Source organism: Lacticaseibacillus zhaodongensis, from assembly GCF_009687905.1.
Taxonomy (GTDB): domain Bacteria; phylum Bacillota; class Bacilli; order Lactobacillales; family Lactobacillaceae; genus Lacticaseibacillus; species Lacticaseibacillus zhaodongensis.
In genome coordinates, this window is sequence record NZ_BLBG01000002.1 from 1 (window position 1) to 57671 (window position 57671).

General features: G+C 50.0%; 49 protein-coding genes and 1 CRISPR repeat array (1 of these 50 running past the window's edge). Of the genes, 34 read left to right on the forward strand and 15 right to left on the reverse strand.

Translation table 11 applies throughout. From position 1 onward, the window contains the following. The first annotated feature begins 93 nt into the window (after positions 1–93). The 16 genes from GN107_RS11465 (at position 94) to GN107_RS02615 (ending at position 22062) form a co-directional block, all read left to right on the forward strand. Entirely contained in the window at positions 94–312 is a 219-nt protein-coding gene (locus tag GN107_RS11465) for a type IIL restriction-modification enzyme MmeI (protein WP_308779400.1), read from the forward strand. Next, positions 302–2254 carry a DEAD/DEAH box helicase gene (locus GN107_RS02545; RefSeq protein ID WP_019891342.1) on the forward strand — a complete coding sequence of 651 codons (1953 nt, stop codon included), beginning with the start codon at positions 302–304 and terminating at the stop codon, positions 2252–2254. The genes GN107_RS11465 and GN107_RS02545 overlap by 11 nt, the downstream gene beginning before the upstream one ends. Beyond that, a complete protein-coding gene (locus GN107_RS02550) occupies positions 2247–3467 on the forward strand; it encodes a GIY-YIG nuclease family protein (protein WP_019891340.1) in 1221 nt (406 codons plus the stop codon). Before GN107_RS02545 ends, GN107_RS02550 begins: the two co-directional genes overlap by 8 nt. Position 3468: 1 nt before the next feature. Further along, positions 3469–4803 carry an ApeA N-terminal domain 1-containing protein gene (locus GN107_RS02555; protein ID WP_155286293.1) on the forward strand — a complete coding sequence of 445 codons (1335 nt, stop codon included), beginning with the start codon at positions 3469–3471 and terminating at the stop codon, positions 4801–4803. Between the two features lie 227 nt (positions 4804–5030). Further along, on the forward strand, positions 5031–5408 hold the full coding sequence (locus GN107_RS02560; protein WP_019891336.1) for a TIR domain-containing protein: 378 nt from the start codon (positions 5031–5033) through the stop codon (positions 5406–5408). A gap of 8 nt (positions 5409–5416) precedes the next feature. Beyond that, on the forward strand, positions 5417–6382 hold the full coding sequence (locus GN107_RS02565) for a caspase family protein (RefSeq protein WP_155286294.1): 966 nt from the start codon (positions 5417–5419) through the stop codon (positions 6380–6382). Positions 6383–6787: 405 nt separating this feature from the next. Further along, positions 6788–8068 carry a replication initiation factor domain-containing protein gene (locus GN107_RS02570; RefSeq protein WP_155286295.1) on the forward strand — a complete coding sequence of 427 codons (1281 nt, stop codon included), beginning with the start codon at positions 6788–6790 and terminating at the stop codon, positions 8066–8068. 77 nt (positions 8069–8145) lie between these two features. Beyond that, the gene (locus GN107_RS02575; protein WP_003575700.1) at positions 8146–8352 is read left to right on the forward strand and encodes a DUF3173 domain-containing protein; all 207 of its coding nucleotides are present in this window, start codon (positions 8146–8148) and stop codon (positions 8350–8352) included. Then, positions 8345–9619: a tyrosine-type recombinase/integrase gene (locus tag GN107_RS02580; RefSeq protein WP_019891886.1), complete on the forward strand. Its 1275-nt coding sequence runs from the start codon at positions 8345–8347 to the stop codon at positions 9617–9619. The genes GN107_RS02575 and GN107_RS02580 overlap by 8 nt, the downstream gene beginning before the upstream one ends. Positions 9620–9968: 349 nt before the next feature. Next, positions 9969–13495: direct repeats of the CRISPR family, unit length 32 nt; unit sequence ATTTCAATTCACGCTCCCACGTGGGGAGTGAC. A gap of 293 nt (positions 13496–13788) precedes the next feature. Next, complete coding sequence (cas4, locus tag GN107_RS02585) at positions 13789–14442, forward strand: CRISPR-associated protein Cas4 (RefSeq protein WP_155286296.1); 654 nt, start codon at positions 13789–13791, stop codon at positions 14440–14442. Next, the gene (gene cas1c / locus GN107_RS02590) at positions 14439–15467 is read left to right on the forward strand and encodes a type I-C CRISPR-associated endonuclease Cas1c (RefSeq protein WP_155286297.1); all 1029 of its coding nucleotides are present in this window, start codon (positions 14439–14441) and stop codon (positions 15465–15467) included. Before cas4 ends, cas1c begins: the two co-directional genes overlap by 4 nt. 12 nt (positions 15468–15479) lie before the next feature. Beyond that, positions 15480–15770, forward strand: coding sequence for a CRISPR-associated endonuclease Cas2 (gene cas2 / locus GN107_RS02595; RefSeq protein WP_155286298.1), 291 nt, complete (start codon positions 15480–15482; stop codon positions 15768–15770). A 312-nt stretch (positions 15771–16082) separates the two neighbouring features. Further along, on the forward strand, positions 16083–16808 hold the full coding sequence (cas5c, locus tag GN107_RS02600) for a type I-C CRISPR-associated protein Cas5c (protein ID WP_155286299.1): 726 nt from the start codon (positions 16083–16085) through the stop codon (positions 16806–16808). Continuing rightward, positions 16808–18694: a type I-C CRISPR-associated protein Cas8c/Csd1 gene (cas8c, locus tag GN107_RS02605; RefSeq protein WP_155286300.1), complete on the forward strand. Its 1887-nt coding sequence runs from the start codon at positions 16808–16810 to the stop codon at positions 18692–18694. The genes cas5c and cas8c overlap by 1 nt, the downstream gene beginning before the upstream one ends. Then, entirely contained in the window at positions 18687–19577 is an 891-nt protein-coding gene (gene cas7c, locus GN107_RS02610) for a type I-C CRISPR-associated protein Cas7/Csd2 (RefSeq protein ID WP_155286301.1), read from the forward strand. Before cas8c ends, cas7c begins: the two co-directional genes overlap by 8 nt. After that, positions 19564–22062, forward strand: coding sequence for a CRISPR-associated endonuclease Cas3'' (locus tag GN107_RS02615; protein WP_155286302.1), 2499 nt, complete (start codon positions 19564–19566; stop codon positions 22060–22062). The genes cas7c and GN107_RS02615 overlap by 14 nt, the downstream gene beginning before the upstream one ends. A 122-nt stretch (positions 22063–22184) precedes the next feature. On the opposite strand, the gene GN107_RS02620 is transcribed toward GN107_RS02615, so the two are convergent. The 5 genes from GN107_RS02620 to GN107_RS02640 form a co-directional block, all read right to left on the reverse strand. After that, entirely contained in the window at positions 22185–23030 is an 846-nt protein-coding gene (locus tag GN107_RS02620; RefSeq protein ID WP_196246227.1) for an IS3 family transposase, read from the reverse strand. After that, positions 23030–23569, reverse strand: a complete 540-nt coding sequence (locus tag GN107_RS02625; protein WP_155286304.1) for a helix-turn-helix domain-containing protein — start codon at positions 23567–23569, stop codon at positions 23030–23032. Before GN107_RS02625 ends, GN107_RS02620 begins: the two co-directional genes overlap by 1 nt. A gap of 100 nt (positions 23570–23669) precedes the next feature. After that, a complete protein-coding gene (locus GN107_RS02630) occupies positions 23670–24545 on the reverse strand; it encodes a DNA/RNA non-specific endonuclease (RefSeq protein WP_155286305.1) in 876 nt (291 codons plus the stop codon). Next, positions 24545–25183 (reverse strand): sunset domain-containing protein, encoded by a 639-nt coding sequence (locus GN107_RS11350; RefSeq protein ID WP_230678538.1) that lies wholly within the window; start codon positions 25181–25183, stop codon positions 24545–24547. The genes GN107_RS02630 and GN107_RS11350 overlap by 1 nt, the downstream gene beginning before the upstream one ends. Positions 25184–25346: 163 nt before the next feature. Continuing rightward, positions 25347–25931, reverse strand: a complete 585-nt coding sequence (locus GN107_RS02640; RefSeq protein ID WP_155286306.1) for a histidine phosphatase family protein — start codon at positions 25929–25931, stop codon at positions 25347–25349. 240 nt (positions 25932–26171) lie between these two features. On the opposite strand from GN107_RS02640, the gene GN107_RS02645 reads away from it, so the two are divergent. Then, complete coding sequence (locus GN107_RS02645) at positions 26172–26990, forward strand: aldo/keto reductase (protein ID WP_155286307.1); 819 nt, start codon at positions 26172–26174, stop codon at positions 26988–26990. A gap of 89 nt (positions 26991–27079) precedes the next feature. Here the strand turns inward: GN107_RS02645 and GN107_RS02650 are convergent, their stop codons facing one another. The 4 genes from GN107_RS02650 to GN107_RS02665 all read right to left on the reverse strand — a co-directional run bounded on the left by GN107_RS02650 (position 27080) and on the right by GN107_RS02665 (position 30388). Beyond that, positions 27080–27520, reverse strand: coding sequence for an Rrf2 family transcriptional regulator (locus GN107_RS02650; protein WP_155286308.1), 441 nt, complete (start codon positions 27518–27520; stop codon positions 27080–27082). A gap of 35 nt (positions 27521–27555) precedes the next feature. Next, on the reverse strand, positions 27556–28401 hold the full coding sequence (locus tag GN107_RS02655; protein WP_155286309.1) for an NAD(P)H-binding protein: 846 nt from the start codon (positions 28399–28401) through the stop codon (positions 27556–27558). Positions 28402–28591: 190 nt separating this feature from the next. Then, positions 28592–29764, reverse strand: a complete 1173-nt coding sequence (locus GN107_RS02660; protein ID WP_155286310.1) for an RNA-guided endonuclease InsQ/TnpB family protein — start codon at positions 29762–29764, stop codon at positions 28592–28594. 30 nt (positions 29765–29794) lie between these two features. Continuing rightward, the gene (locus GN107_RS02665; protein WP_155286311.1) at positions 29795–30388 is read right to left on the reverse strand and encodes an IS607 family transposase; all 594 of its coding nucleotides are present in this window, start codon (positions 30386–30388) and stop codon (positions 29795–29797) included. Between the two features lie 239 nt (positions 30389–30627). On the opposite strand from GN107_RS02665, the gene GN107_RS02670 reads away from it, so the two are divergent. From GN107_RS02670 to GN107_RS02680, 3 genes are all read left to right on the forward strand, one after another. Further along, complete coding sequence (locus tag GN107_RS02670) at positions 30628–31647, forward strand: LacI family DNA-binding transcriptional regulator (protein WP_155286312.1); 1020 nt, start codon at positions 30628–30630, stop codon at positions 31645–31647. A gap of 210 nt (positions 31648–31857) precedes the next feature. After that, positions 31858–32550, forward strand: coding sequence for a ribulose-phosphate 3-epimerase (locus GN107_RS02675; protein ID WP_155286313.1), 693 nt, complete (start codon positions 31858–31860; stop codon positions 32548–32550). 98 nt (positions 32551–32648) lie between these two features. Further along, positions 32649–33335, forward strand: a complete 687-nt coding sequence (locus GN107_RS02680) for an HAD family hydrolase (protein ID WP_155286314.1) — start codon at positions 32649–32651, stop codon at positions 33333–33335. 88 nt (positions 33336–33423) lie between these two features. Here GN107_RS02680 and GN107_RS02685 read toward each other — a convergent pair whose 3' ends face one another. Further along, a complete protein-coding gene (locus GN107_RS02685) occupies positions 33424–34482 on the reverse strand; it encodes an amidohydrolase family protein (protein WP_155286315.1) in 1059 nt (352 codons plus the stop codon). Positions 34483–34704: 222 nt separating this feature from the next. Between GN107_RS02685 and GN107_RS02690 the strand changes: the two genes are divergently transcribed. Together GN107_RS02690 and GN107_RS02695 are read left to right on the forward strand one after the other, a co-directional pair. Further along, positions 34705–35310 (forward strand): TetR/AcrR family transcriptional regulator, encoded by a 606-nt coding sequence (locus GN107_RS02690; protein ID WP_196246228.1) that lies wholly within the window; start codon positions 34705–34707, stop codon positions 35308–35310. A gap of 67 nt (positions 35311–35377) precedes the next feature. Continuing rightward, entirely contained in the window at positions 35378–36070 is a 693-nt protein-coding gene (locus tag GN107_RS02695) for an aspartate/glutamate racemase family protein (protein WP_155286317.1), read from the forward strand. Positions 36071–36124: 54 nt separating this feature from the next. Here the strand turns inward: GN107_RS02695 and GN107_RS02700 are convergent, their stop codons facing one another. Together GN107_RS02700 and GN107_RS02705 are read right to left on the reverse strand one after the other, a co-directional pair. Continuing rightward, positions 36125–37333 (reverse strand): MFS transporter, encoded by a 1209-nt coding sequence (locus GN107_RS02700; RefSeq protein ID WP_155286318.1) that lies wholly within the window; start codon positions 37331–37333, stop codon positions 36125–36127. A gap of 84 nt (positions 37334–37417) precedes the next feature. Continuing rightward, a complete protein-coding gene (locus GN107_RS02705) occupies positions 37418–38281 on the reverse strand; it encodes a MurR/RpiR family transcriptional regulator (protein ID WP_155286319.1) in 864 nt (287 codons plus the stop codon). A gap of 144 nt (positions 38282–38425) precedes the next feature. On the opposite strand from GN107_RS02705, the gene GN107_RS02710 reads away from it, so the two are divergent. The 3 genes from GN107_RS02710 to GN107_RS02720 all read left to right on the forward strand — a co-directional run bounded on the left by GN107_RS02710 (position 38426) and on the right by GN107_RS02720 (position 43980). Then, the gene (locus GN107_RS02710) at positions 38426–39481 is read left to right on the forward strand and encodes a Gfo/Idh/MocA family oxidoreductase (protein ID WP_155286320.1); all 1056 of its coding nucleotides are present in this window, start codon (positions 38426–38428) and stop codon (positions 39479–39481) included. Positions 39482–39953: 472 nt separating this feature from the next. After that, positions 39954–41126 (forward strand): GNAT family N-acetyltransferase, encoded by a 1173-nt coding sequence (locus GN107_RS02715; RefSeq protein ID WP_155286321.1) that lies wholly within the window; start codon positions 39954–39956, stop codon positions 41124–41126. A gap of 265 nt (positions 41127–41391) precedes the next feature. After that, positions 41392–43980, forward strand: a complete 2589-nt coding sequence (locus GN107_RS02720) for an SLAP domain-containing protein (RefSeq protein WP_155286322.1) — start codon at positions 41392–41394, stop codon at positions 43978–43980. Positions 43981–44059: 79 nt separating this feature from the next. On the opposite strand, the gene GN107_RS02725 is transcribed toward GN107_RS02720, so the two are convergent. Then, entirely contained in the window at positions 44060–44992 is a 933-nt protein-coding gene (locus tag GN107_RS02725) for a magnesium transporter CorA family protein (protein WP_196246229.1), read from the reverse strand. Positions 44993–45551: 559 nt separating this feature from the next. Here GN107_RS02725 and GN107_RS02730 point away from each other — a divergent pair. The 4 genes from GN107_RS02730 to GN107_RS02745 all read left to right on the forward strand — a co-directional run bounded on the left by GN107_RS02730 (position 45552) and on the right by GN107_RS02745 (position 50859). Then, complete coding sequence (locus tag GN107_RS02730) at positions 45552–47183, forward strand: peptide ABC transporter substrate-binding protein (RefSeq protein ID WP_155286324.1); 1632 nt, start codon at positions 45552–45554, stop codon at positions 47181–47183. Between the two features lie 81 nt (positions 47184–47264). Then, the gene (locus GN107_RS02735) at positions 47265–49229 is read left to right on the forward strand and encodes a glycoside hydrolase family 127 protein (RefSeq protein WP_155286325.1); all 1965 of its coding nucleotides are present in this window, start codon (positions 47265–47267) and stop codon (positions 49227–49229) included. 46 nt (positions 49230–49275) lie between these two features. Beyond that, positions 49276–50343 carry a M24 family metallopeptidase gene (locus tag GN107_RS02740; protein WP_155286326.1) on the forward strand — a complete coding sequence of 356 codons (1068 nt, stop codon included), beginning with the start codon at positions 49276–49278 and terminating at the stop codon, positions 50341–50343. 12 nt (positions 50344–50355) lie between these two features. Continuing rightward, positions 50356–50859: a pyridoxamine 5'-phosphate oxidase family protein gene (locus GN107_RS02745; protein ID WP_155286327.1), complete on the forward strand. Its 504-nt coding sequence runs from the start codon at positions 50356–50358 to the stop codon at positions 50857–50859. Between the two features lie 281 nt (positions 50860–51140). On the opposite strand, the gene GN107_RS02750 is transcribed toward GN107_RS02745, so the two are convergent. Continuing rightward, positions 51141–52076, reverse strand: coding sequence for an Rgg/GadR/MutR family transcriptional regulator (locus tag GN107_RS02750; RefSeq protein ID WP_155286328.1), 936 nt, complete (start codon positions 52074–52076; stop codon positions 51141–51143). A 115-nt stretch (positions 52077–52191) separates the two neighbouring features. Here GN107_RS02750 and GN107_RS02755 point away from each other — a divergent pair, with 115 nt between their 5' ends. Both GN107_RS02755 and arsC read left to right on the forward strand, forming a co-directional pair. Next, complete coding sequence (locus tag GN107_RS02755) at positions 52192–53490, forward strand: MFS transporter (protein WP_155286329.1); 1299 nt, start codon at positions 52192–52194, stop codon at positions 53488–53490. A 77-nt stretch (positions 53491–53567) separates the two neighbouring features. Continuing rightward, positions 53568–53984, forward strand: coding sequence for an arsenate reductase (thioredoxin) (arsC, locus tag GN107_RS02760; RefSeq protein ID WP_155286330.1), 417 nt, complete (start codon positions 53568–53570; stop codon positions 53982–53984). A 69-nt stretch (positions 53985–54053) separates the two neighbouring features. Here the strand turns inward: arsC and GN107_RS02765 are convergent, their stop codons facing one another. After that, positions 54054–54566 carry a GNAT family N-acetyltransferase gene (locus GN107_RS02765; RefSeq protein WP_155286331.1) on the reverse strand — a complete coding sequence of 171 codons (513 nt, stop codon included), beginning with the start codon at positions 54564–54566 and terminating at the stop codon, positions 54054–54056. Positions 54567–54865: 299 nt separating this feature from the next. Between GN107_RS02765 and ahpC the strand changes: the two genes are divergently transcribed. The 3 genes from ahpC to GN107_RS02780 all read left to right on the forward strand — a co-directional run. After that, positions 54866–55429 (forward strand): alkyl hydroperoxide reductase subunit C, encoded by a 564-nt coding sequence (gene ahpC, locus GN107_RS02770; RefSeq protein WP_155286332.1) that lies wholly within the window; start codon positions 54866–54868, stop codon positions 55427–55429. After that, positions 55430–56971: an alkyl hydroperoxide reductase subunit F gene (gene ahpF, locus GN107_RS02775; RefSeq protein WP_155286333.1), complete on the forward strand. Its 1542-nt coding sequence runs from the start codon at positions 55430–55432 to the stop codon at positions 56969–56971. Between the two features lie 310 nt (positions 56972–57281). Then, positions 57282–57671, forward strand: the 5' portion of a protein-coding gene (locus GN107_RS02780; protein WP_155286334.1) for a hypothetical protein. It continues 309 nt past the right edge of the window; only the first 390 of its 699 coding nucleotides appear in the window; its start codon is at positions 57282–57284; its stop codon lies off the right edge, out of view.

A 57671-nucleotide genomic window follows, 5' to 3' on the forward strand; every position in this document is an offset into this window, starting at 1 on the left:
TAACACGAGTTTGATTTGATGTTTTTTATTTCAGAAGAACTTGGTCACGAGTGGCTAACTTGATTATAAAATCTGCCTTTTAAAATAATTGACATTCGAGAAGAAGAAGGCGGGTCGTTATCTGAATTATATGGTTCTCCTAATGCACTTGTAAAGCCTGTACCAATGAATACTAGGCTGGAACGTATTCACAATGAATTGGATGAAATAGTAGAGAGGGCTTATCGGGCTAGTGGTTTCTCAACTGACTCACAGAGAATTGGTTTCTTATTATCAATGTATGAGGAGAAGGTGCAGAAACTTGGACAATAAAAATGTAGTGGATGTTAGTTATCATCGAACAGGGAAAAGCACAAATACAGACGAGCTGGGCATGCGTGAGATGCAGGCACGTGTCTATCAACATCGCAGTTCACAGTACATTTTGGTCAAGGCACCACCTGCTTCTGGTAAGTCACGGGCTTTGATGTTTGTTGCGCTTGATAAGCTGGCTAATCAAGGTGTTCGAAAGGTTATCGTTGCCGTTCCTGAACGCTCGATTGGGAAGTCTTTCCAACACACCGAGTTAGCGAAGTTTGGCTTCTATGAAGATTGGTCAGTAAACTCGCAATATGATCTTACTCTAAATGGCGGAGATGCTGGCAAAGTTCAGAAATTCATTGATTTCATGAACGACGATACGGCTACCATTCTAATTTGTACGCACGCCACGCTGCGCTTTGCGTATGAGAAAGTCGATGATGATCACAAGTTCGACAACGTAATGTTAGCGATTGATGAATTTCACCACGTTTCTTCTGAAGACAGCTCTGTCCTTGGCGGTGCGCTGAAGAACATTATGCACAACTCAACGGCGCATATTCTTGCGATGACGGGGTCTTATTTCCGTGGCGATTCATCGCCAATCCTAACGCCAGAAGATGAGCAACAGTTTGACAAGGTCAATTATACCTATTACGAACAATTGGATGGCTACAAATACTTGAAGTCATTTGGCATTGATTACAAATTTTATCAAGGCTCATATCTTACGGCTTTGGACAAGGCGGTAGATGTGTCTAAGAAGACCATCATTCATATTCCTAGTGTTAATTCTAGTGAATCAACCAAGGACAAATATAATGAGGTTGATGCTATATTTGATACCATTGGCACGATCGAATCGCAGGATGATGAGACAGGTATCTACACGCTTAAGGGCCATGTGGATGGGCGTTTATTGAAGGTTGCTGACCTAGTCAATGAAGATGGCCGCGACAAGGTTCAAGAATACTTACGTAAGATGAAGCGGGCTGATCAGTTGGATATCCTGATTGCGTTAGGGATGGCCAAAGAAGGCTTTGACTGGCCGTGGGCTGAACAGGCGTTGACTATTGGCTATCGACGTTCGCTAACGGAGATTGTGCAGATCATTGGCCGAGTTACGCGTGATAGCTCCAATAAGACGCATGCCCAGTTTACGAATATGATTGAACAGCCGGATGCCAAAGACGGTGACGTTCAATATGCGGTCAACTCAATTCTTAAGGCGATTACTGCCTCACTATTGATGGAACAAGTACTGGCTCCGGAGATTCACCTGAAAGCACGCAAGCATAAGACAGACAAGTCTTCAGGTAATGGTGGTGACATCTTTGTCCGAGGATTGAAAGACCCGTCGACTAAGGCGGTTCGGAGCATCATTGAGAATGACATGCCTGACCTGAAGGCGGCTATCCTGCAAGATAACGCGGTGAAGAATGGTATTGCGGCTAATGTAGACGCTGAGACGATGAACAAGGTACTGATTCCTAAAGTCATTATGACCCGCTACCCAGGGCTAAATAATGAGGAAGTCGAAGAAGTCCGTCAGTACGCGGTAGCAGACACTGTGCTGCGGCATGCTGTCGTGGATCAAACTACAGACAAGCACGGCAACACCAATGAATTTTTACGAATGGCTGACAAGTTCATCAACGTCGACGAGTTGGATATCAACTTAATTGATTCCATCAATCCGTTCCAGCGGGCATATGAAGTGCTGTCCCAGAATATTGACAGTGACGTTTTGCGGACAATTCAGCGTTCTATTGACGCTAAGAAGTTTGACTTTGATGAAGCTGAACTCGTCTATCTGTACAATCAGACTAAGCAATTTATCGCCGATAACGGTCGGGAACCAGATAAAGGAAGTCGCGACGAGCTTGAGGTAAAGATGGCGTATGCGCTTGCCAAATTAAGGGATATGCAGGCACGGAGGCAGCAGAATGGATAATCAAAGCTTGATTCGGTCGCTGGATGACATTTTTAATGATCCGGACGCAACGTCTTTGCTCGCTAGCAAACCCAAACATACTCCCGTAAGCTATGACCCCACGGTAGAAGGATTTCAAGAGATTACCGATTGGGTGATTGCTCATGACGGTAACGAGCCACAGAAGCTGCGAGATCCCTCACAGATGAAACAGCGCAAGTTGGCAAGCCGATTAAAAGGTATCCGTGAAGATCCTGAGCGTCGGGATTTGTTGATGCCGTATGATACTGCAGGGTTACTAAGTGTTCATGAAGACGGCCCAGCGTTGAATGAAATTGTGAAAAATGAAAAGCAGGATTTTGCATCACTGGATGATATTCTTAGCGATGATTCCATTCTGTTTAAGAAAAGTGATCAGCAAGCTGCTGGTAGTAAGTTGTTCGATACCAAGAAGCTCAACGAAATTCAGCGTGAGCAGGAAAACCGTCCGGAATTGATTTCTCAGCGTAAGCCGATGAAAAAATTCGGTCAGTATGAGGCTATGTTCCACAAGGTTCAGGCTGAAATTGCATCTGGTCAGCGGCAGCTTCGCCCGTTCAAGAATTACGAGTTGCTGAGCAAGCACTTCTACGTTCTTAAGGGACAGTTACTGTACATTGATGAGATTGGCGAAGAAATCAAACTTGATGACAATAGCAACAGGAAAACCGACGCAAGGATGCATGTAATCTATGATAACGGGACTGAAAACAACCCGACGCGAAATGGGCTTGCTTCATCTCTGTATGGGCGTCAAGGTAGGATTGTTACGGAAGTTGAGCATGGTATTGAATTGACAAGTGATGACCACGTGACGGGGTTCATATATATACTGGAATCTTTGAGCGACAACCCTCAGATTAAGCGAATACAAGCGAGGCATCCGTTGTACAAGGTTGGCTTCACTACTGGATCGGTTCAGGCAAGAATTGCCAACGCCGAGAATGAGTCAACTTATCTATATGGTCCAGTACGACTTGTCGGCGAAATTAAAGTGGTGAACTTGAAAGCGGAAGCGTTGGAAACTGCGTTACATCATGCATTAGCAGAATATCAGTTGAATGTTGATATTACTGCTGCTAACGGGCGGATTGTTAAGCCACGTGAATGGTTTGCTGTTGATTTCAATACTATTTTCGAAGTATCACAGAGGATCGTTGCCAGATTACTTCAGAATGTTAATGGGGAGTCGTAATATGGAAACCAAAAAACTTGAAGAGTTTGATATGAGGGATGATTTCTCAATTCCAGTATTCGTTGGATATGAACTAGTTGAAATCTCAGGAATCAAAGGCGTAGATCCGAATAGCCACCACGCAGGCATACTTACACGAAAAGGTGGAAGTACGTTTCTTGAGCTGGCTGATTTCCCTGAAAAGAAGGATTATATTTCCCCGAATCCTTCAGGTGTAATTGTTGATCATGATGACAAAGTGGCGAATCAGGATGATGTTGGAAACTGGTACGCGTCAAGTTGGGATGGTGGTTTGCAGTTTGTTTTTCGCGATTTTTTTCGAATAAATGCGAGCGAAAATTTTGCTAGAAATCATTTTGTCGGCGACACCTCAAAATGGCGGATAAGTGATTACTCTATTGTGGACAAGCATTTAGCAGATTCGAAGATAAAGAAAGCGACCCTATCAATGGACCATGTGTATTCTTGGTTCAACTTCTTTCGGCCGGAGCAGGATTGGGCGAATACGAAATCGATTGTGTTTAAAGACCTTTGTTTTGAAAATCAACCATTCGCGCTTGTAATTGGTGCAAATGGTAAGGAACGGCACGATCTTCATATTTATCAGAAGACGGCTTACATGACCATTAGTATTGAATTTGATAATCCACAGGCTCGAGAATTTACCTATCATCTGGCTGTTACTCTTCGAAACTTTTTACACATTGTGATGGGTAAAGAAGTTCGTATAAACCAGATTATTCTAAATCGGGATGTTGTTACCAATAATAGCGAGGATGAGTCTAGTTCGGATAATGTACGAGAAAATTGGTTCTTGGAACAGTCTTATTTACCAGAGTCTGTAAACGAAACTAATGCACATTTTAATGTTCCGTATCATGAAATAGCAGATAAATTCAACCCGATACTGAGTCAGTATTTGATGAATACAAAATTACAGCAATTCGTAGGCAGTTACTTGACGGTTGACCAGTTTCATACACCGGTGGACACACAGATTGTGACACTTGTATCCGCTGTCGAGTCCTATTACAGCGAAGCTAGGTATAGCTTCCCACCGAAGAAAATTAAGAATGCTAAGGAAAAGCTCGCAAGGATGGCTGAACTAGTATATGATCCTAACAAGCTGTTCAATGATGATATTAGGGGCAGCGCGGGTAAAGTAGAGGAACTAATAGAGGAAATGGTCGATGCACGAGATTATATTGTGCACGGAGAAAGATCTAAGAAGTATACTTCTGAGGCAGAACTTGTACCAGATCTAATTATCTTTAAAAAGTTGATTCGAAAGGCAATTACACAGGTGGGGTTACTACGTGTTCAACGGAATAACTAATACTAACGAGATCTACGGGAGGAGGAAGATTGGCGCCTCGCTTCACCTCTCTTGGATAATATCGGTTTTACGTGAAGTAATAAAGACTTTCTCAAGATTGGTTAGTGTGTCCGGTGCTACGAATCAACCGTAAAAGCGATTTCCAGAACGCGTGTTTGGTGATATACTAAATTTGTTGTGGATGCAATGTCTGTGTTGGTAATTTCAAAGAAAGTGGAGTGGGTAAGGTGAAACGAGTGTTTATTAGCTTTGCGATTGAGGATTCACGGCTTCGAGACTTATTGGTTGGTCAGGCTAAGAATAACAACAGCCCATTTGAGTTTGTAGATATGTCGGTAAAAAAGGCATGGAGTAGTGAGTGGAAGACAAAATGCCGCACAAAGATTAAGGGATGCGGTGGAGTGCTTGCAATCGTTACATCGAATTCAATGGATGCTGACGGGGAACGCTGGGAACTGAAATGTGCTTCAGAGGAAGGAATCTCCCGTCTGGGTATATGGGGAAATGATGAGCATGCGGGGGTTCAAGTCCCTCCAGAACTTCCGAAGTACAAGATGCGTGATTGGACTTGGGTCAACATCAAGACTTGGTTGGACACATTATAGGAGCGGGCATGAAGAAGGCGTTAGTTGTCGGGATAGACGATTACCCGAACGCACCACTAAAAGGCTGCGTAAATGATGCAGAGGCTATTGCGAAGGCGTTGGAGCGAAATCAAGACCAAACCAAAAATTTTGACGTGCGGTTAGAAACAAATATTCCATCAGGTGCCAGATTACTAAGTGCGGTTAATGATCTCTTTCAGGGTGATGCAGATATAGCTTTATTGTATTTTTCAGGACATGGTAGTGAAGATGGAATGGGATATCTGGTTACCCCAGATTATGCCCCGCCAATTTGGGGAGTTAGCATGGCAGATATATTAAGCTGTGCGAATAAATCTAAGTGCCGGAATAAAATCATTATTCTTGACAGCTGTTATTCTGGCCGATTAGGTGAAAACCCCGTTTTTGAGGCGACATCTTCAGAACTTGCAGAAGGTGTCACTATTATGACTGCTAGTTCGCGAGATCAGGTGTCACTTGAAATAAATGGACATGGCGTGTTTACAGGACTTTTATTACAGGGATTGGCAGGTGGTGCTGCTGATTTAACGGGTAAAATTTCGCCAGCCAGCTTGTACGCGTTTATTGATCAATCGCTTGGTCCTTGGGAACAACGTCCTGTATTCAAAACAAATACAACCGCTTTTTTATCGATTCGTTCTGTTCAACCGCAGGTGCCCATGACAACGTTGAGAATAATTTCAAAGATTTTTGAAGAACCTACGACGGAATTTGGCTTAGATCCTTCGTATGAAGATACAAATGCGGTAGACATTGATCATAGGGTGGTTAAACCTTATGCAGCTAGAGAGCATGTGGATTTATTCAAAAAATTACAGGCACTTGAAGGTGTGGGACTAGTAGAACCGGTTGGAGAAGATTTTATGTATTTTGCGGCGATGCACAATAAGTCTTGCAGATTAACACCATTGGGGATGCACTACTGGAAGTTATCGAAAGATCGACGGTTCTGAGTCAAGTTGAATTGATCTAAATTGACGATGTCATCAAGATTTTAATGATGACATCTTTTTGTGTCTAATCGTTTTGTTTGCAATATTAAGATCCTGTTACAGTTCAAATTTCAGTTTCAAACCGCGTCCTACAAACCGTCTGTATATGTTGAGAGCGAAAGTTCTCACGGACCTTCCGGAAGGGTCTTACAACGCATCGCCGCCGTGCGCGGCGTGCAGCGCGAAAGCCGCTAGCGCGAGCGGCGGCGGTCGGCGTTAGCCGGCCGCCACAAGCCCCCGGTCTCTAATAGGGGGGCAAATATTAGAGACAAAATACACGTAAGTAGGACGAAAGCGCCGGTGGCAAGCCACTTTGCGTAAGCAGATAGGTGGCTGTGCTGTCAGGTTGCTTCGAAAGGAGCTAACATGCTGAAAGATTTGAACTTAGTCGGCGGGATGACAAATATCGACTGGCTAAACCAGTTTCATGATGAGATGCGCATGCACAAGATTACTCAGGGTCAATTAGCGAAGACGGCTGATTATAGTCGGTCGCATTTGAACCAGTTGCTGACAGGGAAGAGTCCGATTAACAAGCAAGCGCGATTGCGATTGACGTTGGCACTGCGATCGCTGACCGGTCAGAACAATATTGACGTCTGTATTGATTATTTGGGCGTCACCTTCAAGTCACACGACTATGAAGAGCTGGTGACGGAGTTGTTCCAGCTCAACCTCAATCACTTCAGTCTTAAGGAAGGCGCGCGCTATGGTTACAGTGCGACCTTCAAATGTGGCGAAATCGACGTGTTGCTGTCGCCATATCAAGATGTAAATGCAGACGGTTATGATCCTAGTGAGGATAGTGGCACGATGATTGAGTTGAAAGGTCAAGGCTGCCGCTATGTTGAATCGTATTTGCGCCAACAGAACCGGACTTGGTACGACTTCTTGGAGACGTGCATTGCGCTTGACGGTCACTTCACCCGCGTTGACCTCGCCATCAATGATCGCAATGGCTTGCTCGATGTGCCGACCTTGATTGAGAAGTGTGACCGGGATGAATTCACCTCGCGTTTTCATGGCTTCCGAGATAATCGCACCAAGCAGTGGGAGGTATCGGGCAGAACCTTGTATCTGGGGTCACCGCAAAGCGAAGTGTACTTCTGTATTTACGACAAGGCCTTTGAGCAACACCAGAAGCACCCTGAGATTGCGATTGAAGACCAGCCGATACGCACGCGCTTTGAAGTCCGGTTACGTCGCAAACGCGCCGCTGCTGCAATTAAGAATCTGTTGGCAGAACGTGATCCAGAGAAAGTCGTGTTCGGCATTATCAACCGTTACCTGCGTTTCTTGACGCCGAGCCACAAAGCCAAAAGTCAGTGGGCGACAGATCCACGCTGGGATGCGTTTATCGGTAATAATCGCGACAAGCTGCGACTCTCAACTGACCCTGAACCATTGAGTTATGCACACATTATTCGCTGGCTCAAGAAGCAGGTTGCGCCGTCGTTGAAGATGTTGCAGCTGATTGATCAATACAATGGCACTACCGAGCTGAAGACGATTATTGATGGCGGTAAGCTGACGCAACGCCACTGGGACTTGATTCACCACTATCAGCACCACCGCAACGGCGTTTTGACCGATTCAGAACCGAGTGAGACATCAAAAAAGAGCGACTACGCCGACCAAAGCAAGTAGTCACCCTTCACAGATAAGGTTTGGGTCCTATCTGGCTTGATTATCTCACTTCAATCAACGAGAAGGAAGTGACGTAATTGGATAAGAGTTTTGTCTGCTATCAAGATCTGATGGCATTAGGCTTTAAGCAGCACACTGCGCGCGATATCATTAGACAAGCGAAGCAAAGGATGGTACAAAAGGGTTATCCCTTGTATCTCAACCGAAACTTAGGGCGCGTGCCGCGTTCTGTCGTTGAGTCCATTCTCGGATCACCGATGAATGGAGCTGTTGAGAATGAGTAAAACCAAATATCCAGGCGTGTTCATAGACGCCAAAGGTAATTTCTACTATGAAACTGAGTTAGGCACCGATAAGATGAGTGGTAAGCGCGTCCGCAAGAAAGGGCGGAAGGACAGTCAAGGAATGCCGTTCAGTACCGCGTTTGCGGCGAACAAGGAACTGACGCGGGTGAAGCGTGAGTATCATGAGGCGCATGGGTTTACGAACTTCCGGATGACCTATCGCCAGTTCATGCAGGACGCCTATATCCCGGCATACAAAACCGACGTGGAGGAAAGCACCTTCGCCGTCCGTAATCGCAGCTTTGATATCTGTATCGCGCGGTTTGGTGACTTGCTGCTGCGTGACATTGATATCACTGACGTGCAGAACTTTCGCACATGGTTGCTCACAGATGAGAAAGACGGTGGTGCCGGCTACTCGCAAGGTTATGCCGGATTGGTGTTCGGCTGCTTCCGTAAGTCCCTTGACCACGCGGTGCAGATGCAGTATCTGTCCAGCAATGTGTCGAAGCGAGTTAAGGCGATCCCCAAGGCTAAAAGCAGCGTGCCGTTCTGGACGAAAGCTGAGTTTGAACAAGTCATCGCGCAAATCTGCATTGATGACATATACGGGTACCTGAACTTCTTGATGTTGTGGCTGTACTTCCTGACTGGTGTGCGCGTCAACGAAGGCACGGCGCTGTGGTGGCGGGATGTTGATCTTGCTAAGAAGCAGCTACACGTTGACCACATGCTGGTGATGAAGAACCGGCACGACTGGGAACGCCACGACTACACGAAGACAGATAGCGGCAAGCGCATTTTGACGCTTGACGATGACACCGTGGCGATTCTGCGGCGCTGGCGTGAGGTGCAGATAAGTTTCGGTCTGGGTGGGGTTGATGACTTCATCATGACCTATGACGGGCTGCCAATGACCAAATCGACGATCTCGCGGATTATCCACCGCTACGCCAAGTTGGCGAAGGTGCATCCAGTCGAAGGTAAAGGGCTGCGCCACAGTCACGCCTCGTATCTCATCAATGAGTTCAACGTCTCCGTGCTGGTGTTGTCGAAGCGCTTGGGTCATTCATCGCCTGAGATCACGCTGAAGCACTACTCGCACTTATGGGGCGGGCTGGATGCCGATATCGCAGAACAGATTGCGGGTAATATCACGATCAAGACAGCGGGTCAGAATCAGGTGCGGTTCGTGGGGAATCAAGCGGTGAAGTACGATCAATTAAGCCCCGCCAAACTCCCCGCCAAAGCGGCAGTTGAGGCATAGAAAGCCAGTAGTGACGCGGGTTAACGCCGCTGAAGATACGCTTGAGTGGGAGTAGCGCGAATGCGTTAATCGTTTTGAAATAGTTCACCACTCACTTAATTAATATCGTGAGTGGTGGAAAACATCGTTTACAAAAACCACGTTGAAGTTCTAAGCCAAATGGCCGGAACCTCAACGTGGTTTTTTGTGGTGCGGGGCTCATCCCCGGAGTTGTTACAAGTGCACTTTGCATTTAAACCTCCATGTGGAGAGTGACGTGTACTTCTTCGATGGTCACTATGCAATTCGTATTCAATTCACGCTCGTATAGTGACGTCGGAGGCTTTGAACTGTGCGAGCAATGTGCACTATTTCAATTCACACTCCCGCGTTGGGAGTGACGGTTGCCTTCAGTTGCCCACGAATATCGCCCATATTTCAATTCACACTCCCACGTAGGTGGAGAGTGACCCTGCATCTTCGTTGATCACGGCCTGCTACGCAAATTTCAATTCACGCTCCCACGTGGGGAGTGACCCGGCCAACGTCTCTTCTAAGCTCAATGCCGATGATTTCAATTCACGCTCCCACGTGGGGAGTGACAGGACGCCAAGCGCCAGGACATCCTGGCATATCGCATTTAAATTCACGCTCCCACGTGGGGAGTGACTCACTTGTACTCTTTATGGGCGGCAGCGGCATCATATTTCAATTCACGCTCCCACGTGGGGAGTGACCCGAATCGCATGTGATCAATTACGTGTATGCACAATTTCAATTCACGCTCCCACGTGGGGAGTGACGTTTCTGCCGTATCGAAGTTTTCGGCACAAACAGATTTCAATTCACGCTCCCACGTGGGGAGTGACCAAATCGACCTCTTCTACAACGCCAGACGCCAAATTTCAATTCACGCTCCCACGTGGGGAGTGACTTTCGGCGCGAATGTTTTCCGGGTACGAGCCTTATTTCAATTCACGCTCCCATGTGGGGAGTGACGCAACGACAACGATCCTGACGACGTAGCAAGTCTTATTTCAATTCACGCTCCCACGTGGGGAGTGACGTCCAGTCGTAGTTCTTGTTTGGTTCGTAAATCAATTTCAATTCACGCTCCCACGTGGGGAGTGACATAATCTATACGAACCTTTTGCGATACGCACAAGATTTCAATTCACGCTCCCACGTGGGGAGTGACTCAAGTACATCTCGTTGGAGGATGAGACCAGAATTTCAATTCACGCTCCCACGTGGGGAGTGACGGTTCCAGGCCTCCGCAAATTCATCGGCGTGTTTATTTCAATTCACGCTCCCACGTGGGGAGTGACGAGACACGGCCGGAAGCCGTTTGAGTCAATGCGTATTTCAATTCACGCTCCCACGTGGGGAGTGACAAGAACACCGACAAGCTAAAAGGTGGCATGAAAATTTCAATTCACGCTCCCACGTGGGGAGTGACATGATTCCGGCAGGTGTATTGTAGCTGTAACCAAATTTCAATTCACGCTCCCACGTGGGGAGTGACTGGAGCTGTACAAGTACCAGGCGGAGCACGAGCATTTCAATTCACGCTCCCACGTGGGGAGTGACTTGATTGCGTCCTGAACTTTTTCAGTGAAGGACTATTTCAATTCACGCTCCCACGTGGGGAGTGACCCGGTGCATCAAACTGGTGCGCAACCTGCTAGATATTTCAATTCACGCTCCCACGTGGGGAGTGACCTACCAACGCTGACCTCGAAAAGGCGGCAAACTGATTTCAATTCACGCTCCCACGTGGGGAGTGACCAGGTTGTAGCCGCAGCTGGACTCAGTCGCGCGATTTCAATTCACGCTCCCACGTGGGGAGTGACATGCAGGCAAGCGCGGACGCCGTGGCAGCCGAGCAATTTCAATTCACGCTCCCACGTGGGGAGTGACGCCCTCGTCTTGTGTGTGGGGGTTAAGGTCGCGATTTCAATTCACGCTCCCACGTGGGGAGTGACCATGGCTTTAATGGCGTGCCTTTCATCCCCTTCCGATTTCAATTCACGCTCCCACGTGGGGAGTGACCGGAGGAAAAATAATGATACTCGATGATTACTTATTTCAATTCACGCTCCCACGTGGGGAGTGACGAAAAGGTAGCCGAGCGTCTCAACAAGCTTTGTGATTTCAATTCACGCTCCCACGTGGGGAGTGACCCGCTTCTTAAACGGGTCTGCTGCGGTCAATGTATTTCAATTCACGCTCCCACGTGGGGAGTGACCCAGCAAAGAAAGCAGGTGATGATATGATCAAGAATTTCAATTCACGCTCCCACGTGGGGAGTGACAACCGCAGCAACACCAGCGACTGACAGCACAGCAATTTCAATTCACGCTCCCACGTGGGGAGTGACAAGTTGCAAGCCGACAAACAGACCGCGCTGCAGGATTTCAATTCACGCTCCCACGTGGGGAGTGACAACTCCGAGACACAGCAAATTATCTTGCAGCTAATTTCAATTCACGCTCCCACGTGGGGAGTGACCCATCGCAGGTTGATGTGGACGTGACGCACCCAATTTCAATTCACGCTCCCACGTGGGGAGTGACGTGGCCATGACGGCCGCTGCAATCAGTGCCGGATTTCAATTCACGCTCCCACGTGGGGAGTGACAGTGATGACGGTCAGACGATGTTCAAGATTTACAAATTTCAATTCACGCTCCCACGTGGGGAGTGACCGAGGCGCTGCAACAGGCCACCGGCAAGAGCATATTTCAATTCACGCTCCCACGTGGGGAGTGACCAAAAGCTTGGCGACAGAACGCAGCAATTCATGATTTCAATTCACGCTCCCACGTGGGGAGTGACGTGTTCAGCATTAGGACATTTGGAAAGCTGTCCCAATTTCAATTCACGCTCCCACGTGGGGAGTGACAATGTCGTCTGGGCATGTGCCAAGCGTCCACCGTATTTCAATTCACGCTCCCACGTGGGGAGTGACCGTGATACTTCATTTTTCTGGCTGTCATTTTATCATTTCAATTCACGCTCCCACGTGGGGAGTGACGCCACCACACAGTAGCGGCTCGCCAGTAATTAGGTATTTCAATTCACGCTCCCACGTGGGGAGTGACACCGAAGCGCTGGACTTCCTTGGCAAGAAGTATATTTCAATTCACGCTCCCACGTGGGGAGTGACTAGATCAGCCGTCTTCTCACGGCGTTCATTCTTTGATTTCAATTCACGCTCCCACGTGGGGAGTGACGCCAAAAGGTGCCGCGACGGCTTGGCCCAATAAATTTCAATTCACGCTCCCACGTGGGGAGTGACCCTGCCGCGAGGGCGAGGACACCGACACCAGCAAATTTCAATTCACGCTCCCACGTGGGGAGTGACAAGCTCTTTAAGCAGTATGGGCGCTGGACCCTAATTTCAATTCACGCTCCCACGTGGGGAGTGACGCGGTCAAAATGCTGACGGCGGAGAGGCCGCTACCATTTCAATTCACGCTCCCACGTGGGGAGTGACCTCAGGGGGTGAAGTGAGCTAAACGGATGGCGGATTTCAATTCACGCTCCCACGTGGGGAGTGACGTCGACGCCGCAGCCAAAACGCAGGCCTAGCCCATATTTCAATTCACGCTCCCACGTGGGGAGTGACGCCAATTCAGCGGGCACGTCTTGGCCGCCGATACATTTCAATTCACGCTCCCACGTGGGGAGTGACTGCAAGCCAGTGCCAGCATCATGGAGCAATTCGGCCTATTTCAATTCACGCTCCCACGTGGGGAGTGACGCTAAAGCCTGCACGACCGCGCAGAAGTATTACTTATTTCAATTCACGCTCCCACGTGGGGAGTGACCCACAGCCGCAATCATCAGGCCGGCACCGAGGAATTTCAATTCACGCTCCCACGTGGGGAGTGACCGCAATATATACCCCAGCAGCATTCGCTAGGCCATATGTTGTGGCTGGTACTATAAATCATCATTATTGTAGCCTGATTTGTCCTAACCAAGCAAGAAAAAAAGCTAAAACAGGTGCGAATCCCCAGTGATTTTATGATTACTAGGGGTTCGCACCTGAAAGCCGCAGTGTTCAGACCAAGATTGAAACACAGCATTTACAATAATTGAAGGATTCATCTTGATAAGTTGTAGTAACCAGAGCAAACTATTAGCAGATGCAGAAAACGCTTTCTATGGTTGGAGATGGCTCATATGTATTCTGAAGATGATCTGCTCATGATATCCGGAATTCAACATTTTATTTATAGTGAACGGCAGTGGGCCCTGATTCACGTTGAACAGTTGTGGAGGGAGAACTTCCAGACATACTCTGGCCAAAAATTACATAGTCGTGCCGATGATCCATTCATAAAAGAAAACCGGCCGGAATTGATTGTCTCAAGGTCGCTGCCGGTAAAATCACTACGTTTGGGGTTGTATGGAATTTGTGATGTGGTGGAATGGCGGCCCTCTGAAGATGGAGTTAAAATTTCTGGGCATCGAGGTAAGTATACCCCCAATGTTGTGGAATATAAACGTGGCAAAGCAAAACTTGATCATTCTGACAAGCTGCAACTTGTGGCATATATTGTCTGCCTTGAAGAAATGCTTGATTGCACCCAGATTGCGGGTGACTTATTTTATTTTAAAACGAAGCGGCGAGTGCATGTGGAGGTAACCCCGGAATTACTGAGCGAGTTGCAAGCAACGGTAGAACGAATGCACAAATACCTGCTTGATGAATATACCCCGCCAGTGACAAAACAAGATGAAGAGAAAACATCCTCCCTTGATGATATTGTGCCACCAGACATTTTTAATGGCGGTAAAGCCAGCAGATATATTGAGAGAAGGCTTCATGAATGAGAAAGCTGCTAAACACCTTGTATGTCAACGAAGATGATTCTTATTTACATTTGAAAGGTAAAAACGTAGCCGTTTCGCGTAATTACGAAGATGTAGGCATGGTTCCATTAATTAATCTCGAGGATATCGTCACTTTTGGCAGATCTGGAGCCAGTCCCGCGTTGATCAGCGAATGTCTGCGTAACAATATTGGTCTGACGTTTATGAACCCTGAAGGTCAATTCTTAGGGAGAATCACGGGAACCGTGGATGGAAATCTGGTTTTGCGCAAGCAACAGTATCGAGATGCTGATGATGCGCATATTGCCTTGTTCATCGCTCAAGATTTTATTACAGGCAAGCTGTTTAATCAACGGTGGATGATTGAACGGTCAATTCGCGAGCACAAAGGCCGGGCAAACGGAGCTTTTAGAACTCTGTCGGCTAACTTAAGGGATACAATCACCGAAGTTAGAGCAGCTACGAGCTTGGAGACATTACGGGGAATTGAAGGTCAAGCGGCGCATGATTATTTTGCCCAGTTTAACAATTTTATCTTGAATGATTCACCAGCATTTACGTTTACGGTACGTAGTCGTCGCCCACCGCTAGACAGAACAAACGCAATGTTGTCGCTTGGCTATTCGTTGTTGGAGCATGAATGTGATTCTGCGCTTGCGATGGTTGGACTTGACCCATATATCGGGTTTATGCACCAAGACCGACCGGGACGGGAATCGTTAGCAATGGACCTGATGGAAGAAATGCGTAGCGTGATGGTCGACAGATTTGTAATTAAGCTAATTAATAAGCGAATTGCTAAGCCAAATCATTTCAAAATTCAGGAGAATGGTGCGGTGTTGATGACGGACGTTGGACGTAAGCTGTTCTTGACACAGTGGCAAACCGCCAAGCAAGAAAAAATCACGCACCCTTTCTTGAAGGAAAAAGTGGCTTGGGGATTGGTGCCATACATTCAGGCACTACTACTAGCACGGTATTTGCGCAAAGACTTAGACGAGTACCCACCGTTTATGTGGAAGTGAGGTTGAACAGCAATGATGATTGTTGTTGGGTATGATGTAGCACTGAGCGAGAACGATGGAGCCAAGCGATTACGAAGAGTCGCCAAGATATGTACTGAATACGGACAGCGTGTTCAGTTTTCGTTGTTTGAGTGCGTTGTCGATCAACTTCATTATTTGGAACTCAAGGACCGCCTGACTAAGGTGATTGACCCCGAGCGAGATAGTCTACGTTTTTACAGGCTTGGTAAGAACTATCAGTCAAAAATCGAGCACATCGGCGTCAAATCGATAATCGATGTTGGCAAGCCGATAATTATGTAAAACCAATCTAGGTTAGTAGATTGGTTTATGCGTGTTGCGAGTATAGTGAGAATTTCAATTCGCACGACAAGCTGCCGTGAAGTTACAGTTATTATCGTAGCAATAGATTTACTAGAAAGTCAAAATGATTTGTATATTTAAAGAATGTTGCGGGTTGAACACTTTTGCTTGCAATATGCGTAGAAAATGGTATTTTTTAGTTACTGATGGACGTGTATATTGAGAGAAGGCTGAAGGCTAACTTCGGACCTTCTCTCTTTAGCAAGATGATTTTAGACATTAGGGTAGTTAGAGTAGAAAGAAGGTGTTTGGATGTACAACAATAATTTTGAGTTCGAAGTATATGGCCGCAACGCATTATTCTGCGACCCCCTCTTCCGATCAGAGAAGAGTAGCTACTCTGTTCCAACCTATCAAGCCTTAGTTGGCGTGGTATCGAGTGTGTATTGGAAGCCGACGCTCGTTTGGAAAATCGACCGTGTACGCGTGCTTCATCCGTTTGTAACGGAGGCAAAGGGTATGCGACCACTGGATAAGAATTTTGCAGTCAACAAGAACTCTTTAGCATACTATCAGTACTTAGTTAATCCAGCGTATCAGATTGCCTGCCATTTTGAGTGGAACATGCAGCGCGATGACCTTGAGGCGGACCGCAATGTTAAAAAGCATGTCTCAATTTTTCAACGGTCGCTTAAGGTAGGGGGACGGCGTGATATTTTTCTGGGAACACGAGAATGTCAGGCATATGTGCGGCCTGCAGGTTTTGGCGAAGGAACAAGCGTGTTTGATAACACTGGAACGATTGACCTAGGTCAGATGTTCCTGGCATACCATTATCCAGACGAGCATGCAGATAATAAACTATCTGCTAAGTTCTGGGATGCAAAGATGACTGACGGAATAATTAGTTTTCCTGACCCGGATGACTGTCAGACTGAGCAAAAGATTCGGGATGTGGCTTTACAGCCTTATGATAAACCGAAACTGACGCAGCCTGTTGATCAATTATATTCCGAAACGGATGGAGATGAGTCCTAGTGAGCCTATTTTCTGAGTTAGTAAATGTCTATGATGAAAATTCCAGCAAGGTGGGACAATTTGATGAAAGCAATCTGGCGCTTGTGCCCATTGCGCATACTGAAATGAATGTTCAGGTTGAAATCAGTCTCAGCAAAGACGGTGAATTTGAGACTGCACGACAACTCGCAAAAGATGAACTGGTAACGATTATTCCGGCAACACCAGCTTCGGTAAATCGAACCAGTAAAGCGGCGGCGTATCCTTTGGAAGACAAGATTTGTTATGTTGCTGGTGATTTTGCGGATAGCCAGCCGACTGGCAAAAAGAAGGAAAAGGCCGTTGAGAAGCACCAGCTTTACCTTGATGAGCTTAAATCGTGGGTCAATGCCGATAAAACGCCGCCAGAAATAGCTGTGGTGTTGATGTACGTGGAAAAAAATAGCTTGTTTGCTGATTTATTGCAAAGTATCACTGACAAATCTGCACAAACCAAAATTAAGCAAGGCGAATGGTATGTACGGTTTGTCGTTGGCGGCGAGCAGCTGTATCGAAGCAGGGAGCTATTTGAGGCGTGGACACAACATTTTCTATCCACAGCTAAGGAAGATGAGAATGCTAATTTCGGTACGGACTATGTAACGGGTGAGCACATGCTCTTGACGAACTCGGTTGAAGGGGGCGTCAGCAAGTCTGATAATAGTGCCAAGCTGATTTCTGCTAATGACAATTCAGCGTATACCTACCGCGGACTGTTTTTGGGTGATGAGTTTTACCAGCTGGGTTATGTGACAGCTCAAAAAGCAATTCACACTTTGCAATGGCTAGTTAAACGACAAGCAACCTATGTGGATAATCGTGCCTTCGTATTTTGGGGGACTAATGGTCAGGAAGATGCCGGAGCGGATTCTTTGAACTTATTGTTCAGCAGCTTGAACAGTCTGGGGTTGCAGGATGAATTTGATCTACCCAAACAGACCGGTGCTGACAATGCTCGGACAATTTTCAGCCAGTTTCGTGAAAGTCTGCAGGGCTTAGCAAACAAAATTGATGAGGATGAGACAGTAACCGTTGCTGCCTTTGATGCTGCAACCACCGGACGGATGGCGGTAGTCTATTATCAACACATTGATGGGTCGTCCCTTAAGGCTAATGTTTTGAATTGGGCTAAATACGCAGTTACTGAGCGCTTTAGTGGTAATCAGATTGTTAAAAAGACGCCCACTTTTAAACAGGTTATCCAGCTTGCATACCGAGTTGGTGTTAATTCATCAAGGTTTAACACGATGGCAAAGCGAGCGACTATGAATTTGATGTCTTCTATGGTTAGTGGCCAACCAATCCAAGCTGATATTTATCAAGCGGCTTTTCGACACGTAATTCGGCCTAACAGCTACAAGAAAACTGACGGTGGTTTTGACAGTCAGCGCTGGTGGAATGATGTTTACACTTTTTCGGCCTTGGCCAACTATCGGGCTATTAAGGAGAATTCGATGATAGAGAATGAATTAAAGCAAGACCGTTCGTATTTGTTTGGGGAATTACTCGCTTTAGCAGACCGGATGGAGGCACGTTCTTTACGCATTCAACGAGCGAAGAATGATGCTGTTTCCGGTCGGATGACAACCGCGCTACGTTATTACGGTAACTTCACTCAGTCACCAGCAACAGGTTGGTTGTATATTAAGCGGACATTGATGACTAGTTACCTTCGTCGTTTATCTGAGGGTACCCGTAATTGGTATTTAACCCAAATGCAAGCAGTTGAGGAGAAAATTAACTGGCAGGACAAGGATATCGACAAACCGGTGTCATACGCATTTGTGGCCGGATTCGCTGATGAAATCAAGGAGCAACAGGTAGCTGCAGTAGCTAAGACAGCCGAAAAGGAGAAGAATAATGACTAAGGTGCTTGATCACAAAATTGATTTTACAGTTGTTATTGGGGTTAACAACGCAAACCCAAACGGTGATCCATTGGATGGCAATCGTCCCCGCGTAGACGTGAATGGTTATGGTGAAATGAGCGATGTTTCAATCAAGCGGAAGATTCGTAATCGTTGGCAGGATAACGGTCTGCCAATCCTGATTCCAATGGAAGAGCGAGTAACGGATGGAATCATGAGCATTCGTGATCGCTTAAAGAAGAGTCCTGAGGTTGCAGAAATTCTGCATAAGGATCCGAAGAAGACGCCTGATTGGAAGCACGAGCTAATTGCTGCTGCATCAAAAGCTTGGATTGATGTCCGCGCATTTGGGCAGGTTATGCCATTTGGCGATAAGAAGTTGAAGGATGGTTTGGATGGTGTTTCGGTCTCTCTACGCGGGCCAGTCACTATTCAAACCGCTGAGTCTGTTAAACCCGTTACTATTAAGGAAAGTCAGATCACCAAGTCAATCAATCTTGAAACTGTTGAGGGTAAGGGTTCCGACACGATGGGTACCAAGTCGGTAGTACCGTTCAACGTATATGTCTGCAACGGAAGTATTAATACGGAGCAAGCGGACCGGACTGGCTTTACTGATGATGACGCAGAGAATTTGAAACAGGCTCTGTTGACATTGTTTGTAAACGACGAATCAGCAGCCCGCCCTGACGGTTCAATGGCGGTATTAAAGTTGATTTGGTGGACACACAGCACTAAGCTGGGCAAGCTTGCGCCATACAAAGTCCACGAAGCAACGACGGTGGCATTCCCAGATGATGCACGTCACTTCAGCCAAGTAAATGTGCAAGTTAATGATCCACATGTTGACGGATTGCAGGTAGAGGAAATTGACGGGTTCTAAATTTATTGCTCATAAAGTGGTTGATGCTGAGGGTGATATCCGCTGGCAATCAGTTGTTGATCATCTGGTTGAAGTCCGAGATCTTGCTGCAAGCTTTGGCGAAGACATGAGACTGTCCCATGTAACGGGGTTAGCTGGGTGGCTGCATGATGCAGGCAAATATTCAGATCAATTTCAAGATTATATTAATAAAGATAATGGTAAGCGTGGTTCAGTGAACCACGCTTTTGCTGGTGCGCGAATCCTAGAAAAATTTATCAATGAGCATGATAAGAGTACAGACGGTAACAAGTTTCTACTGCTTGAATTGCTCGGAAACGTAATTATGGCTCATCATAATCCTGGTGGCCCCAACGATTTTCTTGCGGCGGCGCCAACTGGAGAGCCTTTATTCATTGAGCGGATGAATAAGGTTATTCCGGAATGGCCGGGCGAGGTTTACGAGCGTTTTTTTGCAGATTTTGGTCTCAATGATTTTTTACGGTATTATCGTGCCGCAGTCGCTGAACTGAATACAGTGGGTACGAAAGAAATTTTTAAAAATCAGAGCTTTTATGAACGATACATTGCCAGTTGCTTGGTTGATGCCGATCATCTCAAGACGGCTGATTTCATGAATGGCTCCGAACGAAATGAATCAGATGCGGTAATTACGATAGCGGAACTGAATGCTCGCAATGAAGAATCTGTGCGCAGACAGCGGGCTGCAAATGTGAAACAACCAGATGGTGCTAACGGGCAGTTAAATGCCTTGCGAGACAAAATGTCAGCGGAAAGTTACGCGGCTGCGGACGGTGATGAGCAGTTGCTAAGCATGAGTGTGCCAACGGGTGGTGGTAAGACACTGGCTAGTTTGCGGTTTGGCTTACGACGTGCCGTTAAAAAGGGATTGAACCGGATAGTTTATATTGTTCCATTCACTACCGTAATTGAGCAGAACGCAGCTAGCGTTCGGCACGTGCTGGGATTAACGGATAATGATTTTGCCACCGTATTGGAATATCATTCCACGGTCACATATGAAGATGATAAGTCCGAAAAAAACGACGAATTTTCGGATGATCGTTATCACTATGCACGAGATACATGGGACGCACCAATAATCTTTACAACCCAAGTCGCGTACCTGAACGCACTGTTCGGCTCGGGAAGTCGTAACCTGCGACACATGCACCGTCTCGTTAAGAGCGTGCTTGTTTTCGATGAGATTCAAAGCATGCCATTTAAGTGTGTGGGAATGTCAAACACTGCAATCAACTGGTTAACGACTGCTGGCGGGACGACCGGGCTACTTTGTACGGCCACCAAGCCTGCACTAGAAGAGGATATTTTATCTGTACCGCTCCTGCCGGCAAAAGAAATTGTTTCAGATTTGCCAGATGTAGAGCTAGCATTCAAGCGTGTAGATATAGTCAACCTATTATCGGAAACTTGGACGACTGCCGATTTGGTGACACGATGCGAATCGGAGCTGAAATCAGTTAACAGCGTATTGGTAGTTTTAAATACAAAGCGTGCTGTTAAAGAGGCGTACACAGCTTTTGATGTCCCTAAAATTAGCAAGTTTCACTTATCGACGGCAATGTGTGCCGAGCATCGACAGGAAAAGTTTGCTACGATTAATGAGCAGCTCAAACTTGCGCGGCAGAAGAAAGGAAAAGTAATCGTCTTCTCAACCAAACTAATTGAGGCGGGGGTTGATCTGAGCTTTGAGTCTGTGTTCAGATCGTGTGCTGGTTTAGATTCAATTGTTCAAGCAGCTGGACGGTGCAATCGTAATCACGAGTTGCCGATGGGCCACGTTTATACGTTTAACATGGATGGAAATGTTGAAAGATTGACCAGCCTTCCAGATATCAGTATCGGCGGTCAAATAACGAAAGAGCTCGCACACACCCATCCGGATGCAGATTTTCTCTCTAGCAAAATTATCCATGAGTATTTCCGAAATTTGTTTACACGCATTAACTCCAATCTCAATTATCCATGTACTGTCAGGGGGCTCAATCGTAAAAAGTCATTACTAAAATTATTTGCCTCAATCCATGATCCAATAACTCATTTATGGCATTTTCCAAATGAAGACAGTATGAGTGCTTATTGCAAAAAGCTTCGCAAGTCTAAAGCTCCAGTTAAGGTGCAGAATTTCAGTGCAGCTATTCAAACGGTTGCTGAAAACTTTGAACCGATTGCTTCCGATACTGTGTCCATTATCGTTCAATGGCCAGGCAATAAACGCAGCGAGGAAATCGTAGCGAAATTAGAGGCAGGGAACACTGATTTTGATGAGACTTCGGAACTGTTACGTGAAGCTCAAAAGTTCACAGTGCAATTGTATGCGAAGGGTCCATCCGGTAAGAGGCAATTGGAAGAGTATGCAGCGGATTACTTGGATAATTTTCACGTATACGTTGCTAAAGAAGGAGTCTACAGTGATGACTTCGGCCTGGGCGGAGATGGCCGACTGGAAAATATAATGTTGTAGTATCTGATGAAACTTTTACTTGTACGTCAGTGTTAAAGTCTAAGAAATTATCGAAAATACGTATGAAAAGCCGTTAGCCCGGAACTGAAGTGCAACAAAAAAGTTAGACAATTTAATAGCAACTAGGCTGTGGCCTGTTCTCGGTACTCCACCGGGGTCAGGCCATTTTTGTTTAAAGAAATTCTCTCTGTGTTGTACCAATTAACATAGCTAATCACGAGCTCCTTCAGCTCATCTAAATCATGAATGACGTGCCGGTACAGGCATTCACGCTTCATCAAGCTGAAGAAGCTTTCTATTGGCGCGTTGTCGTGACAATTTCCCTTGCGAGACATACTTGGGACGACGCCGAGTTCCCACATCGCAGTCTGGTATTCCATCATTTGATATTGCCACCCTTGGTCCGAGTGCATTATTGCCATAGTATCCGATGGGTATTTCAGAGCAAAGTCATCAATCGTAAGCCTCAGCTGTGCCTTATCGGCGTGGGACGAAACAATAACCGTAATCACTTCACGGCTGGCTTCGTCAATAATGGCGGAGATATAACCCCAAGAATGATTTAGTAGCTTGACTTGCGTCACGTCAGTATGGAAAACCGTATTTGGTTTAGTCGCATTGAACTGTTGGTGCAGCAGGTTATCGTTCACAGTTCCAACATGACCTTTGTATGAATGATAGCCACTGGTATGCCGTGAATAGATGGTGACCGCCAGGCCAAGCATTCCCATCAGTCTAAGCACCGTATTAGGTGACACTTTGTAATGTGCCTTCTGGGCGAGTTTATAGATTCTACGGTAACCATAAATCTCGTGAGAATCTCGAAAGCTCTTTGAGATAAAGGCTTTTAAATCCGCATATTTGTCTGGTTTATGGTTTCGGTGCAGTCGATCATAGAACGTTGCACGAGGCAAATGCGTCGCTTCAAGCAACGCTTTGAGTGGATATTGAGACCGTAGCGTATCCACTACTGCCGCTTTTGCGGCCGCTGTTTGTTCTTCGATACGGCCCTCAATTTTTTTAGAATATCCCGTTCCATTTGCGTCTGATAAAGTTCCTTGCGAAGACGCATATTTTCTTGGACCAACTTATCCTTTTCGTTTGACGTCAGTTTATCACCGTCGTCTTGGCGTTTTCGTTGGGTCATGCTAGACCTTCTCCCTTTGGGACGAGGGCGCAGTCCGGCCGCTCCAGCTGCGTTGAAGATTTGACTCCAGACTGACACTTGCGACGGATTGACTGCGAAGTGAGCAGCAACTTTGGCAACTCCCTCATCGTGAGTTTGATAATAGTCTACCACGGCAAGCTTCTCTTCCAACGAGTAAGCATGCTTATGTTTTGCACGTTGGAGTGACTCCAAGCCATGAGCACGAGCTAATGCGACCCAGTCCTGAATTGTCCTGATACTCGGTATCTGATAATGGCTAGCTAAATATCGATATGAATGCTTTCCAGATAAATAGGCCTGAACGACTTCAATTCTGAATTCGGATGAATATTTGGTCATAGAAATACCCCACAATCGTTAGGCTTGCTTGTCTAACAATTATGGGGCACTTCAATTATCAGTCCAGGCTGGCGGTTTAATTTTGGCTGCAATATTTTACTTACTTTGCTACGCTGCTGGTTCCATCAGCGTAGTTAATCGTGTACCCATCTTCCACATTGAAAATATAAACGTTAAAGCTAACACTATTATCCCCAACCGACTGCGCGCGCATGTGCACGCCGCGGGCAACGAGTTCGTTTCCGCGGTAAACTGGCTGCACCTGATACCGCACATAGTGACTGCTACTCTGCTTGATGTAGTAGGCGATGTCGTCTTCGTGCGCCAGCATTAGCGGACTGTTCAGGCTACGGGTGCCAGTCATCAGGTTCTTCGGGTTGTTGTTCTCGCCGGTGAGCTGGAAGCCAATGAGGTGACTGCGGTTGTAGAGCCAGCCACCGGGGATGCGGCGGTTGTGCCAGCCGGTCGGGTCCCAGGTTTGGCCCGTCCGCTTTTCGGTCGGCATCAGCGACTGGTTCAGCAGAGCGTTGCCGGCAACGGCGCGGTTGAGGCTGTCGAGGTCGCTGTATTGTTCCCACGCGCCTCTAGCGGTACTGAGGTCGGCGCTGCCGAAGCCGGGCTTGTTGCCGTTGACGACGATTTCCTGCTGGCCACTGTAGTTCATGTCAGCGAGCTGCTGATTGGTAGATTGCGGCGCAGGCTTGGGTGCAGCTTTAGTGACGGTGGCTGGGGCATTCTTAACCTTGTCTGCGAAGGCCGCCTGCTTCTTTTCAAAAGCTGCAGTGTCCTTGTTCAGTTTCTGCTGCCGCTTAACGTTCCGTACTTCGAGCTTTTTGGCTGATTCTTCAGGCTTGTGGTCGTACTTCTTGACCACTCTAATCTTCGCCGGGGCACTGCTCTGGCCGCACGCGGCGGTCGTGGCGCCGATACTGAAGATGGCGGTGGCGACTAGGAGTTGTTTCCAAAATTTTGACATTAGCGCAATGACCTCCTGTAGCCGGCAGCTCTGGCCTCAGCCTCGGTGTTGAAGTACACGGCGTTGGCACTGTTCATGCGGTAGCCGGCCTGGCCGGGGACGTGGTAGATTTTGCTGTTCGCGTTGCCGATGATTTTGCCCTGGCCGCCGGTGGTGAGGTTGCCGTGGTTAGTGGGTGCGCTGTGGGTCGTTGCGGCGCGAGCCCGGGAACTTGCAGCTGATGCTTCGGAACTCGCTGCGGCCGCCTGGCTAGAAGCCGCGGCGCTACTGGCTGCTGCGGCTGCCCGGCTGGAACTACTGGCGGCTGCGGCTTTGCTGCTAGCGGCGGCATCGAACTTGCTTGAGGCGCTGCTTAATGATTCGGACTTGGAGCTCAACTTGGCGAACTGGTCGTCAAGCTTGCTGGAAACGGCGACGGCGCGGTTCTTGCGCGCGGTGCCGATTTTGATTAGGTGGGTCTTGGTGATGACTCGCGGCGTGGTGCTAGGACGGGCGCTGCAGGCACTGCCGAAGACACTGAAGACTGCGATGATTATGGCCATGAGTGCGAGCTGGCGCGGCTTGCCGTGACCGCGGTGCCACAGGTACCATGCGCCGGCAGTCGCGACTGCGGCGACGATGAGCATAAATAATGACATGGTGGGTTTCCTTCCGATTGATTTTGCATAACCAATGTTACGGTAAAGAAAATGAATATACAATTTTAAATGCTTGCTGATACATAAATAGACCGGCAGCCTGTCACAATACGCACGGTTGCCGGTCTAGGTTTATATGGTGGAAGCGAGCCGGTGGGGATGATTACTTTTGCAGTGGGTTGTAGCTGGCGACGAAGTGGAACTCGCCATCGAAGCTCATCTGCAAAATGGCGCAGTTACCCGTGTAGATGTCGTAGCCGGTCATCGGCCAGGCGAGGTAGTGCAGCAGAAACGCGTGCATCGCGCCACCGTGGCTGACGGCCAGGACGTTGTCACCCTTGGCGTGTTGCATCAGGTCAGTTAAGGTCGCCACCATGCGCACCTGAACCTGGGTCATGGCCTCACCGCCGTAACCGTGCTCTGCAAAAAAGTTCCCGTAGCTAGCTTCCCCGGGGTGCTTGGGGTTAAGGGTTTCGCTTTGACCTTCAAAGACGCCGAAGTTCCACTCCTTGAGGCCCTTGAGGCGCTGGTAGGGCTGGTCGGTGATCAGCTCCAGTGTGTCAACGGCGCGCTCCTGGGTGGAGGCTGCGGCGGTGTTGAAGTGAATGTTCCGTTGTTGGTAAAAATCCTTGGCAGCCTTGGCTTGCGCGATGCCGTTTGCCGTCAGCGGGGAATCCGACGCTCCTTGGATTCGGTGCTGAACGTTGAACAATGTTTCACCATGCCGCATTAAATAGAGAGTTTTCATTAATTGAGAATCCTTTCGCTGGGCCTTAAAACGAGGCCGATTTTGTGATTATGGCCGCAGAAGTTGGCTATAAATCGCTTAATTATCTCTATGTTAGTCCTTTGTGCTGACTACAAGTCAAATAGCTTTTAGCATTTACCTGATAGTGGCTCGAACCCCCCGTTCCGGACTGATTTTGAATATTGCAGGGCCGAGTGGCTAGCGTAATCGGTTACAATAATCAAAAAGGGAGGCATCATTATGGCATCATCAATTTTGACTGAAACGTACACCTTAGCAAACGGGGTCAAGATTCCCAAAGTTGGCTTTGGCACCTGGCAGATTCCCCAAGCACAGGCTGAAGAATCTGTGACTAACGCTCTGGAACTGGGCTACCGGCACATCGACACGGCGCTGGTATACCGCAACGAACGCGGCGTCGGTGCGGCAATCAACAATTCCGGGATTCCGCGAGATCAGATTTTTGTGACCACCAAGCTACCCGCTGAGACCAAGACGTACGCGGGCGCGAAGCGGGACTTCGAGACTTCGCTGCAGAATCTGGGTCTCGATTACGTTGACCTGTACCTGATCCACGCACCATGGCCATGGGCGAAGCGCGGCGGTAACTACGACGAAGGCAACAAGGAAGCCTGGAAGGCGATGGAGGAGATTTACCAAAGCGGCCGGGCCAAGGCCATCGGGATTTCTAACTTCGGCGTTCCGGAGATGAAGAACATTTTTGAGGGCGCAACCGTTAAGCCAATGGTCGACCAGATTCGTTACCACGTCGGTTACACTGAGGACGCAATTACCAAGTTCGCCCAGGACAATGGCTTGCTGGTTGAGGCCTACTCACCGTTAGCAACTGGGCGCCTGCTGCAGGACAAGGACTTGACGGATATTGCAGCGCACTACAACGCATCCATCGCGCAGCTGGGCATCAAGTTCTGCCTGCAAAATGGCCTGTTGCCACTGCCAAAAGCTACGCACCGAGAACACGCGAAGAGCAACACGCAGCTGGACTTCACTATTAGTGATACAGATATGGCCAAGTTGAACAGCCTGAACGAAGAGTAGTTCAGAAAATAATGTGGCTAACAAAAAGGATTCCCAACCAGGCGCTGATGCTTCAGCGCCATAGATTGGGAATCCTTATTTGTTTGGCTTTAGGCCATCATCTTCCTGGCTTTTGCCCGGCCGACGATGCCATCGATGATCTGTTGCAGTGAAATCGCAGCCATGCGTTCTTCGGCAGCTGTTTGCACCTCAGCGTAGACCTCATCCAGGGTGTCCTGAATGTTGCCACCGATTGGGCACTGCGGGTTGGTTTTGGCATCGACGTGCAGCAGGGGGCCGCTGCTATCAACCACCTGGTAGACGTCCAGCAAGCTGATGTCCGTAGCGGGCCGGGCGAGTGCCGGCGCGACGACACCAGGGTGGCTGGTGAGGAGCCCGCCCTTGACCAAAAGTGCCATCAGGCGGCGCACCACGCTGGGGTTGGCTTCGATACTGTTCGCGATGGTTTTGCTCGACAGGTCCCACCCCGCGCCAATCTGGATGTAGGCGAGAATGTGGACTGCGTCGCTTAATTTGTGAGAATATTGCACTTTTGCTTACCTCGACTAGTTAATTGTATTGCTAACTATTTTAGCACTTCTTGGATTGCTTCTGGCAGTGGGGTGAGCTCGTGGCCCAGCACGTCTGGCAAGTCAGTTGTGTCCTCCGTCAGAATACCGGACGCAATCAGCTGCATGCCGCCAGCAGCGAACCCGGCAAGCTTAGCCGGCATCCCACCAGCAATCAGTGCCGCCTGGTAGTCCGCATCACTGAGGCTCTTGATTTCAAAATCACCTGCAATTGCAGCCGCCAGTTCGCGGTAGGTGCGGGCTGGGCCGGCGAACTCGTAGACATCCTTGGTGTCAGTTGCGGCGAGGACGTTCGCTGCGGCCTTAGCGTATTCGCGCTCGAGTGCCCAGCCAACTTTTGCATCGCCCGCAGCGTAAAGGAAGTCCTTACCGGCTGCGGCCGCTTGCAAACGGGATAGTTCGTTTTCTAAGTACCAGTTGTTGCGCAGGAAGCTGTGCTTAATGCCGGAAGCGGCGATGGCCTTTTCCGTTGCCTTGTGGTCCGCGGCCAGGGCAACTTCGGCCTGATCAGCGTGCGGGAAGCTGGTGTAGGCGATGAAGGAAACGCCGGCCCGCTCGGCTGCAGCTAAGACGTTGGCATGCTGCTGCGCGCGGGGAACGGGGCCGCCGGGGACTGATGAGATGAAGAGCAAACGGTCAACACCCTGCAAAGCCTTGGTGAACTGCTCTGCATCGTTGTAGTCAGCCTGGCGGATGGTGATGTCAGTGGGGAGCAGCTTCTTGGCCTTGTCAGTGTTGCGGGCCAAAGCCACGATGTCGCTGGCAGGGACTTTTGCGGCTAGGTACTTGATTGCACGCTGGCCAAAACGGCCGGTGGCGCCTGTTACTGCGTATGTTGTCATAATTATTATCTGCTATATAAAATGTGGAAGAATGTCTCTTTGACACCAATAAAGGTTTATATATTTCCTTTCTTGATTTACATTCTGCATTTCACTTAGTCCCGTCTACATTGGTATTCCCACTCCGATAGACATCTTCATGACATTGACCAACTCTTGAACTTTAAGGTATTAGCCATACCCAAAATGATTAATTTACTTGCGCGTATTGAATCAGATTCTCTACGGCATTTTCATCACGACGCATCTTCGCGCCACATTTGTAACACACATATTCATTATGACCAGTATGATGCTTCCGGTTGCCCGATAAGCCGACTTTCTCATCACCGGTCTTAATATAGCCACAACGACAACAACGCTGCGTACTAGGATAAAGTCGGTCAGCCATGACCAGCTTCGCCCCGTTCCACTCGCACTTATACTGCATGATCTGCTTAAACTGACCAAACATCGACCGGTGCAGATTCTTCGCTAGATGCTTGTTCATTCGCATGTGCAGATTGTCCAAGTCCTCAATGGCAATCACGTCATTATCCCGTACCAATTGTGCAGTGAACTTGTGCAGAATATCCGCTTGAATTCGGGAAACCTTTTGGTAATCCCGCTTCAACTTGGCTCTCGTTGAGCGGTAATTGTTTGACCTGAAATTCGTTGGATTAGCAACACGCTTACGTGCCAGTAATCGTTGATACTTGGTGATGCGGCCATACAGATTGAGCAGTTTGTCACTTATCGTTGATACGGATTGGTAACCATTAGCATCCTTGTAATCGAACCGAGCAACATTGGCGTCAACAGCAGTAACCAGATTCCCATTCTTCTGGTCAACTGTCTCATCGACATCGATTGACAAGGATACGTAATACCCATCTGCTTCTTCGACAATGGTGGCAAGCTTTAGCTTACCAATCCAACGAGGACGTTCAGCAAGCCGGATGTCATACCAATCCTTCGCTCCACGCGGCTTGTCCAAACGAAGCTTACCAGCAACAGTTTTGGCTCGATCAGTCTTAAAGCTGTTTTTGGAATGTTTTTTCGACTTAAACCGTGGCTGAGCGTGGTTAGGCATCTGGGGGTTGAAATAGTTCTGCCACCCCTTAGCCAGGTCACTAACCGCTAGCTGCAGTACCCGCGCCGATTGCTCAAATTGCCAATCCTGTTTGTTATTGACCAGTTCGTTACGCACTTTGCGTTCATTTGGTCGTAGCGATTTATCTGCCATCAATACGGATTCGTCATACATGTTGTTCCAAACCTCCAGGGCTTGGTTGTAGCAATAGCGCCGATAGCTGAACAAATTCTGCAAAGCTAACCGCATCGCTGCGTTAGGATACATTTTGGTTTTGTGTGTTTTAATCATTCAATTCACCTCCTCATATTGAAGAATACGCTATTTCAGTTCCTTATCGTTTTCGATTTTGCGTTTGTACTTACGCAAGCCGGAGATACGGCAACTGAAAACTTGAATGATACTGATTAAGTCCTGCGTCATTTCTTCTTGAGGCGATAAATCAGGGTTATTCAGCACCACAATTTGGGTGTTGAACTTATTGGCTAATTGTTCAAACCAGTCATAGCCGAAACGAACAAAACGATCCTTATAAGTGATATACACAGTATCGACATTGTTTGCCATTATCTGATCTAGCAATTCGTTCCAGTGTTTACGCTTATAATTCAACCCGCTTCCAACATCCGTAATCACGTCATCCAGGATTACGCCCTTACCATTGGCATACTGGCGTAAAAAATCAACTTGTTTCTTCAAGTCATCTTTCTGCCCGGCATTCGATACGCGTGCGTAAGCCACTACTTTGTGACCATTTTTCGTAGTTTCGCCAATGTAGGTGCGATACTGTTCTTCGGTATAGTAACGTCTGTTTTTAGGATTACGAAAGGCTGGCAATGTACCATCTTTATCCCATTTCTGCAAAGTTTTAACCGTCACACCAATCCGTGCGGCCATTTCTTTTGGTTTGAGCATGAGGGTGCCTCCCACTGAATTATTGCACTCTCATTATGCCTTATTGTTACACTTTATTCTACGTTTACAATTACAGTTTCATTCCTCCTTAGTTGTTTTTCGTAAGCCTGTGCTGATTAATGTAACATGCTGTTTTAAGAAATACAAGTGTTTTGGGTTTGGTCATTACCACACCACCGGGATTGAGTTCACGGTGTTAGAATGAACGGGTACATAACTTAAACGCGAGGCGAGGAATAATGGCGCAGAAAAAGATTTCGATCAAGGAGATTGCCGCACTGAGTGGTGTCTCCACAGCAACCGTATCCCGGGTCATCAATAATAATGGCCGTTTTTCTGAGCAAACGCGGCAGCGGGTGCTGGCAGTGATCCGGGCTAAGGGCTACGAGCCCAATGCGGTCGCCAAGGGTCTGCGCATGCAGCGGACGAGCACTATTGGCATCGTCGTTCCAGACCTGAACAACAGCTTTTTCTCGGATTTAGTCGAGAAAATCGAGTCGCAGTTTTTTGCCGCTGATTATTCCACTATTATCTGTGACACGGCCCGTAATCCGGACAAGGAAGCGAGTTACCTGCGCATGCTCGAGTCCAAACTCGTGGACGGGATCGTCGTAATTTCTGGTTCCAGTGATTTTGACCCCGACCAGTTGTCGCGCAAAATTCCGGTTGTGTGCATCGATCGGCGCCCGGCGCGCAAAGATGTCATGTATATCGCGTCCGACCATTATGCGGGCGCAGTGCTAGCGACCGCGGAGTTAATCAAGGCGGGCACCAAGCCACTGTTCATTTTGCCATCCCGGACGACGCCGACTACGCGTTCCCGACTGGCGGGTTATCAGGACACGCTGGAGCAGAATGGGCTGACGGTTGAACCGGATAGCGTCCTGCGCCTGACTGCAAATCAGGATGCGGACATTGATTCTCGCCGCACAGCCATTCGGGCGTTTTTGCGGCAACAAAAGGTCAAGCAATCCGGAACCATTGGTGTATTTGCCCACAGTGACAATCTGGCGGCGGACACCTTGATTGCGGCCCGCAGCATGGACCTGAGTATGCCGGATGATTTAAAAATTATCGGTTTTGATGACGCACCCATCGCCCGTTACTGTAGTCCGGAGCTGACAACGGTTCACCAGGACGTGGCCGGAATCGCGCAGCGGGTCAGTGAATACTTGGTCGCGGCGATTCAGGGGGCTGACGTCCCAGCGGAGTCAGAACAGCTGGTTGCTGTGCACTTGGTGAAACGGGGAACAGCATAGAAGTTAAGAGCAAGGTCTGTGGAGTGAATCTGCAGGCCTTGTTTTTTTCTAGGGTGAGTAAAGGATTACGGTGATTTTGGCGGCAATAGTGAGGTGGACAACCATTAAAGTTGACAAGTAATCGCAATCATCGTAGCATATTAGTTGTAGATGAGTAAACGTTTACCCAAACCGTGTAACAACTAAAAATGATGAATCGAGGGCTGAATTATGAGTGCAATTATCGCGCCATCACTAATGTGTGCGGACTTCACCGACATTAAGGGTGAAGTCGCTAAGCTAGATGCTGCCAAGGTCGATATTTTCCACATGGACGTCATGGACGGGCATTACGTGCGGAACGTCGCGCTGGGTGTTGAGGACTACAAGGCCGTTCGCAGCCTAACCAGTACCCCGATGGACATCCACTTGATGGTGGAGAATCCGGATGCGTACATTGAAATGTTTGCGCCGCTCGGACCGAACATTGTTTACGTGCACCCCGACACGGCGCCAAACATCGTGCAGACCATCAAGCATCTGCGGGATTTGGGCATCGCGCCTGGTATTGCGATTGATCCATCCTTATTCATCAGTCAGGTTAAGGACCTTTTGCCGCTGGTGGATTACGTGCTAGTGATGACGGTCAATCCGGGTTTTGCGGGTCAAGCATTCCTGGATTACACGGTCCCAAAAGTCACGGAACTAGGTCAGTTGAAGGAGCAGTTTAACTACAAACTGTTGGTCGATGGCGCAATCTCGCCGGCGCGGATTCAGCAACTCGCCGCAGTTGGGGTGGACGGCTTTATCGTCGGCACCTCGTCCCTGTTCGGCAAGGGCCGCGCGTACACTGACATCGTGCCGGAGCTGCGGACGATTGCGGAGCAGGCGGCCAATGAGCACTTGCTGGCGGGCGCCCGCTAAATTGTGCAAAATCTGCTTAGTTTTCTGCCACAGTTTTTGATTGCGTGTATCCTAAGTGTAAGTAGTTAATAACAGCTTATGCACAGAGGAGCAGAAGAATGATTGGCGTAATTTTTGACTTTAACGGCACCTTGTACGAGGACGCCCAGATTCAAAAGCACGCGTGGAACCAGATGGCCTTGAAATATCGGGGCCGCGAGCTGAGTAGTGCTGAAAACGAAGAGCACATGCACGGCCGCAATAACCAGCACACCCTAGAGTACATTTTGGGCCGGCCCCTGACCGCGACTGAGTTGACCAAGCTCAGCGACGAGAAGGAGCAAATCTACCGGCACGCCTGCGCCGCGGATAAGGAGACCTTCCACTTGCGTCCCGGCGTCCCGGAATATTTTGCCGCACTCAAGGCTGCGGGGATTCCGTTTACGGTGGCGACTGCTTCGGTGTTCGACAACGTGCAGTTTTTCTTTGATGCGTTCGGAATGGACCGCTGGATCGATATCAACACGGTCGCCTACAATGATGGCAAGCTGCGGGGCAAGCCCGCGCCAGACATCTTTTTACGGGCCGCAGCCAACATTAATGTGCCGGCTGAACGGACCATCGTGTTTGAGGATGCGAGCTCCGGAATTGCGGCGGCCGAAGCGGCCCATGCCGGTTGGACGGTCGGCGTGCAGACCTCTGATAATCGGGAAATGCTCCGCGGGGATGACCGCTTAGTGACCGTGATTGGTGATTACACTGACGTTAACGACTTCCTCAATATTGAGTTTTTGCAAGGCTTGTAGAGTTAGTGTTCCGGGTGGATTAAAAAATCGCTGGGCTATTTTTGCCAGCGATTTTTTTATTGTGTAATTGGCGGCCGTTAATGCCAAATCAGAGGTTAAAAAGTCGCTTGGCGTTGTCAGTCAGAATCTTTTGCTTCAGCTGGGGGGTCAGAATCTCCGCGCCGGTGGTCATTTTGGTGACCATGTCTAACAGTGTCGGAATTTGGGCGAGCTGCTCGTGCTTGTTGAAGAAGTGGTCAAAATGCTGCGCCGTTTTGACCAGCTTCATTTTCTGACCGGATTGCTTTGCGTTCGCGTTCACGATTACGCTGAGCAACTGGCTAGAGCGTGTGGTGGCGGTGTATGGAATGTCACTACCGTAAAGAATGTGTTCCTCGTCAGCAAGTGTCAGTAGCATCGGCAACTGCCGCGGGAAGACCGCGCCAGCCGTGTCAAAGTAAACATGGCGTAGCGCAGCATACATATCAGCTTGGTATTGCTGCTTCACGAATGCTTGATCGCGGTCGGCGAGGATACTCAGGAATGCGCCGGCATGCGGCACAATCAGCTTGATATCCGGGAAGCGGTCAAAGAAATGGTATTCAAGCAGGTTCATGAAGGTCATCGTTGTATCGATGAAAAAGCCCATTAGCGGCGTTGGCATGTCAATGTTGACGTTCTTTGGCAGAGCGGCTGGTTGATTCGGGTGCATGGCAACGACCGCTTTGGCAGCATTCAGCTGGGTGTATACCTCATCGAAAATCGGCGAACCAAAGTAAATCCCGCGGGTGTTAGTCGGTACAGTGAAGCCCCGGGCGTGGTGCGATAACGCCCAATTAATTTCACTAACGGCGTCGTTCACGTAAGGTAGCGGCAGCGACGCAAGATAGCCCAGCTGCTGCGGGTGCTCGATTGCTAGTCGCTCGCCGTCCGCATTTGCCTGCCTGGCAATTTCAAGGGTCTCCTGCCGATCACCAAAGTTGAAATGCGGTGAAGACAGTGACAGCAGTGAGTAAGCAATTTTGTTTTTGGCCATGAAGTCTAATGTGGTTGCAGGTTGCCAAGCGGGTGTCGGCCAGCCATCGGGATCACCTGCAATATGGCGTGCTAGCGCGTCTGTGTAAATTTTGGGTAAGTAATGCGTGTGGACATCAATAATTTCGTTCATCAAAACACCTCCATTGTTTGTAATCAACACTGTGTTTAGCTCTCTTTTAGCTTAAGGCGGTGCAGTGGCAACAACAATAATCAAAAAATTGATGAGTGTTGATTTGAATGTAACAATCAGTGCTAATGCCCGCAGACAATGCGTTTTTGATAAAGGCAACGTTGATTTATTTGTTTCGGCGGCGAATAATGGGTGCAAATTAACAATGAGGTGGTAAAGCAAGTGGTCAACAAAATCACGGCGACAGAAGCACGCATCAAAACAGCTTTTCTTGAATTATTGAAGACAAAGACTTTTGAGAAAATCTCTGTTAGTGATATCAGCAAGGCTGCTGGAATCAATCGCGGAACGTTTTATCTTCACTATGTTGATAAATACGCCCTGCGTGAACACTATGAGGATGAGTTGATCGATCAGGTTAAACGGTTCTATCAGGAAGACTTTCAGGAGACGATGGTGTATCAGTCGGTCAAGGCCAACGGGGTGTTCACGTATCCGGTCGTTAAAGACATCGTGGACCTAGTCGCTGCTGAATTTGAGTTGTTCAAAGCACTTCTGGGGCCAACTGGTGATCCGCATTTCGAGCTGCAGCTGAAGCAAATGTTGCGCGCGGCGATTGCTGTGCGCATTGACCACATCAAAGGTCAGCTGACGATGGCGAAGTATATCCCTGAAGACTATGCGTGGGAGCTCATCATCTCCGGATTGTTCAGTATCATTAAGGTCTGGATGCAGACATCCCAAGCGGACAAAGCCCCTGAAGTATGTGCAATCATCATGAAGACGCGGTTTTTGAGCCCCTACGATCTACTCGGCATCAGTGATTAGGCCGGTACCAGGTTTTGAAGTAGTTCATCGTGCTAAACTTTAGGCAAAAAGTGTAAGAAGGCGCAGTATGAAAATAATCGGCTTATTAGGCGGCATGAGTTGGGAGAGCACCGTTACTTATTACCGCATCATTAATGAATACGTGCAGAAGCAGCTCGGCGGGGTGCACTCAGCCAAAATGGTGATTACTAGTGGTGATTTCGCCGAACTGGCGGCTATGCAGGAACGTGGCGACTGGGATCAGGCCGCGGCGTGGTTGACAGAACAAGCGCAGGCACTCAAGGCGGCCGGTGCGGACTTCATGATCATCGGCGCCAACACGATGCACAAGGTGGCGCCGCAGCTGCAAGCGGCCGTTGACTTGCCGCTGCTGCACATTGCGGACGCAACGATTGCTGAACTGCAAAAGGCCAACATCACGCGCGTCGGCTTACTTGGTACCAAGTACACCTTGACGCAGGCCTTCTACAAGGACCGGATTGCGGCCGCTGGAATCAATGTTCTGTTGCCAGATGCGGCCGGCATCGAGACCGTCAACAAGATTATTTATGATGAACTGTGTGCGGGCAAAATTTTGCCGGCGTCCAAGCAAATTTTGCTGAAGGAAATTACGAAGATGCAGGCACAAGGGGCGCAGGGCATCATCTTGGGCTGCACCGAACTGGATCTGCAGGTCAAGCCCGAAGATACACAGCTGCCGGTGTTTGATACCACGGAGATTCACGCGCTGGCCGCGGCGGCACGGGCACTAGCCGACTAAATACAATTCAAAAAGACCGTTTCGACATGCTGTTGCTGTCGAAACGGTCTTTGTTTAGTCATCAGTTACAGGGGGCTGTTGCCGCTTGTTGCGCACCGCCTGCCAGGCCAACCAGCTGAAGACCACGATCAGCAGCACGCCGAGGACGGTGTAGGTGTGCGCATTCCACGCGTGAATGAACTGGCCGAAGAACATGTTACTCAGCGGCGCGACGCCATCGAACACCAGGAAAATCAGGCCGATGACGCGCCCGAGCATTGGCCGTGGCGTCACCGCCTGCATCAGCGTGGACAAGCTGGAGAACAGTTGCGAATCAAAGAAACCGCTGATGAACGCGATTGCTAGCCACAACGGGTGGGTCAGGTGGAAGCCAAGGTAAATCAGCAGGAGGGCCAAAACGATTTGCTCCAGGTAGAGCTGCAGCGTAGAGACAGCGCGCTTCTGCGTCGCAATCAGAATGCCGCCAAGAATGCCACCGACCGCGGATAATAGCAGAAAGTTGGAATAAGCGGTCGGCTGGCCGGCGAAGCGTTGGTCGGCGATGAACGGCGCCGTCAGCAGGAACCCGGACGCGCAAAAGTTGTACGCACCGAGCGCAAGCATCAGCTCGGTCAGCTGCCGACTTTTGAAGACGAAGCTGAGGCCGGAGATGGTGTCGCCGATGAGGTGAGATTTTGCCTGCACCGGTTTGAAACGCGGCGCCTTGATGGACGCGTTCAGGAGGGCCGCAACAAAGTACGAGCCGGCGTTCACCAGCATGAAGCCTTGGAACCCAAGCATTTTGCTGGCGAGCAGGAGGCCACCAACCATTGGTGCCACGACGCTGGCCATCGAAAAGGCCGTGTTGGCAATGGCGTTGAAGCTCTGCAATGCGCTTGGGGCAATCACGTCCGGTGTCAGGGCTTTGGCTGCCGGATAGTTGATGGCGGTCATCAAATCCAGCACCGCGGTGACAAAAATCAGCAGCCAGGTTTGCGGGTTTGCCGGCGTGATCAGCCACGCACCGAGCAGACAGGCCGCAGCAGCCAGGGCGTCGCAAGCGATGAGCACCAACTTGCGGTCGTGGTGATCAACGAGGGATGCGCCGACAACATCGCCGACGATGTACATGATGCCCCCGATCCCGGTCACGAGGCCGACCAGCTTGGTGTCGCCGGTGGCCTTGACCAGTAACCAGTTTAAACCGAGTAGGAAGATTGCGGAGCCGAGCTGCGAGATGAAGGGACTTAAGATTAATTGGTAGTTAATGCGTTTCTTTTTCATAGCGTTAATTAAACATCCAATTTCCAGATTGTATGACGGCAGTGGTGCGCACAAGCTGTCGCCCTTAAGTTGCTAGCAAATAGTTTAGCCCTGCTCGTTGATTTTGGCGACAGTCTCGTAGTTCGTCTTGAGGTGCACGAGGTTGCGCTGATAATCACGCGCGTACATGATGTTGAACAGGACGTCGAGCAGGTATTCGAAGGTGGCCTGCGAGGAGAAGGTGCTGACCTTAACCGCGGTGTCATTCTCGTCCTGACTGGCAACCAAGCTGGCATCAGCCCACGCCAACTGTGCGGATTGCGCATTGCCGGTGATCACCAGTGTCGGCACCTGGTGTTTGTGCAGTAACTGCAGGTATTGAATGTGCTTGCTGGAGTTGCCGCCATAAGATAGGAAGACCGCGCAGTCGGTGGGCCGGATCGCCGCGGCGTTCCACGCGCCGTCGTTATACTCTTCGGCGATGACGGCCACCCGCGCGACCTTGACCAACTTGCTCTGAAAGCTGCGGGCCCGGATCTGCGAGTCGCCGTCCGCAAACAGGTAGATGCGGTCGGCTTTGGTGAGGATATTTGCCGCGGCACCCAGCTCCTGCTCGTTCAGCTGGGCAAAAGCGTGCGCGACCGCGGTCGTGGTGAGGTCCGCCATCTTTTTGGCAATCGTCAGGGGTGAATCGCCGGGCGTGAAGGGAAAATTGGCGTTCACTTCCTGGACGGTCAGGGCCTGTCGCTGCGCCTCTTTGCTCAGTTGGTTACGAAAATCACGAAAGCCGGTGAAGCCCAGCTTTTTGGTGAAGCGCACCACGGCGGAGTGGGAAGTGTAAGACGCGGCGGCGAGTTGCTGAATCGTGATGGTCGGGACGTCATCAAGGTGCTTTAGAATGTAGTCCCGCAGTCGCTCCTCAGTTGCGGTTAGGTTGTTCGCAGTTTTTAATTGATCAGTTAATAACATTGATAAACTCCTCCGAACAAAATGTTCAAAATCAGCCGGTTTGAGGGCCAAAATTGTGAACGAAACGGCCAGAAACCTGTCCAGACATGAATTTTGCCAGTCCGGCCCCTATACTGAAGGTGTTGAGCAGAAAGAGGTAAACGCATGAAACAATTAACGATTGGTTTTATCGGCAATGGTAAGAGTGCAAACCGTTACCACTTGCCATTTATCATGAAGCTTCAGGACAGAATCAAGGTCAAGACGATTTACGCCCGGCACATTACGGACAAGTGGCAAAAGCTGCCTAGCATCAACTATACCACTGATATTAATGACCTCTATGCTGACCCGGAGATTCAGTTGATTGTCTTGTCGGTGCCGGCTGCGGTGCATTACCGGTTGGCTAAAGACGTGCTGAACCACGGTAAGAATGTGCTGGTGGAGAAGCCGTTCACGACGACCGCTGCGGAAGCGCGCGAGTTGTTTGCCCTAGCGAAACAGAAGCATTTGCTCATCCAATGCTATCAGAACCGGCGTTACGATTCAGACTTTCTGACGGTGCAGAAGGTAATCGCCAGCGGCAAGTTGGGTGACCTGCTTGAAGTTGAGTCCACTTACGATTATTATCGACCACAGGTACCTGAAAGTCAGGACCATTTTGCCATTGAAAACAGCTACCTGTACGGGCACGCCTGCCACACTCTGGACCAGATCATCTCCTATTTTGGCCGTCCCGATTCGACGCATTACGATGTTCGCCAGCTGCTCGGGCCGCAGCGCATGAATGATTATTTCGACATCGACATGTATTACGGCGTCATGAAGGTGTCCGTGAAGTCGAGTTACTTCCGGCTAGTACCACGGCCGAGCTTCACGGTGTACGGCAAAAAGGGTGTCTTCGTCAAGCAGGCAATGGACCGTCAAGAAGTTGATCTGAAGCATTTTTACATGCCAAGTCACGCGGACTTCGGCATCGACCGGCCGGAAGATTACGGCACGCTGACGTACATTGATGCGGCTGGTCAGTATCACCAAGAAAAGGTTGTCTCGGAAGTTGGCGATTACAGTCGCGTCTACCAAGGATTGTACGATGCGATTATCAATGGCAAGCCGAAGACAGTCAAGGACGAAGAGACGATTCTGCAGATGGAGATGCTCGAGACTGGGATCAAGGAGATTACCGAGTCTGGTGCTAACGCCGCTGCGAAGTTGGATTAAGTCCAATAGTTCCTCCCTAATTAGAGTGACCACCCCGGCAGAATTGGGCTGCTGGGGTGGTCACTTTTTGCGTGGCGAGATTGTCTGAGTTGGCACGGGTGAGCGGCTTTTTGGCCAAAACGGCTATAGGACATATAAAAAAATATGCGCAGGACCCGCTACAAACGTTGATGTGGCGGGGGTTACAGCAATCGGTTAAAATATGGCCCGGGTGCTGCGACAGTTTTGCTAAATATGGCTTATCCCAATACTTGCCAAGCGCGCAAATGCAGACGGGGCAAGGAATTGCTGGCCATATTGCGCCTTTTTGAAAATATGTCCTAAGCAAGTTTTGGCATTTATGGCTCTGGGGCGTTGCGACTCAGGCAGGTGCAGCGCACAGACTTTTCCAGCAATTCATACGGCCGGCTGGTACCCGCGCGCGCGTCGGTGTATGGTTTAAGTAAGCGAATTCACAAAGGAGACTTCGATCATGCTCAATTACCGTTTAACGACCACAGACGACCAGCTCCAGTTCTATCAGCTCTACCTGTACGCCTTCAATGGTGCGGACACGCAGCAGCGCCGGGCGTTCTTCAACCCGCGTTACGAGCACGCGCTAACGTACGGTATCAAGGAGGACGGCCAGCTGGTCAGCGGCTTGTACTCACTGCCGTTTACGGTGAACTTCCATGGCCGGCGCTACCACATGAACGGAATTGGCGACGTGATGTCCGCACCGGAGTATTCCGGCCGCGGCGGGGCGAGCCAGCTGCTGCGGGCGGCGCTGCAGGACATGGATGCGGCCGGCGTGGAGCTGTCTTACCTCGCACCGTTTTCCTTGACCTTCTACCGGCGTTTCGGCTATGAACAAGTGTTTAACCACATTGAATACCGCATCGCCAGCCGGGATTTTGCACTGGCGCGGAGTGCGGCGACCGGTACAATTGAGCGGGGACCGCTGAGCAAAATGGCGCCGGCCATCAAGCCGCTGTACGTGCGCAGTGCTATTAGCCAGCGCGGCGGCGTTGAGCGGCCCGACTGGTGGTGGGACTACCTCTACCTGCGCAACCGCTGGGACGCCGCCGTTTACCGCGACGCCAGTGGGGTGGCACAAGGCTACCTGATTTACAGTCGCGAGAGTGAGCAGCTCGTAATCAAGGAGTTTGTTGCCGCGACGAATGCCGCCCGCCAGCAACTGCTTGGCTTCGTGGCTAAGCACAAGGTAACCTTCAAGGAGCTAGTCTACGACGCCCCCGACACGGACTTGTGGGCGGATTACTTGCCAAATGCGGACGCGGTGGAGGCAACTATTAAGCCGTACATGATGGCGCGGATTGTGAACCTGCCGGCATTCATGCGTAAGTATCCGCTGGCTGCGGGTACGCAGGCGGATGTCACGTTTAAGCTGCGTGACGACACGATTGCGGCCAACGACGGCTACTGGCGCTTGCAAGTCGGGGCGGGCAAAATTGAGCTAACGCAGGTTGAGGCAACGCCAGCCGCGGCACAAATGTCAATTCAACGGCTGAGTCAGATTTTACTCGGTGCGCAGTCGGCGACGGCACTGCGGGCACGGGGCCAGATTGTGGCAACAGCGGCGCAGGCGGCCCAGCTTGATGCAGTGCGGGTGAAGCAGACACCGGCATTAGTAGATTACTTTTAGAAAATCAAGCCAAACAGGTTTGGCTTGGCAGAAGCAGGGAGTGAGACTGATCACCCCCTGCTTCTTTGTCATGGAACGGCGGATGCATAGAAGCAATACGCCTCTGATAATCTGCTGCGTTGCAGATATGAGAAACGTGTCTGTACTCCTGGTTGTTAGCGCTCCCAGGGTGTACAACGAATAATGTTAAGAAGCTATGCTAACCTTTTTTTATCCAAACGGTGGGTATGTGCTTAATAAATGTGATTAACTCGGAGGCTTTTAAATGAGGAAGAAGACAATTTTCGGATTAGCGACTGCAGCTGTTCTCGCTGGCTTAGCGGTCACGAGCACTAACACTTCGCCAGTACACGCGGCGGCTGGTGATCCGGCACCAGATTCTGGGAATACGCAAAAAGCACCGGACTTATCAGCCCTGAAAGCGGCAAATGACCAGGCAAAGGCAGACGAAGCCGCCGCACAGACTGCTTATACAGAAGCACAAAACAACGCGAATAGTGCACAGTTGGCGCTGACTAAAGCGCAGAGTAATTTAGTTACTGCACAAGACAATCTGAAGGCTGCGCAGGCGGCAACTCCAGAAGCAATTCAGCAAGCCCGGGAAGCTGTGGACCAAGCTAAGAAGGCAGTCACAACTGCTCAGAGTGCCGACGACAATGCCGCGGGTGATCTAGCAACTGCCCAAAAGAATCTGGCCGACAAACAGGCGACCCTGAAGACAGCAACAGATGCTTTGACCGCACAGCAAGCTAAGGTCACTGCAGCAGAGAATACGGAGAAACAGGCCGCTGCAGACGCAACCGGTGATAGTTCTGCGGTCCAGAACGCACAGACAGCGGTTGATAGTGATAATGCGAAGGTCGATAGCGCAAAGAGTGCCCAGGACGCTGCACAAAAAGACTTGGCTAAGGCAAAGGATAACGCGGGTAAGGACATCAAGTTACCTGATGCTACATTTAAAGGCCGTCCACAAACTCCGGGCAACATGTTTGAGCAAGATACTAACGCTGTTAAGGCAGTACTTGAACTGCGTAGAGAGGGTAATTATGAAGACGACGGTGGTAATGCAGATATCAATAATCCAAATTACCAGGGCTATACTTCGACTAATGCGGAAGACAGTGTGACATTTACACGGAACGACGATAGAAGTACTTTTTTCTCAGCTGCTCAACTTAAGCGAATCGCAGAAATTTTTGTCGGCACGCTGAATGACGCCCGGACTGAGTTGGGGGAGACACCAATTTTTACAATCAGCAATTTAAGTCAGGCTAGGGCGATGAACTGGGCAAGCCATACTGCAAGTGGTTCCGATGTGAATCCAGGTGATGGCAACCTGATTAATGTTCAGCAGCAGCAGGCCAACGCTACGACGTATCATGGTGATTATATCGATGGCGAAACTGTCGTCATGAGCATGATGAAAAACTTTGGTAGCTACTTGGATTATGCATCAGCCCAGGGTTTGGCCTTGGGATGGGCCTCAGGAAGTTTCGGCGCACATCCAAAAACTCCAATATATGACATATTACTAGACACACCAGCGGGGACAACATCCGTAGAAATTGGTGTAGCGATTGCTAAGAACCAGGGAATGCTTTGGTACTACCAGACATACGCTGGTAATGAGCCAACCGAGTTCACGGTCAATGGTGGTGCACCGCAGAAAGTCGTAACGGAGACGCCTAGTGTCAACAAGATTGTTGCTGAAGAACAGGCTGCCTACGATCAAGAAGTCGCTGCTGCCAGTCCTGAAGCGGCACAGGCCAAACTGCAGCAGGCCACGGATGCACTGACTGCCGCACAAGCTCAGCTTACTAAGGACACGCAGGCACTTGAAGCAGCCACCAAGTCCGCAACAGCAAGCGATGCTACGAAGCAGCAGGCATTAGCAGATGCAAAGCAAGCCGTAATCAACGCCCAGAACGAGTTGGCAACAGTAGCCAAAGCTAAAGATGCTGCCGCCGCAGATGTTCAGTCTGCAACAAGCACCACAGCCGCAGCTCAGGGTGATAAGGATAAAACGGCCCAAGCGCTGGCTGATGCACAATCAGCTCTTTCTGCCGCTGAGAAGAAACTTTCTGCTTTGACCGCAGCCGCAGCCAATGTGACTAAAGCAAGCGAATCTGTAGCTAATGCCCAGAAAGCCGTCGATGACCTGAGCAAGACCCAGGCAACTACGGCAAGTGCGGCAGCGAAGGATAAAGCCGCTCTGCAGGCTGCCATCGCCAAGCAAGCCGCCGCACAAAAGGCATTTGATCAAGAATACGCTGCTGAACACCCAAGTGCGCCGATTATCTTCAATGGGGAGGAGAGTACCATTAGCACTACTGCAACTGTTAACTCGCCTAAGCCAGGCAACACTGATGATTCAAAGACCAAGCAAGCTGCCACTTATTTCCGGGGTGTAGCAACGATTGCAAAGGGTGGCGCTGTAGTTTACGATGGCAATTTCCAGGCAACTAGCCGCGTACTTAGTGCGGGAACAAATTGGAAGTCATTTGCCGTTGTGATTGGCAAAGACGGACGGGAGTACTATGACCTGGGCGGAAATCAGTACGTCCTGGTAAGCGCCGTTTCCTTAGCAGTTAAGACCAAGACACCGGCTGCCGCAACCAGCAAGGCGCAGACCAAATTGCACGCAATCGCCCACATTAACTACGTACCTGGATATGGGATTCAGGTATGGCACGGTGATTTCAAGACAATGGCGCGGAATGCTGACGGGAGTCTGAAGAAGCTCGGCGACCAGACGAACTGGAAGGTCTTCGGCGTCGTCACGGACAAGGGCCACGTATTCTACAACCTTGGTGGTGATCAGTTTATTGATGCCGCCTATGTAACATTGCGTTAGAATTAATCCGAATAAATACGGGCCATCACCCCAACTTGAGGTGGTGGCCCGTATTTGTCGTGCACCGGTGTGCTTCGAATCATGAGTAGTCCTTCCGGTACAAATGCACCGCCGTCACGATTGCCAGCACGAGCCCCAGAATCATGACGATGGTAAAGCCCACCCACGTTTTTTCCCACGGCAGACCCCCAACGTTCATCCCCCAAATCCCGCTGATCAGTGCCGGAACGGAGATCACCAGTGCCGCGGAGTCGAGGTACTTCATCAGGTGGTTTAGGTTGTTGTCCATCATGTCGGAGAACAGGCCGCCGATGGTCTCCAGCAGGTCGCGGTATAGTCGAACCATCTTTTCGGCCTGGCGCTGGCGCAGCTGGATGCGGTAGACGAGTCTTTTGGCCATTGAATCAACGAAGCGGTCATCTTCAAGGTAGGCGTCGACCGTCCGCTCCATGTCCTTGAGGCTGTGGTCGAGGTAGACCACGGTGCGCTCCGTGTCGGCAAGTTTGAATAGTTCCGCATTCTCCGTCGTTTTGCGCGCGGATTGGTCGAGGGCGTCGATTTCGTGCTTGATGTCCTCGAGCTCCATGATGAAGTGCGCATAGATCCGCAGCAACAGCTCCCCAATGAGTTCGGTGAAGTTAGCAAAAGTGTAGTCGTACTCTAGAAAGTCCTGCCAGTAGGTGGAGCCGTCGCCAAAATCGATAATCAGCAATTCCTCTGCTGCCACGATTGTCACGGGTTCCAGCCGGGTCTCGATCTTCTCATCCCGATTGCTGGATAGATCCATGACCACCAGTGAGACCGCATCTTTCAGCTTGGTGTCTGGCAAAAGTTCGTGGCGAGTCAGTTCCACCGCTGCGTCGCTGGCAGCAAAGAGGTCTTCCGGCAAGGCGAACTCGGCGCAAATGTCCTGCCGTTCCTTGTCGCTGGCGTCTTCTAGGATGATGATGTTGCGCTGCTCCTTGTCACACTTCTTAACGGTGTTATCACTTAGTTTGTAGAAAGATATCATTGTCAGTGTCCCCCCAGACATGTTGATGATGGTATTTTGCAAACGCTTTAGTTATCTATCTTAACGATAACATGCTGGGGAGACAGGACAAAGAGCTGTGCTTAGTTTTGTTGAAGTGTAAACCAATGCGGTACCACAGGCTTAATGCACACATCAATTCTTTTTGTATCCACACTTGACATTAATCTTTGACGGGCATATTCTAATCACAACTTAAGTACAGACATCACACGCGAAGGGGCTGATCAACATGTTTAACGTTTTGACAACTGGAATGATTGTTTTCGCTAAATTGTTGTTGCAGCCCCGTTTTGCGTTGCTGGCCTTGTAGGATTACTCATCCGCCAAGATATTATGTGCGGCTTGTGCACGAGCCGCGCTAAGCCAAGATGATGCTGTGCTGGGAAAGTTTTATAGCTATTTTCTAATTTTGCCCAGTTAGCATGTGAAACTATAAACGAAGCTAAGTTCGCCAGTCATCGTTTGTAGCACCTGTTAACTGGGCTTTTGTATTGATGCCACAATTGTTTTGCGAGTATTACTCGGGAAAGGAATCATCATGAAAATCAAGACTGCTCTGACAGGAGTCGCGATGAGTTCACTTGTTGTCCTCATGGCTGCCTGCGGTTCAAACAATTCTTCCAGTAGTGCGAAAAAGACTACGATTACATATATGCAGGGTGATGTGCTTCAAACCATGGATCCTGCGCACGCGTCCGACATTATTTCCGGCCAGTCAATTGACGATACTGAATCGGGCCTCTACCGGTATAAGAACAAGAAAATCGTCCCCGATTTAGCTACTAAGAATGCAACGGTAACTAATAATGGCAAAACATATACGTTCCATCTCCGCAAGAACGCCAAATGGTCAGATGGTAAAGCACTGACCGCAAATGATTTCGTATATTCCTGGCAGCGGATCGTTAACCCCCAGACCAAATCAGAGTACGCATACATATTTAGTGGGATTAAGAATGCCGATGCTATCATGGCCGGCAAAAAGAACTACAGGACATTGGGTGTTAAAGCAATCGGCAAATACACATTCCAAGTTCAGCTGGAGAAGGCAATGCCTTACTTTAACAGCATGATCACCCTGCAGACGTTTGACCCGGTTGAAAAGAGTGCTGTTGAGAAGTATGGCGCCAAATTCGGGACCAATGCGAAGTACGTCACTTATTCAGGTGAGTACCGGCTAAAGAAGTGGTCCGGTTCTGAAACTACTTGGACTGAAAACAAGAACAAGTCATACTGGAACGCCAAGAATGTGAACGTTGATCAGATCAAGTACCAAGTGGTTAAGGACAACAGCACTGCCCTGAACCTGTTTGAAGATGGCAAGATTGACGATGTTTCCGTATCTGGCGATAGTGCAACTCAAAAGCAAAACGACCCCGCATACAACACGGTTCTGCAAAACGGGACGTACTACCTGGAACTGAACCAGGACAAGGTGCCGGCACTGAAGAACCAGAAAGTCCGGCAGGCACTCTCCCTCGCCATCAATCGTAAGCAGTTTATCAAGCAGGTGCTTGGCGATGGTTCAAAGCCAATCAAGACGGTTGTTCCAGCCAACATGATGAGCAACAGTCAAGGAACTGACTTCACAACCGCTGCTGACAAGGGCTTAAACGCTTATGCTTCATACAACCTCGCGAAAGCAAAGCAACTCTTCAAGGAGGGGATGAAGGAAGCTGGGCAGTCTAGTCTGAAGATGACCTTACTGACCGATGACACCGATACAGCCAAAGCCACGGTTGAATACCTGCAGAACGCTTTCCAGAAGCTCGGTTCAAACGTCACTGTTTCAACTAAGGAAGTACCATTTAAGACCCGGCTGCAGCTATCCGCTGACAAGAATTTTGACGTCGTCGTCTCCGCATGGTCTGCTGATTTCCCTGATGCAATCAGCTTCCTGGATCTGTTCACGACCGGGAATACTTACAACCGGGCGCAGTGGTCTAACAGTGAGTACGACCGGCTGATCCAGGCCTCCAAGACGACCGATTCCAACAACCCAAGCAAGCGTTGGAACGACATGGTCAAAGCCGCACAGCTGCTCACAAAACAGGATGCCGTTATTCCCGTTTACCAGAGTGGTAAGGCCCACCTTACTAACACCAAGGTTAAGGGTCTGCACACTAGTCCAAACGGAATGATTTACTGGGACACTGTAACTAAGAAGTAAGTCTGCATGGGCAGTTCAAACGGATAACAATCTGCTGAACTGCCTTTTGCTGTGGAGAGTGTCCACGAAGGGGGTGAAACGATGCAGATTAATAAGGTAGAGCTAGCCGACTCGTTCTGGGACTTCTATCGCGATGCGGTGCGCACCAAAATGCTGCCTTATCAATGGCGGGTCATTAACGATGAAGTTCCCACGCCGACTGTCAAAAGTGCTAACCCTTATTTGAATAATCAGCCGAGTCACGCGATTCGGAATTTGCGTATTGCGGCTGGTGAAGTGAACGGTCACTTCAGTGGTTATCGTTTTCAAGATTCTGATGTTTACAAGTGGCTAGAAGCGGTTGCCTACGTGTTAGAGGCAGGTTGCGATGAAGAGTTGAAGGCGCACGCTGATGCAGTTGTTGCACTTGTTGGCCGTGCCCAAGCGACGGATGGTTATTTAGACACATACATTCAAATTGACCACCCGGAAGCTAAATTCAAACACGTTTCAATGAGCCATGAGCTCTACGTGATGGGGCACTACATTGAAGCTGGTGTGGCTTACAATCACGCAACGGGTAACCAAGCGGCCTTGATGATTGCGCGCAAAATGGCTGATTGTCTTGATCACAATTTTGGTCCTGAAGCGGGTAAGATGCACGGATATCCTGGCCACCCGGAAATTGAACTGGCTTTGGCCAAGTTAGCGGACGCGACCGGTGCGGAGCGCTACTACAAACTAGCAGCGTACATGCTGGATCAGCGCGGGAAGCAGCCTGACAACTTTTTCCACCAGCAGAGTGCTGACCGGCGGGAGACAGGCTCACTAGATGAGTTAGACCGGCAAAATGCTGAGCCGGAAGACGATTATTTTCAAAACGATCGCCCCATCCGGGCTCTTAAACGGGGTGAAGGCCACGCCGTGCGCATGGTTTACTTACTAACGGGAATGGCCCGGGTCGCAAGGCATACGCACGATGCGGAGTTGCTAGCCAAGTGTGCGCAAATATGGCGGCACATTACCAATCGGCAAATGTACATCACTGGCGGTATCGGTGCAGATCCATGGCATGAAGGCTTCGGCCCAGATTACTATTTGCCCAACAGCACTGCCTACTGTGAAACCTGTGCCGCTTGTGGCATGGTGTTCTTCACGCAACAATTATTGCTGGAAGATCCGCAAGCTGAATATGCTGATTTGATTGAGCGGGAACTATACAATGGCATCATTAGTGGGATGGCGCTGGATGCGGAGCACTTCTTCTACGTGAATCCGTTAGCGGTTGATCCAGCTGAAATTACCGCAGATAAGGGCCGCGAGCATGTGCTCCCGGAGCGCCCATCATGGTTAGCATGTGCATGCTGTCCCCCTAACCTAGCTCGGGTAGTGGCCGCCCTGCACCATTATATTTACACGAGTAATGCGGACACCGTATATGTGCAGCAGTTCATTAGTAGTCGGGCCCAATTTGCTAACGGGGTGACTGTGGCGCAGGTTAGTGCATTACCTTGGAACGGAAAAACAACGTTAACGGTCACGGCGCCAAAGCCAAGTGACTTCACCTTAGCCATTCGCGTCCCATACTGGTGTAATGGGCAGCTGACAGTGACGATTGACGGGATTCCCGGGAAAACTCAGGTTGATGCAGATGGTTATTGCCGGATATCCCGCAGCTGGGATGACACAACCAAAGTAAACGTTGAATTCGCGATGGCGCCACGGTTAGTCTGGGCTAACCCCCGTGTGGCTGCAGATGTTAATAAAGTTGCCATCCAAAACGGCCCCATCGTTTATGCTGCGGAGGAGGTTGATAATGGGCCGCGACTGGCAACCATCGCAATCGACCCGTACGTTCCGTTACGCATTGGTCAGCAGGTGCCAATTGCAATGGGTAAAAAGGTGCCGGCAATTCAGCTGGATGCAGTTCGCAAGCAGAACAGCGGCAAGCCCTTTTCAAGTGTTAAACCTGTAACTGAGTCAATGGAGTTAACGCTCATCCCATATTTTGCGTGGGCAAATCGGGGTGTTAACGAGATGACTGTTTGGCTAAACGAAAAAATATAGCAAATGCTGGTTAACCATGTGTAGACATGGTAGAAATGGAGAAAAAATGGCAAAGTTCAAAGAAGTCCGTGCGGCAATGGCAAAGCAGGGAGTTGATGCCCTGGTTTTGACCAACCCAATTAATGTTTCCTACGTTAGCGACTTTAGCGGTGATGAGAGTGGCTTGGTGGTTACTCAAAACGAGGCCGCATTGGTTACTGACTCCCGCTTCATTGAGGTGGCCAAATCAGAGGTACATGAAGCTGACGTACTCATGCATACTAAGGGTTTATTACCATTTATGGGTGCGTTGGTCGATAAGTATGGTGCCAAAAAAGTGGGGTTCGAATCTGCGTACATGACCTTCTTTGATTATGACACCCTCCGCAAAAACACTAAGGCAGAGCTCGTGCAAACCTGGCACCTGGTGGAGCAGATTCGCGAAATCAAATCGCCAGATGAAGTTGAATTGATCCAAAAGGCAATCGACATCGCCCAAGCCGGATACGAGCACGTGCTCAAAACCATCAAGCCAGGAATGACGGAGCGGGCAGTGGCCACAGATTTGGACTTCTTCATGCGGGGATTAGGAGCAACAGCGGTTTCCTTTGAAACAATTGTTGCTTCCGGTTATCGCTCAGCCCTTCCCCATGGTTTTGCCGACGACAAGGTAATTGAGGACGGCGATGTCATCACCCTTGACTGGGGTGCAATTTACAAAGGCTACATGTCCGATCTGACCCGGACGTTTGCAATTGGCACCCCAAATCCAAAGATTGATGAGATTTACAAATATGTATTTCAGGCTAACCGCGAGTTGGCAGCTTCAATGAAGCCAGGCGTGCTTGGTAAAGAGTTGCAAGCAACCGCGCACCGTGCAATCGATGCCGCGGGTTACAAGGACTACTTTGGCCATGGTGCAGGGCACGGGATCGGCCGCGACATTCACGAGGGTCCGGGTGCATGGGGCCCATATTGGGAAACACCGATTCTGGCCGGTAATGTGGTTACTGATGAGCCAGGGATTTACCTGCCAGGAATTGGTGGGGTCCGGATCGAGGACGACATTCAGATCACTGCTGACGGTCACAAGCAGTTGTCGATTACCGCACCAGCTGAGCTGTTGCATATTTAGGAGGATTTGCCCATGCAAAAAGTACGGCGGCGGGACCGGGAAATCGGTCTGGATGAAATCAAAAAGGCGGTTGCGGACTGCCACGTTGTGCACTTGGGGCTGAACGATTCGCCCTTTCCGTACGTTGTGCCGACTAACTATGGGTACGAGTGGCAGGGTGACCAATTGTTGCTGTATATTCACGGCGCGCGGCAGGGCAAAAAGCGCGACCTGATCGCGGCCGACCCGCACGTGTGCATTGAAATCGACGGCGGGATGACCTTGCTGAGTGCAGGGGATGAGGCGCCGGATTATTCTGCATACTACCGCAGTGTCATCGGCTTCGGCACCGCCGAGTTGGTTGCTGACGCGGACGTGAAGCGGCACGCACTCGACCTACTGATGCAGCACGAAACGGGGCGGCATCTGGATAGTTTCAACGCAATCCCGGATAACAAAATCTTCGGGGTCGGCGTCATCAAGGTAACAATCACCGAACTGACAGGTAAAGCCCACCCGGCACCAAAAACTGAATAACAGTCGTTTGAGGCTAGTTCGCAATTAGAAGCTTCGAATTGACCAACCACCATCGCTGTCGGCCGACTCCTGACCGTTCGTAATTATGGTGAGGAGTCGGCCACCTTCGCTGCGCTTCGGATGTAGGAGAGTAAGCGGCAAGCCGCAAACTCTCCCAGCATGTAAACGTGGCCCACAATGCAGCTCCTTCCGCTTAGCCCAAAACGCACCTACTCCAAGTTCGGAATAGGTGCGTTTTCTGCTAATGCTCAGGAGCTAACCGCATTGTGGCCCACTCTTTTTTACAAACTGGTCAGAATGATACCAAAAGTTGGGTCTTGCAGAATATGGCTCAGGATATATCGCAACCTGCTGGTGGCCTTGCGCAGGCCCAATTCGTCAAATATTGCTAGGGCGTGTTCGCATTCGTGCTGGCCAGCCGTCCGGTCATTGGTCGCAATTTTGAACCACCCGTGGAAGAAAATGCGGGTGATTGCCTCTTCAGCGTTAATCGCGGCAAAATGATCGATTTCGCTCAGAATCGCGGCAGCAAGGTCATACTTCTGCATTGCCAGTTGGGATGTGAAGTCGGCCGTCAACAGGTTAAATGCTGGTCGCTGTTCTGGTGAATTATGGCTGCGTTTGACGCCGATCCGGAGCAGCGGCAAGTTGTCGGCACTGGGAATCGCGGCGGAAAAGAACTGGAATAAGCTCAGCTCGTATTGGCCCCAAGTGTCGACCTGGTAAAGGTATTGAACTACTGGGCGCCCGATTATGAACAGCTCTGCCTCGTCGATTTTGGTGCTGTCTGCCTGCGCTAAGGTCGCGGTTAACTCGTAGTAAAGGTAGACGAAGTGATTATTGCGGGTCGGCGTGGTCCGGTAAATGGCCCGGGTCCGGTCCCGCTCGGCAATTACCGCGGGCCGGTCGCTGGTTTTAATCACGTGGAATTTTGCAAATGGCAGCAGGTAGGGACGCATGAGACTGGCGTAGCCACTGTCATGCGGGATGTGCTCCTGCTCGGCAACCGTGTCGATCTGCACCTGGGTGAATTCTTGAAGCGAAACGTTGATGGCCGTCAGCAGTGTGCGCAGATTGGTGCTAGAAACGTCTGATTTGCCGCGCTCGAACCGGGAAATGAAGGAGCTGGTCAGACCAGTCTGAGCTTCGATTTCTTTGAGGGTGATCATCTTACTTTGGCGCATGGTTCTAAAGGTACTGCCGTAAGCTAGTTCCATAATTGTTGCCCCTTAAGCTTGTTTGTCATATATGACAATTTTGGCGATAGCTGGGCCCCTTGTCAACTATGCTTATGCCATTCAAGAGAGTAGTCCAGACTAGGAGGTCCCCATTATGAACGTTTTCCGCAAAAATCAGCCTTTTCGCACGATGGCAATCGCAACGTTCTTCAGTACGATCGGTTCAGTGCTATTCAACTTTGTCTTTATCATTTACGCGCAAAAATTAAGCTATGCGACCGCGGCGCTGTCTTTAGTGTCGGTGGCGAACATCTTGCCCACCGTCGTGACGATCATTAACGGCCATCTTGCCGACCAGACGCCGCCCCAGAAACGCTTCGGGATGATTGTGGCGTTCCGCTGCGTGCAGGCGCTGCTTTACGTGCTATTGGCGGTGCTGATCGGCGATACCGCCAGCAAGTTGATTTTCGGAATTTTGCTTCTGATCAACATTGCTTCGGATATGATTGCTGACTACACCAACGGTCTGGGGATGCACTACCTGCAGCACTTCCTGAAGAACCGTGATGAGTATCAAGCCGGCGCCGGTTTCATGACGGGTGTGGGGACGACGATCAGCGTGGTCTTCCAGGCGCTGGGTGCGAGTTTGATCGTGCTGCTGAACCATAATTACGCCCTGTTTGGTTTGATCAACGCCCTGAGTTTTCTCATCGCCGGGTTGGTTTTGTACCGCAAGCGGCAGGCATTTAAGGCTGCCGATCTGGCCGCGGCTAAGGCGGCAGCAAGGGCGCAGGCACAGCAGCAGAACCGTGGCGGACTGCGGGAAATCATCAAGTCACTGCAGAACATTATGCAAAATGAGCTGCTGGCCAGTATGTTACTTCTGGCGCTGCTGATCAACACGATCGGCACGGCGCTGGACGGACTAGCGAACGTGTTGCTCGCGGGGACGCGGGCGCTCTGGTTCGGGAATTTTGCCAACACGGTTGCGGTGATCGGGGTCGTTAGCTCCGTGGCCATGATCGTTGCGAGCCTATCGACCAAAGACCCGCTGCAGAAGCTGTCGCTGCCCAAGCTGACCCTGATTACGATGGTGAGCCTCGTAATCTTCTCCGTAAACATGGTGTGGTGGCAGAATCGCTACGTCATGCTGGTGCTCATGGCCGTCTGCATGTTCCCCATCGGCAAAATCAATCCCCGGATGTCGGCGGAGATGATGGCCATCGTTGCACCGGAGCGGCTGGCGACCACGAGTAGCGCCTTCCAGACGGTGACGATGTTGGGAGCACCACTTGGCATCGCAATTTTCCTGGGGATTGCTAATCTGTTCAACCCAATTGCGGCGTGGATCGCATACGCAATCGCGGCGGCACTGATAAGTGTTGTGGCGGTGATCATCATCGTCCGGGCGCGCAAAACGTCAGTCAAGGCCGACGCCGTTAAACAAGCATGATGCCAGTGCTGTTAGTTTGCAGCTTGTCACGGTATGATGGGGACAAGAAAGTAATGCAACTTTAGGGGGCGGCGCACATGCCACAAATCTATTTCTTATGTACCGGGAATTCCTGCCGCAGCCAGATGGCCGAGGGCTTTGCCCGGGAAATAATGGGAGCGGACTGGCAGATTGCCAGCGCCGGGATCGAGGCGCAGGGTGTTAACCCGCGCGCGATTCAAGTCATGGCGGAAAAGGGCATTGATATCAGCCACAACCGGTCCAAACAGATCGACATGGACTACTTGTTGAGCTCAGACGTGGTCGTGACCCTGTGCGGGGATGCGCGCGACCGTTGTCCGGTCACGCCCCCATCCGTGCGGCGGGTGCACTGGCCGTTGCCGGACCCGGCGCAAGCCACGGGGTCAGATGCGGAAGTACTGACGGTGTTCCGGCAGGTCCGCGATGAGATTGAACGGCGCGTGCAGCAGTTTGCGGCGGACTGGCAGCAGTAAAAAAACAGGTTTGCGTTAACGGTGATTTCAACATCACGTGAGCGCAAACCTGCTTTTTTCGTTTGGCGACTACTTTTGGCGTGCTAACCACTCAGCCCGCGTGAGTTTGTAGCTCATTACGGTGATGCGGGTGCCGTCATCAAGCGTGAACTCATGCTGCGCGCCCTGATCGATCAGGCCCATTTTCGCCAGCACGCGTCCGGACGCGCCGTTCACGCTGGCATAATCCCCTTGAATCTGTTGGTAGTCGAGCTGGGTAAAGGCATAATCCACCATTGCCCGTCCGGCTTCCGGCATGTAACCGTGCCGCCAATATTCGGGCATCAGCAGGTAGGTCATGACGCCGCCATCGTGAAACTCGAAGAAGCCGATCATTTCCTGGGTGGCTTTGAGGGTGATAGCAAAAGCCGTATCCGGATTTTGTAAAAAGTGCTGTTCGAATTCCTGCTGAATCGCCGCGGGGCTGTTGTCGTCGGCATAGCGCGTGTACTTGCGCGCCCCTTGATCCGCAAACATGCGCGCAAAATCTTGTGCATCATCTGCAGTAAACGGCCGCAGTACCAGCCGGACTGTCTCAATCATTGCAATCCTCCGTTAAGATATTTGCTTCTAATCATAGTGAAGATTGGGGCCGCGGTCAAAAGCTGCTTACTGAAACCAGTATGTGTACGAATGTTATCATTGCAACGCGGATGCTCTAGCAATGACATTTGCAGGTTTGCAAATATTGCATAGTTTGGCCTAACTAACGATAATTATTTCTGCCAAATCAAAAGCGGATATTTTGCCCGCAACGCCAGCAGCAAGTCAAGTGTTGTAATTAATTACGAGAATATTACAATGTAGGCGTATGAAGACAAGCAGATAAGGGAGGAAACATTATGAGTTTAGTGGGTAAAGAAGTCGAACCATTCAGCGCACAAGCTTATCAAAACGGGGAGTTCATCACCGTGACCGATGCCGATTTCAAGGGGCACTGGAGCGTTGTGATGTTCTACCCGGCAGACTTTTCATTCGTTTGTCCAACCGAATTAGCGGATTTGCAGGATCAATACGCGACTTTGCAGCAGCTAGGGGTTGAGGTTTACTCGGTTTCCGAAGATACGCACTATGTTCACAAGGCTTGGCACGACGCGTCTGATGCGGTCGGCAAGTTGCAGTACGCCATGATCGGTGACCCATCGCACCAGCTCGCGCGGATGTTTGACGTGCTCGATGAGGAGCAGGGTCTGGCGCAACGGGGCACCTTCATTTTGGATGACAAGGGTGTTGTGCAGTCGTTGGAAATCAACGCTGACGGCATCGGCCGCAACGCTAGCGAGTACATCGACCGCATCAAGGCTGGTCAGTACGTTGAGAGCCACCCAGGTGAAGTTTGCCCAGCCAAGTGGAAGGAAGGTTCCGAAACTTTGACCCCTGGCCTGGACCTAGTGGGGAAAATCTAAATGTTAGACGCGAAGCTAAAGCAGCAGCTCCAATCATATTTCCAGTTGCTCGAGCAGCCGGTAGTGTTTCGGGTGGATGCCGGCAGCTCTGCGGATGGGACCAAAACTAAGGACTTTTTGACCGAGGTTGCGGGAATCAGCGCAAAGCTGAGCGTCAGGACTGCCAGTCTCAAGCGGCAGCCAAGTTTCACCGTTGACCAGGTCGGCGCGGACCCATCCGGAATTGTTTTCGCCGGAATCCCGCTCGGCCACGAGTTTGAATCCTTCGTCTTGGCCGTGCTGCAGGTTTCGGGCCACGCACCCAAAATCACCGCGGCGGAGCGCGAACAGATCATGGCCATCAACACCGACCTGCATTTTGAAACCTTTGCCAGCCTGTCCTGCCACAACTGTCCGGATGTCGTGCAGGCGCTGAACATTATTAGCGTGCTCAACCCCCACGTCACGCACACGATGATCGAAGGCGGGATGTTTCAGGATGAGGCAACGGCCAAGAACATCATGGCCGTGCCGACCGTCTTCCTCAATGGTAAGGAGTGGCACAACGGTCGCGCCACCCTGGCGGAGTTATTAGCCAAAATCGCGGGTAAGGAAGGGCAAGTTGCCGTTGCGGCGGCCACAACTAAACAGGTGTTTGACGTCCTGATTATTGGTGGTGGTCCTGCTGCCGGGGCAGCGGCAATTTACGCCGCTCGGAAAGGCTTGGCAACAGCCGTGGTCGCGGACCACATGGGCGGGCAGCCTTTGGAGACGGTCGGCATCGAGAACCTGCCCGGGACGGACTACATCACCGGCGAGGACTTGATGGCGAACATCACCGCGCAGTTGACCAAGTACAAGGTCACTTTGATCAGTGGGCAGACGGTGGCGAAGATTGGTGATGAAACCCCAATCGTTTTGCGGCTCAAGGGTGGCGACACCCTCCGCAGTAAGACCGTGATTGTCGCGACCGGGGCCCACTGGCGGCAGCTGGGTGTGCCTGGTGAGGAGGAATTCCGCAATAAGGGTGTGGCCTACTGCCCGCACTGCGACGGTCCGCTCTACAAGGGCAAAGACGTTGCGGTTGTTGGCGGCGGGAACTCCGGATTGGAAGCCGCAATTGACCTCGCCGGGATTGCACATCACGTCACGGTGTTGGAGTTTGCACCGCAAATTTCTGCAGACGCCGTTTTGCAGAGTAAGGCCGCGGCCCTCAGCAATGTCGATTTGATTGCGAACGCCCAGACGACCGAAGTTCTGGGCGATGGTCGGGTAACTGGTCTGAAGTACACCGAACGGGACACGAAAGCCAGCAAGGAACTGACCGTTGACGGAATTTTCGTGCAAATCGGCTTAGTGCCGAACACCGATTTTGTCAGTGACACCCTCGACCTGGATGCTCACCACCAAATCAAGGTCGATGAACATGGGGCCACCAGCATGGACCATGTGTTTGCGGCCGGGGACTGCACCGACTCCGCCTACAAGCAGATCGTGATTGCGATGGGCAGTGGCGCGACAGCCGCGCTGAGTGCTTTCGGGGACATTGCGTTTAGCAAGTAGCTAGCAGGATGTATTGAACCAGATGAAAGAGTTTCGTTAGGGTCATGGCGCGTCTAGTAAACTCGCGCCATGATTTTTTTATGCCGCAAATTTGCTGATGTTTATGATGCTCGTGAATGTATGATGCCACTATTAATTATCATAGTGCTTTCATATTCGCAATTATTAATTATTGATAAATGTAAAGACTATTATTGATGCGAATGCTTTGATAAGATTCTATGGTTAAAAATCATTGGAAATTTTTCAAAGCGCGCGAATTGTAAATTGCAGTTTCGCGAATGCACAGTTATTTTGGAGGGGTTTAGACATGCAACTTATTGCAGCACTTATTTGGATATTCATATTTTTTGTCGTGCTCAAATTGGCCATTTCGGTGGCAACTTCAAATGATGCACAAACAGGACGTAGCTTTAAGATTTTGATAGTCAGCTTGATTGTTGTCAGTGTGCCTACTGTCATTGCACATAATCGTTCTGTGGCTGCTACTGAGGCTGCTGAAGAGGTCAAACAGGAAGCAAGTGCAGAAACGGACGATGACGACGATTCTTATTATTCGGGCGATGACGACACAGACGATACAACTAACACCGACGATGAAGAAGCAGATGCAGATTCTTCAAGCAGCAGTTCCATAGACCGCAGCGGCGCTGACTCTGCAAGTAGTGCCAGCGAGAGTAGCACTGCTGATTCTACGAGT

Bases quoted from the DNA above. Each gene is read 5' to 3' on its own strand.
- GN107_RS02625 (WP_155286304.1), bottom strand. From the start codon at position 23,569: ATGACCAAATATTCATCCGAATTCAGAATTGAAGTCGTTCAGGCCTAT.
- cas7c (WP_155286301.1), top strand. From the start codon at position 18,687: ATGACTAAGGTGCTTGATCACAAAATTGATTTTACAGTTGTTATTGGG.
- GN107_RS02680 (WP_155286314.1), top strand. From the start codon at position 32,649: ATGATTGGCGTAATTTTTGACTTTAACGGCACCTTGTACGAGGACGCC.
- GN107_RS02755 (WP_155286329.1), top strand. From the start codon at position 52,192: ATGAACGTTTTCCGCAAAAATCAGCCTTTTCGCACGATGGCAATCGCA.
- GN107_RS02750 (WP_155286328.1), bottom strand. From the start codon at position 52,076: ATGGAACTAGCTTACGGCAGTACCTTTAGAACCATGCGCCAAAGTAAG.
- cas1c (WP_155286297.1), top strand. From the start codon at position 14,439: ATGAGAAAGCTGCTAAACACCTTGTATGTCAACGAAGATGATTCTTAT.
- GN107_RS02655 (WP_155286309.1), bottom strand. From the start codon at position 28,401: ATGACAACATACGCAGTAACAGGCGCCACCGGCCGTTTTGGCCAGCGT.
- GN107_RS02580 (WP_019891886.1), top strand. From the start codon at position 8,345: ATGAGTAAAACCAAATATCCAGGCGTGTTCATAGACGCCAAAGGTAAT.
- GN107_RS02700 (WP_155286318.1), bottom strand. From the start codon at position 37,333: ATGAAAAAGAAACGCATTAACTACCAATTAATCTTAAGTCCCTTCATC.
- GN107_RS02550 (WP_019891340.1), top strand. From the start codon at position 2,247: ATGGATAATCAAAGCTTGATTCGGTCGCTGGATGACATTTTTAATGAT.
- GN107_RS02695 (WP_155286317.1), top strand. From the start codon at position 35,378: ATGAAAATAATCGGCTTATTAGGCGGCATGAGTTGGGAGAGCACCGTT.
- GN107_RS02685 (WP_155286315.1), bottom strand. From the start codon at position 34,482: ATGAACGAAATTATTGATGTCCACACGCATTACTTACCCAAAATTTAC.
- cas5c (WP_155286299.1), top strand. From the start codon at position 16,083: ATGTACAACAATAATTTTGAGTTCGAAGTATATGGCCGCAACGCATTA.
- GN107_RS02705 (WP_155286319.1), bottom strand. From the start codon at position 38,281: ATGTTATTAACTGATCAATTAAAAACTGCGAACAACCTAACCGCAACT.
- cas4 (WP_155286296.1), top strand. From the start codon at position 13,789: ATGTATTCTGAAGATGATCTGCTCATGATATCCGGAATTCAACATTTT.
- GN107_RS02715 (WP_155286321.1), top strand. From the start codon at position 39,954: ATGCTCAATTACCGTTTAACGACCACAGACGACCAGCTCCAGTTCTAT.
- GN107_RS02565 (WP_155286294.1), top strand. From the start codon at position 5,417: ATGAAGAAGGCGTTAGTTGTCGGGATAGACGATTACCCGAACGCACCA.
- ahpF (WP_155286333.1), top strand. From the start codon at position 55,430: ATGTTAGACGCGAAGCTAAAGCAGCAGCTCCAATCATATTTCCAGTTG.
- arsC (WP_155286330.1), top strand. From the start codon at position 53,568: ATGCCACAAATCTATTTCTTATGTACCGGGAATTCCTGCCGCAGCCAG.
- GN107_RS02710 (WP_155286320.1), top strand. From the start codon at position 38,426: ATGAAACAATTAACGATTGGTTTTATCGGCAATGGTAAGAGTGCAAAC.
- GN107_RS02570 (WP_155286295.1), top strand. From the start codon at position 6,788: ATGCTGAAAGATTTGAACTTAGTCGGCGGGATGACAAATATCGACTGG.
- GN107_RS02670 (WP_155286312.1), top strand. From the start codon at position 30,628: ATGGCGCAGAAAAAGATTTCGATCAAGGAGATTGCCGCACTGAGTGGT.
- GN107_RS02765 (WP_155286331.1), bottom strand. From the start codon at position 54,566: ATGATTGAGACAGTCCGGCTGGTACTGCGGCCGTTTACTGCAGATGAT.
- GN107_RS02740 (WP_155286326.1), top strand. From the start codon at position 49,276: ATGGCAAAGTTCAAAGAAGTCCGTGCGGCAATGGCAAAGCAGGGAGTT.
- ahpC (WP_155286332.1), top strand. From the start codon at position 54,866: ATGAGTTTAGTGGGTAAAGAAGTCGAACCATTCAGCGCACAAGCTTAT.
- GN107_RS02630 (WP_155286305.1), bottom strand. From the start codon at position 24,545: ATGTCAAAATTTTGGAAACAACTCCTAGTCGCCACCGCCATCTTCAGT.
- cas2 (WP_155286298.1), top strand. From the start codon at position 15,480: ATGATGATTGTTGTTGGGTATGATGTAGCACTGAGCGAGAACGATGGA.
- GN107_RS02735 (WP_155286325.1), top strand. From the start codon at position 47,265: ATGCAGATTAATAAGGTAGAGCTAGCCGACTCGTTCTGGGACTTCTAT.
- GN107_RS02645 (WP_155286307.1), top strand. From the start codon at position 26,172: ATGGCATCATCAATTTTGACTGAAACGTACACCTTAGCAAACGGGGTC.
- GN107_RS02640 (WP_155286306.1), bottom strand. From the start codon at position 25,931: ATGAAAACTCTCTATTTAATGCGGCATGGTGAAACATTGTTCAACGTT.
- GN107_RS02675 (WP_155286313.1), top strand. From the start codon at position 31,858: ATGAGTGCAATTATCGCGCCATCACTAATGTGTGCGGACTTCACCGAC.
- GN107_RS02725 (WP_196246229.1), bottom strand. From the start codon at position 44,992: ATGATATCTTTCTACAAACTAAGTGATAACACCGTTAAGAAGTGTGAC.
- GN107_RS02555 (WP_155286293.1), top strand. From the start codon at position 3,469: ATGGAAACCAAAAAACTTGAAGAGTTTGATATGAGGGATGATTTCTCA.
- GN107_RS11350 (WP_230678538.1), bottom strand. From the start codon at position 25,183: ATGTCATTATTTATGCTCATCGTCGCCGCAGTCGCGACTGCCGGCGCA.
- GN107_RS02665 (WP_155286311.1), bottom strand. From the start codon at position 30,388: ATGCTCAAACCAAAAGAAATGGCCGCACGGATTGGTGTGACGGTTAAA.
- GN107_RS02745 (WP_155286327.1), top strand. From the start codon at position 50,356: ATGCAAAAAGTACGGCGGCGGGACCGGGAAATCGGTCTGGATGAAATC.
- GN107_RS02660 (WP_155286310.1), bottom strand. From the start codon at position 29,764: ATGATTAAAACACACAAAACCAAAATGTATCCTAACGCAGCGATGCGG.
- GN107_RS02720 (WP_155286322.1), top strand. From the start codon at position 41,392: ATGAGGAAGAAGACAATTTTCGGATTAGCGACTGCAGCTGTTCTCGCT.
- GN107_RS02730 (WP_155286324.1), top strand. From the start codon at position 45,552: ATGAAAATCAAGACTGCTCTGACAGGAGTCGCGATGAGTTCACTTGTT.